Origin of the sequence: Curtobacterium sp. MEB011, assembly GCF_030209655.1 — a bacterium.
Classification (GTDB): domain Bacteria; phylum Actinomycetota; class Actinomycetes; order Actinomycetales; family Microbacteriaceae; genus Curtobacterium; species Curtobacterium poinsettiae.
In genome coordinates this window covers 230,687-288,357 of sequence record NZ_JARVRN010000011.1, presented here as the reverse complement: position 1 = coordinate 288,357, position 57,671 = coordinate 230,687, and the positions used below count along the sequence as shown (strand labels likewise).

The following is a 57,671-nucleotide window of genomic DNA, read 5'->3' as shown; positions in this document are numbered from 1 at the left end:
CCTTCGGGTCGCCGAGCAGGTCCTCGCCGAGGCGGACGTCCTCTTCGGGCGTGGCACCACGCGGGCGGGACCCGGCGATCGGGTGGGTGACGGCGTGGTCGCCCTGCACCTTCACCAGCGCCTCGGGCGAGGCGCCGACGATCCAGAACCGCTCGTCGGCGGTGTCCGCCAGCGCCAGGAAGTACATGTACGGGCTCGGGTTCAGGGTCCGGAGCACACGGTAGACATCGAGCGGGTCGGCCGTCACCTCGTGGTCGAACCGCTGCGAGATGACGACCTGGAACACGTCGCCGTCGCGGATGAAGTCCTTCGACCGCTCGACGGCGGCCATGTAGTCGGCCGGGCTCGTCCGGTGCGTCGGGGTCGGCTCCGCGATCTCGAACGCCTCGGCGACGGTCGCGACGCTCGGCTGCACCAGGTCGCCCTGCATGCGGTCGAGGCGCTGCTGCGCGTCCGCCCACAGGGCATCGGCGTCGTCCGTGCCGTCGTTCAGCACGCTCGCGACGAGCAGCACGAGCCCGGTGCGGTGGTCGAGGGCGGCGAGCTCGGACACGAAGGACAGGGCCTGACCGGGGACGTCGAAGTCGGACGGCGGCACGTTCGGCAGGTGTTCGAGCTGCCGGACGGCCTCCCACCCGATGAAGCCCACGGTGCCGCCGACGAGCGGCGGCGAGCCGGGCACACGGGGCGTGGCCCAGCGCTCGTGCAGCCGCGCGAGGACGTCCAGCGGGGCACCGTCGAGGGACCCGACGGCCCGCTCGGCGTCGATGCCGGTGTCGATCCACGCCGCGCGGTCGCCGTCCTGTGTCAGGACGCCGAAGCTCCGCACCCCGACGAACGACCAGCGCGACCACAGGCCGCCCTGGCCGGCGGACTCGAGCAGGAACGACCCGGGGCGGCCGTCGGCGAGCTTGCGGTACACGCCGACCGGCGTCTCGCTGTCGCCGTACAGGGCGCGGACGACCGGGATGACGCGGTGGTCGTCGACCAGACCGTCGAACTCCGGCCGGGAGGTCGTGTGCGGGTTCTCGGAGATCGTCGCGGCGGTCATCGGGTCGCCTCCACGGCTGCGTCGGCCGGGGCGGACATGGTCACGGGCGCGAGCGGGTCGACGTCGAAGCACCGGTGCGCACCGGTGTGGCACGCTGCCCCGACCTGGTGCACCGTCACGAGGAGCGTGTCGTCGTCGCAGTCCAGCGCGGCCCCGCGGACGTACTGCGCGTGTCCCGACGTGTCGCCCTTCCGCCAGTACTCGTTCCGCGACCGCGACCAGAAGGTCACACGGCCCTCGGTGAGGGTGCGGCGGAGGGCTTCCCGGTCCATGTAGCCGAGCATGAGGACGTCCTTCGACGATTCCTCCTGCACGATGGCGGGGAGCAGGCCGTCCGCACCGAAGTGTGCGCGGTCGAGGACCGCCTCGGTGTCGGTACTGGTGCTGTCGGTCATGAGACTCCTAGCCTACGGCGGCGGATCAGCGGACGGCGTGACCGGTCGCGCGGAGCGCGGCCTTGACGTCCCCCACGGTCATCTCGCCACGGTGGAAGACGCTGGCGGCGAGGACCGCGTCCGCACCCGCGTCGACGGCCGGGGCGAAGTGCTCGACGCGACCCGCGCCTCCCGAGGCGATCACCGGGACGGACGAGACCGCGCGCACCGCGGCCACGAGTTCGAGGTCGAACCCGTTCTTCGTGCCGTCGGCGTCGATCGAGTTGACGAGCAGCTCCCCCGCACCGCGTTCGACGGCTTCGCGCGCCCAGGCGATCGCGTCGAGGTCGGACTCGGTCCGCCCCCCGTGGGTGGTGACCACGAAGCCCGAGGGCATCCGGTCCGACCGCTTGACGTCGAGCGAGAGCACGACGGCCTGCGCGCCGAACCGGTCGGCGATCTCGCCGACGAGTTCGTGGCGGGCGATGGCCGCGCTGTTCACGCCGATCTTGTCCGCACCGCACTGCTGCAGCCGCGACACGTCGTCGACGCTGCGCACCCCACCACCGACGGTGAGCGGGATGAAGACCTGTTCGGCCGTCCGGGTCACGGTGTCGTACATCGTCGCCCGGTTCTCGACCGTGGCGCCGACGTCGAGGAAGGTCAGCTCGTCGGCACCCTGCTCGTAGTACCGCGCCGCGAGCTCGACGGGGTCACCGGCGTCCTGCAGGTCGAGGAAGTTGACACCCTTGACGACTCGGCCGCCCTTGACGTCGAGGCACGGGATGACCCGCACCGACACGCCGCCGGTGGTCACAGGCGTGCGGCGTGGATCGGGCTGACGAGGATCGCCCGGGCGCCGAGGTCGTAGAGCGCGTCCATGATGAGGTTCGCGTCGTCGCGCGGGATCATCACGCGGACCGCCGCCCACTCGCGGTCGTGCAGCGGCGACACCGTGGGCGACTCGATGCCGGACGCCACCGCCGTCGCCTGCTCGAGCAGTGCCGTGGGGACGTCGTAGTCGAGCATCACGTAGCCGCGGGCGACGAGCACGCCCTGCAGCCGCCGACGCAGCACGTCGATGCCGGCGATGGTCTCGTCGGTGGAGACGAGCACCGCGGTCGACTCGAGGATCACCGGGCCGAAGATCTCGAGGCCCGCCTGTCGGAGCGTGCTGCCCGTCGACACGACGTCGGCAACGGCGTCGGCGACCCCGAGCCGCACGGCGCTCTCGACGGCGCCGTCGAGCTTCACGAGCGTCGAGGTGACCCCGTGCTCGGCGAGGAACGCTCCGACGAGGCCGGGGTAGCTCGTGGCCACGCGGACGCCGTCGAGGTCCTGCAGCGAGGCGAACCGTCCGGGCGTGCCGGCGAACCGGAAGGTGGAGTCGGCGAAGCCGAGCGCGTCGACCTCGTGCGCCTCGGAGCCGGAGTCGAGCAGCAGGTCACGGCCGGTGATGCCGACGTCGAGTGCGCCGGACCCCACGTACGTGGCGATGTCCCGCGGGCGGAGGAAGAAGAACTCGACGCCGTTGCGCTCGTCGAGCAGGTGCAGCGCCTTCGGGTCACGGCGACCGGCGTACCCGGCCTCACGCAGCATGTCGGACGCGGTCTCGGACAGGGAGCCCTTGTTGGGCACGGCGATGCGGAGCATCAGGGGTCTGCTTTCTGGTCGGGGTCGTGGCGGATCGAGGTCGGTGCGCGGGCTGGTGCCCGAGCGCGTCCTACAGATGTCGCCAGACGTCCGCCGGGGTGAGCCCCTTGGCGACCATGAGGACCTGGAGGTGGTAGACCAGCTGCGAGATCTCCTCCGAGGTGCGCTCGTCGCCCTCGTACTCGGCCGCCATCCAGACCTCGGCGGCTTCCTCGACGATCTTCTTGCCGATCTGGTGCACGCCGGCGTCGAGTTCGGCGACGGTGCCGGAGCCCTCGGGGCGCGTGCGCGCCTTCTCGGTGAGCTCCTGGAACAGGTCGTCGAACGTCTTCACGGGGTCCAGGCTACCGGTCTCCGCTGACGCTGCCGACGCACCGTCCGGACGGGAGGCGGTGGTCGCCTCGGCCACGCCGGTACCGTCCGGCGGTCCCACGGTCACGAGCGGGCCCGAGCGGCGGCCTCGCGCAGGTCGGTGATGCGCGCGGCGGGCTCGCCGCCGAAGACCGCCGACCCCGCGACGAGCGTGTCCGCACCGCTCCGCACGGCCTCGGGCACGGTGTCCACCGAGATGCCCCCGTCCACCTCGAGCCAGACGTCGAGCCCCGAGGCGTCGACCGCCGCGCGCGCGTCAGCGAGCTTCGGCATCACGGACGGCATGAACGACTGGCCGCCGAACCCGGGCTCGACCGTCATCAGCAGGATCATGTCGTAGGCGTCGAGGTGGTGCAGCACCTGGGTGATCGGGGTGCCGGGCTTCACGGCGACGGCCGCGCGGGCACCGTTCGACCGGATCGCCGCGGCGGTCGCCACCGGGTCTTCGGCGGCCTCGAAGTGGAACGTGACGCTCGACGCACCGGTCTCGGCGTACTTCGGCGCGTTTCGGTCGGCGTCCGTGACCATGAGGTGCACGTCGAGTGGCACCGGCGACACCTGCTGCAGGCGCTCGACGATCGGCAGCCCGAGCGTCAGGTTCGGCACGAAGTGGTTGTCCATCACGTCGACGTGCACCAGGTCGGCGGTCTCGATGCGGTGGAGTTCACGCTCGAGGTTCGCGAAGTCGGCGGACAGGATGCTCGGCGAGATGCGGATCGTCACCGGGCAAGCCTACCGGCGTGCCGCGCGTCGGGACCTCAGTCGACGCGACGGAACAGCGCGATGAACATCGCGTCGGTGCCGATCCGGTGCGGCCACAGCTGCGCTGTGGCGCCGTCCGCGATCTCCGGGTCACGAGCGGCGACACCCCGGACGACCGTGGCGGTGTCGAGCTGCTCGAGCCGGCCACCGTGCCGCCCCATCAGCGCGTCGACCTGCCCGCGCGTCTCGGCCAGGTGCGGCGAGCACGTCACGTACGCCAGGGTCCCGCCCGGAGCGAGCACGCGGACGGCGGCGTCGAGCAGTTCGGTCTGCAGCGCCGCGAGCTCCTCGACGTCCTCGGGGAGCTTCCGCCAGCGGGCCTCCGGCCGGCGACGCAGCGCGCCGAGCCCGGTGCACGGGGCGTCGAGCAGGATGCGGTCGAAGGTCATCCCGGTGCCGTCGCGGCCGTACCGACGGGCGTCGCCCTCGACGACCCGCACGTGGTCGCCGAACACGCCGAGGGCGTTCCGCACGAGTCCGGCCCGGGCGGGCACGAGCTCGTTGGCGACCAGGGTCGCCCCGCCCTGCTGCGCCTCGGCGGCGAGCAGCGCGGCCTTGCCGCCGGGACCGGCGCACATGTCGAGCCACCGCTCCCCCGCACGCACGGCCGACGAGCGGCTCAGCGCCAGCGCGGCGAGCTGCGACCCCTCGTCCTGCACGCGCAGGCGCCCGGCGGCGACGCCCGGCACGCGTGCCGGGTCGCCGGAGATGCCGCGGATCCCGACGGGCGACACCGGCGCGGCGTCCGCCTGCACGACGGGTTCGGTGGACCGGACGGGAGGCACGGTGCCGGTCGCGCCGTCGGCCTCCGGTTCGTCGACGGCGGGCACCAGGGCCGCGGGCACGTCGTCCGCCCCGGTCGCGTCGGCGAACGCGGCGTCCGGGTCGTCGTCCGGCGCGGTGCGCGCGGTCGCGGTGGCGATGTCCTCGTCGGTGGCGAGTCCGGGCAGGGCTGCGAGCTGCACCCGGGGTGCTGCGTTGTCGGCGGCGAGCAGGGCTGCGAGCTCGTCGCGGGAGCGCTCGGCGGCCAGGGCGTCGCGGAGCGCGGAGACGACCCAGACCGGGTGCGACCACCGGGTGGCGAGCAGGGCGTCCCCGGCGCGGCCCTCGGTGATCAGGGCGTCCCACTCGTCGTCGGTGCGGGCGGCGATCTTCCGCATCACGGCGTTGACGAACCCGGTGGCGCGGCGGGCACCGACCTCGCGGGCGAGCTCCACCGTGGCGTCGACGGCGGCGTGCGTCGGCGTGCGCATGGCGAGCAGCTGGTGGGCGCCCAGGCGCATCACGTCGAGGACGTCCGCCTCGATGTTCTCGGCCCGGCGACCGGAGGCCAGCGCGATGATGACGTCGTAGCGGCCGAGCATCCGGATCGACCCGTAGGTGAGCTCGGTCGCGAACCCGGCGTCGCGGGCGGTGAGCCCGGCACGACGGATGCGCGTCGGCAGCAGCAGGTTCGCGTAGGCGTCGTCGACCTGCACGGCGCGGAGCACGTCGAACGCCACGCGGCGGGCACTGGCCGGGCGGGGGCCACGGCGGGCAGCCTGGGGCTTCGTCTGGGGGCTCATGCGAGGACCTTCCCGTCCAGTTCGCCGAGGCCACGGGCCCAGGCGGCGGCGTCCATCGCCTTCTTGCCCGCCGGCTGCACCTCGAGCAGCACGAGCGGGGTGTCGGCGGTCCCGACCAGCAGCCGACCGCCGTGGAGCGCGAGCGCACCGGGCGCGAGCGACGGGGCGGGGTCCTCGGCGCCTCCTGGCTGGAGCGTGCTGCGGAGCAGCTTCACGCGGGTCTCGCCCAGGTGGGCGTACGCGCCGGGCTCGGGCGTGACGCCGCGCAGCCGGGCGTGCACGACCGCTGCCGGAGCGGCGAAGTCGACACGGCCGTCGTCGATCGTGAGCTTCGGGGCGAGGGTGGGCTCGCCGGACTGCTCGGTCGCGACAGCGGTGCCGGCGGCGATGCCGTCCACGACGTCCGCCACGACGTCGGCACCGACCTCGGCCATCGCGCCGAGGACCTCACCCGAGGTCGCCTCGGGGTCGATCTCGAAGGGCCGCGCGGCGTAGACCGGGCCGGCGTCGAGCGCCTCGACCAGCTGGAAGACCGTGGCGGCGGTCCGGGTGTCGCCGGCCATCACCGCACGCTGCACGGGAGCAGCACCGCGGTACGCCGGCAGGTCGGAGAAGTGCAGGTTGATCCACCCGTGTCGCGGGGCGTCGAGGGCCGGGCGGCGGAGCAGTGCGCCGTAGGCGACGATCACGCCGAGGTCGACGTCGAGGTCCGCGATCTGGGCGGTGACGGCATCGTCGACGCGCGAGGCCTCGATGACCGGCAGTCCGAGCTCCGCGGCGACGACGGCCACCGGAGTCGGGGTGAGGACCCGCTTGCGGCCCTGCGGGGTGGCCGGCCGGGTGAGCACCGCGACGATCTCGTGGTCGGACGCCGCCAGACGGCGGAGGGTGGGGACGGCCGCAGCGGGGCTGCCGGCGACGACGAGACGCATGGGTCCATCGTCCCACGCGCGTCGCCCGCGGCCGGCACGAGCACCGGCCGACGTCACCAGCCCGTCGTCAGGACCACTGGTCACGCAGGGACGGCGGCGTCTTCGTCGCTCCGGAGTCACGTCGAGCGCGGAGCAGCAGCACGAGCGACGCCGGCGAGTCGATCTCGTGGAGCCGACACGGACCGACCGAACGGTCCCAGTCGGCGGCGAACGCCTCGGCGTCCTCCCGCCGTCGTCCGATCCCCGTCGGGACCGCCAGGAACCGGTTGCCGCGGGTGGTCGTCCGTGCGATCCACAGCGCGAGCGCCAGCAGCGGTGCCCGGCGCAGCCGCGCTGCCTCGCCGCGCCCGGTCTCGAGCAGGAACCGCGGCGTGCGGACCGGACCGAACGCCTCGGCGAGTGCGCTCGTCACCGTGCGGCGGTCCTCCACGGTCCCGCCGAGGGCCTCCATGGTGAACGCCACCGGCAGCCTGCCGGCCATCGTCGGGGTGACGCGGATGTCGCCGTCACCGTAGGCGGGGATGCGTCCGGCGCGGTGCAGGCCGTCGACGACGACGCGGACGGCGCTCCGGTAGCCGTGCGCGGTGTCGAACCGCTGTCGCAGCGCCGTGCCGAGCTGGCGGGCGACCGGCCAGGCGACCGCGGTCGCGGCGACCACGGCGAGGACCGCACCGACGACGCCGAGGACGACGCCGGCGCGCCAGAGTTCGACGACGACACGGAACGACTGTGCGACGACCGCGAGCACCAGCGCGAGCACGACGGTCATCACGGCGGCTGCGGTGGGGCCGGTGGTCCACGGCGCGGCATCGGGTTCGTGGAGGACGGCCGCCGTGCTCTCGCGGTCGGCGTACGGCTCGCCGATGCGCCAGGCCGCGTGGGTCTGCTCACGGGACGGCAGCGCCGCCGCGATGTCGTCGTCGAGCGCTCGGACGCTCCGCCGCTTGTCCTTGGCGACGATCGCGGCGAGCCGCAGGGCGTGTGCGTCGGAGAGTGCGGTCCCGGTGCCGCGGACGACCTGGGTGTCGTCCTCGCGGAGGAGTCCCCAGAGCTGATCGTGCTTCCGGTGCATGCGGCTGACGTCCGGCGCTGCGAGGAGCGGGACGTCAGCGGGCACGACGGCGGTGACGGTCCAGTTGTGGGCGACCTTGCGGGGCCAGGCGGGGTCGAGGCGCAGGGTGCGACCGCGGAGCTGCTGGGTGGCGGAGGACGTCGCGACGGCCGTGAGGTCGATCAGGGTGTTCACCGCCGGGCAGTCCCAGCCCTCGCCGAGGAGTCCGCGGGTGCCGACGACGAGACGGGTGGTCGCGTCGGTGAGCAGTGCCGAGACGGCGGCGATGACCGCGGCCGAGCCGGTGCCGGCGGTCTCCACCGCGAGCACCCCCGGTGTGCCGTCCACCGGACTGGCGGGCAGTTCGGTGCCGAGGTGGCGTCGGAGCGCGGGCAGCAGGACGTCGGCGTCGCGGGCGGCGATGCGGAGGTGCTTCGCGGTGACGAGGACGGGGTGCAGGCCGGTGAGGGTCGGGTCCGCGGCGATCGTCGCGAAGGTGCGGAGCGCGCCGGCGTCGCGCCCACCCGAGCCACGGGCGTTGCCGTGCGTGGCGTGGTCCGTGACGACGACGGTGCGCAGGCGGCCCGCGCCCTCCTGCTCGAGTTCGAGCCGGAGGATCTCCCCCACCGCGGTGTCCTTGGCCGCGGACGAGGCGAGGACGGTGTCGACGGGGTCGCGGCCACGCCGGACCCCGCGGTCCGTCAGGGTGAAGCCGAAGTCGACGATGGACCGTTTGATCCGCTGCCACTGTTCCGCTCGGTCGGGATCGGGCAGGAGCCGGTCGAGGGCGTAGCGGGCGAGCAGCCGGAGTCGCTGCTCGGCGTCGGGTGTGCTCCGGGCGGCGTGGTGGACGAAGGCCAGGACCGGGTGGTCCGGACGGACCTCCGCGAGCATGCGCGCGGCGGACTCGGCGACGGCGAAGTCGGTGTCGAACGCACGGGCCAGCCGCGTCTCGGGCGATGCCGTGGCCGAGCGGTCACCGTCGGACTGGTCGACGGGTGGCTGCAGGGTGTGCACCAGCCAGTCCGCGCCGTCGGGGTCGTCGAACGTCGTCGCCACCAGGCTCGCGAGCTGGTCCTCGTGCTCGCGGAGGAACGCGATCTCGTCCTGCGTGGGTTCGACGAACCAGACGTGGTCTCGGTAGGGCGCGAGGTTGCCCTCCTTCACCACGGCCGGTGTCGGGACCTCGTGGTCGACGTCGCCGAGCAGCGCGGTGTAGTTGTCGTGCGCGTCCCGGTCGTCGGTGGACGGCAGGGTGGCGGTGAGCCCGATGAGCAGGGGTTCACGGCCGGCCTGCCGGATGCGTGCGGCGAGGTACGCGACCACGAGGGCCCAGTGGTCGAGCAGGTGGTGGCACTCGTCGAGCACGATGGTGCCGACGCCGTGCGCGACGAGCCGGTCGACCAGGGCCCGGGCGTTCGGGTGCAGCGCGGTCGCGAGGATCGCCGGGTCCTCGCGGGCGAGTCGACGGCGGATGGCCCGTGAGCGCCGCGCGATCCCCTTCCGGTACGCCGTCGGGTTGGAGCCATCGAGGTCGACGAGCCACGCTGCCGCAGCCTGCTCGTCGCGGCCGCCCTCGACGAGTTCGCGGCGCCAGTCCGCAGCCGCGAGCTCGGTGAGCGGGTTGCCGGTCTCGAGGACCGAGAGCATCTGGTAGGTCAGCGCGGTCAGATCACCGGGGTGCTCGGGGTCCTCGGACACGCGGACGGCCGGAGCACCGTCGAGCGCGGCAGCCGAGACGGCCCACTGGGAGCGGATCGTCGCGGTCGGCGCGAGGACGAGCGCGCGGGCTCCGGCGCGGCCGGCCAGCAGGAGCCCGAGCAGGGTCTTGCCGGAGCCCGGCGGCGCGACCACGTGCACCGGGTCCCCTGGCACCACAGGCACCCGGTCGAGCACGTCCTGCTGGTAGCGCCGCAGCGTCCCCTGGTAGCGCCAGCCCGTGAGCGGACCGCCCCGTTCCCCCGTCGTCACGCCTCGAGTCTCCCACGGGCCGTGCGCGGCGGGATGCGTTCCGTGGACCGTCCGTGAACCGACTGCGCGGTGGCTGCGTACGGTCTGAACCACATCAGGAAAGGAACCACCATGAGCGACGTCACCACCGCCACCAACCGCTACGCCGGTTCGTCCGTCCAGAAGGCCGCCCTCGTGGTCGGCATCGTGTTCCTGCTCGTCGGGATCGCCGGGTTCGTCCCCGGCATCACGACCGGTGACCTGGCCGGCGCCGGACACGAGTCGATGGGCATGCTGCTCGGTATCTTCCAGGTGTCGGTGCTGCACAACATCGTCCACCTGCTGTTCGGCGTCGTCGGACTGCTCGCCGCCAACCGGGCCACCGGCTCACGGATGTACCTCGTGCTCGGCGGGGTCGTCTACTTCGTCCTGTGGGTCTACGGCCTGTTCACCGCCGGGCACAGCTCGGGTGCGAACTTCGTCCCGCTGAACAACGCCGACAACTGGCTGCACCTCGTGCTCGCCATCGGCATGGTCGCCCTCGGCGTCGTGCTGCCGCGCGAGCGTCGCCGGCCCGCCAACGCCTGACCGGCGCACACCCGACTGTCGCAGCAACGCGGCAGACCCCGAACGACACCGCCGACGTCCCACGACGTCGGCGGTGTCGTTCTGCGTCGGGGCCACCCAGTCGTGCCCACCCGGTCGGCCGGGCTCAGACCTCGGAGAACGGTTCGGCGTCGTCGAGCCGCACCCGCAGCGTCGGAGCGGCCCGTCGGCGGTTGCCGCCCTTGAGCACCCGCCGGGTCGACGAACGCCGGATGACCTCGGCCTTGAGCGTCGCCGCGACCTCGGCACCGTGGGCGTACGGGAACCGCACGATCGCCCGGACCGTGCCCGGCAGGGCGTCGTCCTCGACGGGGACCGGGCCGAGCACCGGACCGACGACGGCGTCGCCCAGGGCCTCGACCGCAGCGGTGACGGCCTCGTCGGTGCCGGTCATCGTCGCCACCCGGACGGCCGGCGGGAAGTGGAGTTCACGGCGGTCGGTGAGTTCGTCGTGCGCGGGTCCGTCGAGCCGCCACAGGGCCATCGCAGACGCCAGACGCCCACCGATCCCGACCAGGTACACCTCGGCGCCGGGGGCCGACTTCGCCGCCGCGTTCGTCCAGAAGCGCAGCACGTCCTCCTGCACGCGCAGCCCTTCGCGGGCGAGCATCTTCTCGCCGTCGAGCAGCAGCACGCAGGCGTAACCGCCGGGCACCGAGGGTTCCGCCCCGCGGGTGGCGACGACGACCGACGGCTTGGCGGGGACCTCGTCGAGCGGACGGGATCCGTCCGCGACGATGATCCGGGTGCCGGGGAACGCCCGCCCGAGCTCCTCCGCGGTGCGCTGTGCGCCCTGGCCGACCGGCTTGACGGTGCCGTTGCCGCACGTCGGGCAGCGGAACCCGACGGCCAGGGCACCGCAGAACCGGCACTGGGGGGTGGCGCCCCGGTGGGGGCTGCCGAGCGGGCCGCCGCAGACCCGGCAGTGCGCCCGTTCGCCGCACTCGGCGCAGACCAGGCCGGTGCCGAAGCCCGGGCTGGCGACCTGCACCAGGACGGCTCCGTGCTGGCTCGCCTCGCGCGCGGCACGCCAGGCCGAACTCGGGATGCGCGCCTGGGCGGCGAAGCCCTCGGCCCCGGTCTGCTGCACGGTGGGGATGACCTTCGGGGTCTTCACGCGGTACGGGACGACGTCCTGCAGCCAGTGCAGCTCGACCAGGCGTTGCACGTCGGTGCTGCGCGCGTGCGAGACGAACAGCAGCGCGGCACCGGACTGGGCCGCCCGCACCAGGGCGACGTCGCGCGTGTGCACGTAGGGCGCCCGTTGCTCGATGAACGAGGCGTCGCCGTCGTCCCACATCGCGATCAGCCCGAGCTCCGTCGCCGGCGCGTACATCGCCGTGCGGTTCCCGATCGCGACCACCGGGTGCGTGCGGGCCTGCAGCAGGGCCTTCGCACGCTGCCCGTTCGTCTGCTTCGCGTCGAACCGCACCACCCGTTCCGGCGGCAGCACGGCGAGCAGGGCGCGCTCGAGGTCGATGACGTCGCGGAAGTCCGGCACGGCGACCACCGCGGACTGCTCGGCAGCCAGCGTGTGCGCCGCGGCCTGGGCGAGCGTCGCAGCCCATCCCGGCACCCACACCGGTGCGTCCGCGTCACCCACCGCCACGGGCTGGGGGACGGCGGCGACCGCAGCACGTCCGTGCTCCGTCACCACGGCCTCCAGGACGCCGTCGGCGTAGCCGGTGACGGGCGGAGCGGTCACCGGCGGGGGCGACCACGCGGTGTCACGGGCGAGCCAGGCCTTCTCGGCGCGCACCTGCCGCGGTGGCACGGCGAGGCGCAGGACGTCGGAGGCGACGCCCGCCGCCCGGTCCGCGACGGCGCGCGCGAGGGTCCAGATCTCCGGCGCCAGGACGGGCACCGGGGACAGCACGGCCTCGATCTGGCTGAGCTCACCGGGGTACTCACCCTCGGTGACGATCTCGACCACGTACCCGTCGGACATCCGCGCCCCGGTGCGCAGCGGCACCTTGACGCGGACCCCCGCGACGCAGTCGTCCTCGAGCTCGGCCGGCACCCGGTAGTCGAACAGACGGTCCAACTGCGGGAGCGGCGAGTCGAGGACGACGCGCGCGACGGTGGTCACGCGGTGCTTCAGACGGTCGCGGCGACGAGTCCTGCGGCAGCGCGGAGTTCCTCGACACGGTCGAGCTGCTCCCACGTGAACCCGGGGAGCTCGCGGCCGAAGTGGCCGTAGGTCGCGGTCTGCGCGTAGATCGGTCGGAGCAGGTCGAGGTCGCGGATGATCGCGGCCGGACGCAGGTCGAACACCTGGCGGATGGCGGCTTCGATCGTGGCGTCGTCGACGTGTCCGGTGCCGAAGGTCTCGACGTAGAGCCCGACGGGCTTCGCGCGGCCGATCGCGTACGCGACCTGCACCTCGAGCCGGTCGGCGAGCCCCGCGGCGACCGCGTTCTTCGCGACCCAGCGCAGCGCGTAGGCGGCCGAACGGTCGACCTTCGACGGGTCCTTGCCGCTGAACGCTCCGCCACCGTGACGGGAGGCCCCGCCGTACGTGTCGACGATCACCTTGCGGCCGGTGAGTCCGGCGTCGCCCTGGGGTCCACCGATCTCGAAGCGACCGGTCGGGTTGACGATGACGTCGACGTGCGAGGAGTCGAGGTCGACGAGGTCGAGGACCGGACGGATCACGTGCTCGGTGATCGCGGCGGTGAGCTCGTCGAGCGTGACGCTCGGCGAGTGCTGCGTGGAGAGCACGACGGTCTCGACGGTCTTCGGCACGACGCCGTCGTACCCGACGGTGACCTGGGTCTTGCCGTCGGGACGCAGGAACGACAGCTCGCCCGACTTGCGGACCGCGGCCAGGCGCTCGGCCAGGCGGTGCGCCAGCCAGATCGCGACCGGCATGTACTCGGGGGTCTCGTTCGTCGCGAAGCCGAACATGATGCCCTGGTCGCCGGCGCCCTGACGGTCGAGCGGATCGACCGCACCGGTGCGGGAGTCGAGCGACTCGTCCACACCCTGCGCGATGTCGGGCGACTGCGCACCGATCGAGACCTCGACACCGCAGGTGGCGCCGTCGAACGAGACGTCCGACGAGTTGTAGCCGATGCCGGTGATGACGTCACGCACGAGCTTCGGGATCTCGACGTAGCCGGAGGTCGTGACCTCGCCGGCGACGTGCACGAGCCCGGTGGTCACCATCGTCTCGACGGCCACGCGCGCGTTCGGGTCGACCGTGAGCAGCGCGTCGAGGATGCTGTCCGAGATCTGGTCGCAGATCTTGTCGGGGTGCCCCTCGGTCACCGACTCGGACGTGAAGAGGCGGAGAGCAGCTGCAGTCACCGGGATCAGTCGGTGGGCTGCTGCTGCTTGGTGACGGTGAGCTTGTCCTCGTTGATCTCGTGGAGCGCGACGGACAGCGGCTTGTCGTCGATCGTCGAGTCGACGAGCGGGCCGACGTTGTCGAAGAGCGAGCCCTCGTGCAGGTCGGCGTAGTAGTCGTTGATCTGGCGGGCGCGCTTCGACGCGAAGATGACGAGCGCGTACTTCGACTCGACCTTGCTGAGCAGGTCGTCGATGGGCGGGTCGATGATGCCCTGGGGGTTGGCCATGGTGTCTCCTCGAAGTCAGTGCACCCGTCAGGGCGCAGAGAACAAGTCTACGACCTCACGTGCCGCGGTGCCGACATCGGAGTTCACGATCCGCACGTCGAACTCGTCCTGGGCGGCCAGCTCGACCTTCGCGGTCTCGAGACGACGCGCCTGTTCATCCGCGGATTCGGTGCCACGGCCGATGAGCCGGCGCACCAGTTCCTCCCACGTCGGGGGCAGCAGGAACACCAGCACGGCCTCGGGCATGGCGTCGCGGACCTGTCGTGCGCCCTGCAGGTCGATCTCGAGCATGACCTTCTCGCCGGCGTCGAGCGCACGGTCGATCGGCGGCCGCGGGGTGCCGTAGCGGTACGAGTTGTGGACGGTCGCCCACTCGAGCAGCTCGCGGTCGCGGATCATCCGGTCGAACTCGGCGTCGTCCACGAAGTAGTAGTGCACACCGTCGACCTCGCCGGGGCGGGGCTTCCGGGTGGTGGCGGAGACGCTGAGGTTGACGTCCGGGTACTGCTGTCGGATGTGCGCGCTCACCGTGCCCTTGCCGACCGCGGTGGGTCCGGCGAGCACGACGAGCTTCGAGGCACCACGCTTGCGACCGCGCGCGGCGAGCCAGTCCGCCAGCGCGGTCCGCTGCCGGGTGCCGAGGCCACCGAGGCGCTTCGACGGTGCGATCCGCAGGGTCCCCATGATCGCCTCGGCTCGTGCGGGGCCGATGCCCGGCAGGCTGACGAGCAGGTCGCGGACCCGCAGCGAACGCTCGGCCGAGGTCGTCTCGACCAGCGAGTCGTCCCACGCGGCACGGGCGACGTCGAGTGCGGAGCGCTCCCCCGACGCGATCGCCGCCTTCACCGCAGCCCGGGCGCGTCGTGCGGCGACGGCGGCCTTCGCCGCGGCGACGCGGTCCACCTCTGGCGGGGTGCGGTGCGCGGGCAGGCCCTCGGGCGCGTCGGTCACGCTGCCGCCGCCAGTGCCGTGCGGATGCGGTCGGCGCGGTCGGCGACGAGGGCCGCGACCCCGTCCGGACCGTCGGTCAGCAGGCCGCGCGACTCGCTCACGAGCACCTGCTCGGCACGGGCGCCGTACAGCGCCCGGAGGTCCTCGATGCGGGCCCCCTGGGCGCCGAAGCCCGGGGCGAGGACCGGCGCGGAGCCGATCGCGTCCGCGTCGATGCCGAAGTCGTCGAGGTGAAGGGTCGCGCCGAGCACGAGCCCGACGTCGCCCAGGGCCTGATCGCCCACGGACCGGTTGTCGTCTGCCACGTCCAAGACGATACCGGCCGCGACCGTCCGGCCGGTACGCGGTCCCTCGGCCAGCACCGCGGTCTGCAGCACCCGGGCCTCGGGGTTGCTCGTCGCCGCGAGCACGAAGACCCCCGCACCGTTCCGGCGCGCGACGTCGATCGTGCCCCGGAGCGAGCCGTACCCGAGGTACGGCGACACCGTCATCGCGTCGGCCGCGAACGGCCCGTCGCGGTCCAGCCACGCCAGCGCGTAGTCGTCACCGGTCGTCCCGATGTCGCCCCGCTTCACGTCGGCGACGACCAGGAGGCCCGCATCGCGTGCCCGACGGATCGTCGCGTCGAGCGCGCGGTAGCCCGCCACCCCCGCCGCCTCGAAGAAGGCGACCTGCGGCTTCACGATCGCCGCGCGGCCGGCAGCCGCGTCGACCAGGGCCGCGCCGAATGCGGCAAGGCCCTGCTCGTCGCGGCCGAGCCCCCACGCCGCCAGGGTGGCGGCGTGGGGGTCGATGCCGACGCAGAGCGGTGAACGCTCGCGCACGGCGGACGCGAGTCGGTCGCCGAAGGAGGCCGGGCCTCCTGACCGGTTCGTGCCCACGCTGGCAGCCGTCACCAGGTGGCGCGCTCGAGCGCGTAGTCCTGCAGGCTGCGGACGTTGAGCGGCGAACCGATCGTCTCGATCGCCGCGACGGCCGCCCCGATCTGCGCGATCGTCGTGAACAGCGGCTTGTCCGCCGCGACCGTGGCCGCACGGATCTCGTACCCGTCCGCACGACCGGCAGCACCGGACGGCGTGTTGATGACGATGTCGACCTCGCCGGTGGCCAGCAGGTCGACGACGCTCTCGCCACCCTGGCTGTACTTGCCGACGATGCCGACCTCGATGCCGTTGCGCCGGAGGATCTCCGCCGTGCCCTCGGTCGCGATGATCGTGAAGCCGAGCTGCTGCAGGCGGTGCACCGGCAGAACGATCGCGCGCTTGTCGGTGTCGGCGACGCTCACGAAGACCGTGCCGCTGGTCGGCAGGCCGCCGTACGCGGCGTCCTGCGACTTGAGGAAGGCCCGCGGGAAGTCGCGGTCGATGCCCATGACCTCGCCGGTGGAGCGCATCTCGGGGCTGAGCACCGAGTCGACGACCTGGCCCTCGCGGGTGCGGAAGCGACGGAAGGGCAGCACGGCTTCCTTGACGGCGACCGGCGACTGCGCGGGCACGAACGCACCGTCACGCTCGGGCAGCATGCCCTCGGCGACGAGCTCGGCGACCGTGGTGCCGGTCATGATGCGGGACGCGGCCTTGGCCAGCGGGATGCCGAGCGCCTTCGAGACGAAGGGCACCGTGCGGCTGGCGCGCGGGTTCGCCTCGAGGACGTAGAGCACGCCGGCGCCGATGGCGAACTGGACGTTGAGCAGGCCCTGCACGCCGATGCCGCGGGCGATCTTCTCGGTCGCGTCGACGACGCCCTGGATCTCCGCGCGGCCGAGACCGACCGGGGGCAGGGTGCACGCCGAGTCGCCGGAGTGGATGCCGGCCTCTTCGAGGTGCTCCATGATGCCGCCGATGTAGAGCCGCTCGCCGTCGAAGAGCGCGTCGACGTCGATCTCCACCGCGTCGTCGAGGAACCGGTCCACCAGCAGCGGGAGCTCCGGGCCGATGATCGCCTGGTCGGCCATCCGGTCGAAGTAGTCCGCGAGCGACGGGGAGTCGTAGAGGATCTCCATGCCGCGGCCGCCGAGCACGAACGACGGGCGGACGAGGACCGGGTACCCGATCTCCTCGGCGACCGTGGTGGCGCTCGTCAGGTCGTGGGCCGTGCCGTTCCGCGGTGCGAGCAGCCCGGCCGCGTCGAGGATGGCGGAGAACTGCCCGCGCTCCTCGGCCGAGTCGATCGCGGTGGGGCTGGTGCCGAGGATCGGGATCCCGGCGGCCTCGAGCGGCTTCGCCAGGCCCAGGGCGGTCTGACCACCGAGCTGCACGACGACGCCGACGAGTTCGCCGGACGCCGCCTCGGCCTCGATGACCTCGAGGACGTCCTCGGCCGTGAGCGGCTCGAAGTACAGGCGGTCCGAGGTGTCGTAGTCGGTCGACACGGTCTCGGGGTTGCAGTTGATCATGATCGTCTCGAACCCGGCGGCGCTCAGCGCGAAGGACGCGTGCACGCACGAGTAGTCGAACTCGACGCCCTGCCCGATGCGGTTCGGGCCGGAACCGAGGATGACGACCTTCTTGCGGTCGCTCGGCGTGATCTCGGTCTCGGTGTCGTACGACGAGTAGTGGTACGGCGTCAGGGCGGGGAACTCGCCGGCGCAGGTGTCGACCGTCTTGAAGACCGGTCGGATGCCCTGGGCGTGCCGCTCGTCACGGACCTGCTGCTCGGAGACCGGTGCCGCGTCCGTGCTGCGCAGGCTCGCGATCTGGGTGTCGCTGAAGCCGTGCTCCTTCGCCCAGCGCATCGTGTCCGCGTCGAGGGTGTCCGCGGCACGGACCTCGTCCGCGACCTCGTTGATGAGCACGATCTGGTCGATGAACCAGGGGTCGATCTTGGTGGCCTCGAAGACCTCGTCCGCGGTGGCACCCGCGACCAGGGCCTGCTGGACCGTGACGATGCGGCCGTCGGTCGGGATCGACGACTTCGCCAGCAGGGCGTCCTTGTCGAGCTCGGACGCCGGGGTGTCCCAGTGGAAGCTCGACCCGCGCTTCTCGAGCGAGCGCAGCGACTTCTGCAGCGCCGTGGCGTAGTTCCGGCCGATGGCCATCGCCTCGCCGACGCTCTTCATAGTGGTGGTCAGGGTGGCGTCGGCGGCCGGGAACTTCTCGAACGCGAACCGCGGGGTCTTCACGACCACGTAGTCGAGCGTCGGCTCGAAGCTCGCCGGGGTGACCTTCGTGATGTCGTTCTCGATCTCGTCGAGCCGGTAGCCGATCGCGAGCTTCGCGGCGATCTTCGCGATCGGGAACCCCGTGGCCTTCGACGCCAGGGCCGACGAGCGGGACACGCGGGGGTTCATCTCGATGACGATGACGCGGCCGTTGGACGGGTCGACGGCGAACTGGATGTTGCAGCCACCGGTGTCGACGCCGACGCGACGGATGATGTCGATGCCGATGTTCCGCATGTTCTGGTACTCACGGTCGGTCAGGGTCAGCGCGGGGGCGACCGTGATCGAGTCACCGGTGTGGACACCGACCGGGTCGACGTTCTCGATGGAGCAGATGACGACCGTGTTGTCGTAGTTGTCGCGCATCAGCTCGAGCTCGTACTCCTTCCAGCCGAGGATGGACTCCTCGAGCAGGACCTCGGTCGTCGGGCTGGACTGCAGCCCGTCGCCGACGAAGCGGACGAGTTCGGCCTCGTTGTAGGCGAAGCCCGAGCCGAGGCCGCCCATGGTGAAGGACGGGCGGACGACCAGCGGGTACCCGAGGTCCTTCGCGAACTCCTTCGCTTCTTCGAGCGTGTGCGCGATGTGGCTGCGGGCGACGTCGGCACCGGACTCGAGCACGAGCTCCTTGAAGAGCTGGCGGTCCTCGCCGCGCTGGATCGCCTCGACCTTGGCGCCGATGAGCTCGACGCCGTGCTTGGCGAGGATGCCGGCCTCGTCGAGCGCGATGGCCGCGTTCAGGGCCGTCTGACCACCGAGGGTCGGCAGGACGGCGTCCGGCTTCTCGATGCGGATGATCTCCTCGAGCGACGCGTTCGTGATCGGCTCGATGTAGGTCGCGTCGGCGAAGTCGGGGTCGGTCATGATCGTCGCCGGGTTCGGGTTGACCAGGATGACCCGGACGCCCTCGGCCCGGAGGACGCGGCACGCCTGGGTGCCGGAGTAGTCGAACTCGGCGGCCTGACCGATGACGATCGGGCCGGAACCGATGACGAGGACGGAGTTGATGTCTGCGCGCTTGGGCATCAGTTCGCTTCCTTGGTGATGTCTGCTGCGGGGGTCGTGGCGTCGGCGGTGGCCGCGTCGAGCGGCTCACCGTCGCGACGCTCGCGCACCATGTCCGCGAACCGGTCGAAGAGGTACATGCTGTCGTGCGGCCCGGCGGCGGCCTCGGGGTGGTACTGCACGCTGAACGCCGGCACGTCGAGCGCTCGGAGACCCTCGACCACGTCGTCGTTCAGCGAGTAGTGCGAGACCTCGACCCGACCGAACCCGGCCGGCGACTCGATGACCTCGCCCAGGGGCGCGTCGACCGCGAAGCCGTGGTTCTGGCTCGTGATCTCGACCTTGCCCGTGGTCGTGTCGAGCACCGGCTGGTTGATGCCGCGGTGGCCGAAGGGCAGCTTGTAGGTGCCGAAGCCCAGGGCACGGCCGAGCAGCTGGTTGCCGAAGCAGATGCCGAAGAACGGCCGGCCGGTGCGCAGGCTGCCCTGCAGCAGTTCGACCTGCGCGTCCGAGGCGGCGGGGTCACCGGGGCCGTTCGAGTAGAAGAGGGCATCCGGTGCGAGGGCTTCCAGCTCCTCGGCGGAGATGTCCTGCGGCACGACGTGCACCTCGAAGCCGCGGGCGGCGAGGTACCGGGTGGTCGACGCCTTCACACCGAGGTCGAGGACGGCCAGGGTGCCGATCTGCTCACCTTCGGCCGGCACCACGTACGTCTCCGGGGTGGACACCAGCGACGAGAAGCTCGCGCCCGCCATGGTGGCCTGCGACCGCACGGCGTCCAGCTGCTCCGACTCCGGCAGTGCCGCGTCGGCGCCGCTGAAGACGCCGCCCTTCATGGCACCGGCGTCACGGATGCGGCGGGTGAGGGCGCGGGTGTCGATCCCTGCGATGCCGACGATGCCGTCGCGCACCAGGTGGTCGTCGAGCGTGGCGTTCGCGCGGTGGTTCGACACCACGCGGCTGGGGTCGCGCACCACGTACCCGGCGACCCAGATGCGACGGGACTCGGGGTCCTCGTCGTTCACCCCCGTGTTGCCGATGTGCGGCGCGGTCTGCACCACGATCTGCCCGGCGTAGGAGGGGTCGGTCAGCGTCTCCTGGTAGCCGGTCATGCCGGTCGCGAAGACCACCTCGCCGAGCGTGCGCCCACGGGCGCCGTAGGCCCAGCCGTCGTACCGGGTGCCGTCTTCGAGGACCAGGACGGCCCGTTCGCGTGTCATGCTTTCTTCCCTTCGCCCGCGGTTCGCGGAGCATCGGCCGCAGTCGCCTGCGGCCCGGTCTCGGTCAGTCCCTGCAGGGCGTGCAGCGCGGCTGCGTCGCCCTCCGGGAACCGGAAGTAGGTGTCCAGGTCCGTCGCACCTGCGGCGCCGGTCGCCGTCCATCGCAGACGGACTAGTCCCCCGGGTTCGACCACGCGGTCGATGGCCCACGTGGAGCGGTCGGCGCCGCGGACCGCGTCGCGCGCGATCCAGCGGTCGTCGGTACCGGCGAGGCGCATCACCACGCCGGTCGCGTGGACCGTCACCCCGCCGCGGCCGCGGAACCCGAGGCCGCCTGCGGTGATGCGTTCCAACGGCTGGTCGGCGCGGGTCGTCGCGACGGTGAACCCGTCCCACGACCCGACCGCCGGTGCCAGGTCGGCCGGCACCCGGACCGGAGGCACGGCTTCCGCCTGCTTCCTGGTCCGCGTCCGCCAGGTGCGCGCCATCGCGACGAACAGGGCGGCGACCGCGAGCAGGATCACCGCGCCGAGGAGCCAGCGCTGCGTGTCGCCGCTCATGCGCGCGCCCCTGTCCGGAGCGCCGCGGCGTGCGCCGCGATCGTGTCCGCGTCGACGACCCGGCCGTCGAGCACCGTCGCGTACCCCTGGTGGAAGGTCGCGACGACCCGGCCCGGCAGGGTCATGCCGAGGTACGGCGAGTTCTGCGACTGGCCGGCGAGGTCGGTGACCGCGAACTCACGGCTGGCCGACGGGTCGTAGAGCGTGATCTCGGCGGGCGCGCCCTCGGCGATGCGCTGCCCGTGCCCCTCGACCTGACCGATCCGCGCCGGCGCCTCGGACAGCACCCGGGCGACGTCGGCCCAGTCGAGCCGGCCGTCGTCGACCACGGCGGACTGCACCACGCTCAGCGCCGACTCGAGACCGACCATGCCGTTCGCGGCGGCGGGCCACTCGCAGCACTTCGCCTCGGCGGTGTGCGGTGCGTGGTCGGTCGCGACGATGTCGATGGTGCCGTCGGCCAGGGCCGCGCGGAGCGCCTCGACGTCCTCCCGGGCGCGGAGGGGCGGGTTCACCTTGTAGCGGGCGTCGTACCCGGGGGCGCCGTCGTGCCCGGCGATGAGGTCCTCGGTGAGCACCAGGTGGTGCGGCGTGACCTCGGCCGTGACGTCGATGCCACGGGACTTCGCCCAGCGGATCACCTCGACGCTGCCGGCCGTCGAGACGTGGCAGACGTGCAGCCGCGCCCCGACGTGGTCGGCGAGCAGGACGTCGCGGGCGATGATCGCTTCTTCCGCGACGGCGGGCCACCCGGCGAGGCCGAGCTCGGAGGACAGCCGGCCCTCGTTCATCTGCGCGCCGATGGTCAGGCGTGGCTCCTGGGCGTGCTGCGCGAGCACCCCGCCGAACCCCTTGATGTACTCGAGTGCGCGGCGCATGAGCAGCGGGTCGGCCACGCAGGAGCCGTCGTCCGAGAACACCCGGACCTTCGCCCGCGAGGTCGCCATCGCACCGATCTCGGACAGGTGCGTGCCCTGCAGCCCCTGCGACACGGCGCCGATCGGGCGGACCGTGACGTACCCGGCGTCGTCGCCGAGCGCCTGCACCTGCTCGACGACGCCCGCGGTGTCGGCGACGGGGCTCGAGTTCGCCATCGCGTTCACGGCGGTGAAGCCGCCGGCGGCCGCGGCACGCGAGCCGGTGAGGACCGTCTCGGACTCCTCGTGGCCGGGCTCGCGCAGGTGGGTGTGGAGGTCCACGAGACCGGGCAGGGCGATGAGCCCGTCCGCGTCCACGGTGGTGGCGCCGGCCGCGTCGAGACCGGACCCGATCGCGGTGATGCGCCGGCCCTCCAGACGGATGTCGGCACGCGAGCCGTCGACCAGCTGCGCGCCACGGATCAGGTGAGCGGTCATGCGGCGGACTCCTTCGCGTCGGTGCCGTTGCCGGCGTTGCCCGTCAGGGCGAGGTAGAGGACGGCCATCCGGACCGAGACGCCGTTCTCGACCTGCTCGACGACGGTCGAGCGGGGGTCGTCGGCGGCGACGCCGGCGATCTCGAGTCCGCGGTTCATCGGACCGGGGTGCATGATCAGCGTGCGCTCGGACAGCCGTCCGAAGCGCGCCGCCGTCAGGCCCCAGTGCCGCGTGTACTCGCGCGGGTTCGGGAAGAAGGCGTCGTTCATGCGTTCCTGCTGGATGCGGAGCGTCATGACGACGTCCGGGTCCTCGGCCAGGGCGGTGTCGAGGTCGTGGTGCACCGCGGCGCCGAACGGTGTCGTCGTGGCGGGCAGCAGGGTCGGTGGCGCGGCGAAGGTCACGCTCGCGCCGAGGGTGCGGAGCAGCCAGGCGTTCGAGCGGGCGACACGGCTGTGCAGGACGTCGCCGATGATCAGGACCCGCACGCCGTCGAGGCCCTGGCCGCGCGAACCGGTGCCGTGCAGGCGGCGGCGCATCGTGAAGGCGTCGAGCAGCGCCTGCGTCGGGTGCTCGTGGGTGCCGTCGCCGGCGTTGACCACCGGCACGTCGATCCAGTCGGCGTCGGCGAGCACCCGCGGGGCGCCGGACGCGCCGTGGCGCATGACGATGCCGTCGATGCCCATCGCGCCGAGGGTCTGCACGGTGTCCTTCAGGGATTCGCCCTTCGAGACGCTCGAGCCCTTCGCGGCGAAGTTCAGGACGTCGGCGGACAGGCGCTTCGCGGCGGCCTCGAACGAGATGCGCGTGCGCGTGGAGTCCTCGAAGAACAGGTTCACCACGGTCTTGCCACGCAGGGCCGGGAGCTTCCGGACCTCGCGCGTGTTGACCTCGGCCATCTCCTCGGCGACGTCGAGGATGTGGACGGCCTGGTCGCGGGACAGGTCGGCGGTGGAGAGCAGGTGCCGCATCACGCCACCCCCTGCTCGATGAACACGGTGTCGTCGCCGTCGGTCTCGGCCAGGTGCAGCGTGACCCGCTCGTCGGACGCCGTGGGCAGGTTCTTGCCGACGTGGTCCGCGCGGATCGGCAGTTCGCGGTGGCCGCGGTCGACGAGCACGGCGAGCCGGACGGCACGCGGCCGACCGATGCCCTGCAGCGCGTCGAGCGCGGCGCGGACGGTACGGCCGGAGTACAGCACGTCGTCGACGAGCACGACGACCTTGCCGTCGATGCCACCGGCGGGGATGACCGTCCGGTGCGGCGCGCGACCGATGCCGTGGCCGAGGTCGTCCCGGTGCATGGTGACGTCGAGCGTGCCGACACGCTCCGTCCCGATGCCACCGGCCGCCGAGGACCACTCCGGCTCGATGCCGGCCAGGATCCGGCCGAGGCGTTCCGCCAGGACGGCGCCGCGGGTGGGGATGCCGAGGAGCACGAGGTCCGAGCCCCCGTGGTTGGCTTCGAGGATCTCGTGCGCGATGCGTGTCAGGGCACGCGTGATGTCGGGCTGTTGCAGGACCGTTCTGGTTCCCACGTCGACCCCCTTCCCCGCCTCACTGGACGGCATTAAAGGATGCTGACGTGGCCAACCCTACCGGGACTCCTGGTCTCCTGCGACCGTCCGACCAGACGGTGCACGACCGCCGGCGACGGCCCCGAGCACGCCGTTGACGAAGCCGGCAGAGTCCTCGGTGGACAGCGACTGCGCGAGCTCGACCGCCTCGGCGATCGCGACGGCGTCGGGGACCTCGGGGTTGAACCGGAGCTCCCAGACGGCCATCCGCAGGATGCAGCGGTCGAGGACCGGCATCCGGGCGATCGACCAGCCCTGGGCGTGGTCGACGATCACGGCGTCGACCTCGTGACGGGCGTCGTCGACACCCGTGACGATCTGCCGGGCGTAGTCCCAGCTGGAGGCACGCTCCGGCTGGTCCAGGTGCCGGACCGTCTCGGTGGCGAGCACGTCCGCGATCGGCAGCTCGCGCACCTCGGCGACGTACAGCATGTCGAGGGCGCGCTTGCGGGCCTTCGAACGAGCACTCATACGGTCAGCGCCTAGGAGTTGACGCGGCCGAGGAAGCTGCCGTCGCGCGTGTCGATCTTCACCAGGGTGCCGCTCTCCAGGTACAGCGGGACCTGGATGCGGTGACCGGTCGCGATGATGGTCGCGTCCTTGGTGCCACCGGACGAACGGTCACCCTGCAGGCCGGGCTCGGTCTCGACCTCGGTGACGATCGACGTCGGGAGCTCGACGTACAGCGGGTTGCCCTCGTTCATGGCGATGGTGACCATCGCGGACTCGAGCAGGTAGTTCTTGGCGTCGCCGACCACGGTCGCGGAGACCGGGATCTGGTCGTACGTGTCGGTGTCCATGAACACGTAGGAGTCGCCGTCCTCGTAGAGGAACTGGTAGTCACGACGGTCGACGACGGCGGTGTCGATCTTCGCGCCGGCGTTGAACGTGCGGTCGACGACCTTGCCGGAGACGACGTTCTTCAGCTTGGTGCGGACGAACGCGCCGCCCTTGCCCGGCTTGACGTGCTGGAACTCGACGACCGACCACAGCTGGCCGTCGATGATGAGAACGGCGCCGTTCTTGATGTCTGTGGTACTGGCCATGAGTCGTCGGTGTCCCGTTCGGTCGTGTTGTGAAGTGTCCTCGGGCCGCGGACGGCCCCGGACGAGTGTAGCGGACGCCCGCCCGGCGGCCGGAGCGGTGCCCGTCGCGCTCAGCGCCGTCGTCGGGCGAGCCAGGCGTCGATCGCCGCCCAGGCGAGCAGCACCACCGCCGCTCCCCCGAGCAACGCACCCGCGACCCCGGTGGACAGGGTCGCCGTCGGCCGCGCCGGCAACGACAGGTACACGATCGCCAGGACCCCTGCCCCGGCCCCGAGCAGCACGAGCAGGATGCGCCGGATCATGCCGGACACGAGCTGCCGGTCGCGGCTGTCCGCGAAGAGCCGGATGTTCACCGTGAACCGGCCGGTCTCGATCGCCTCGCCGATGCGGTCCACCCGGCGCGGCAACCGACGGGCCGCGGACACGACCCCGAGCAGCTCCTTCGCCGCCAGGTCGCGGAGCTTGCCCGGCCGGAGTTGGTCGGTGATCTGCTCCCGGGCGAGTCCGCGGGACTCCTCGAGCAGGTCGAACGACGGTGCGAGCGTGCGGAGTGTGCCCTCGAAGATCGCCAGGGCACGCGCCGCAGCGACGAAGTCCGGCGGCGGCTTCAACCGGTACCGCCCGAAGACCTCGACCGCGTCGTCCACGGTGTCGACGCCGATGCGTGCCCCCGGACCGAGCTCGTCCGCGACGAAGCGGGCGATGTCCCGACGGAAGTCGGGCTCGTCGTGCGCATCGCGCACGGGCGCCATCCGCAGGACCGCATCGGCGATCCGCGACGTGTCGTCCTGCAGGTAGGCGGCCAACAGGTCCTGGACCGTGTCCCGGAGACCCGGGTCGAGCCTCCCGACCGATCCGAAGTCGATCAACGCGGGCCGCCCGTCGGGCAGCACCAGGACGTTCCCCGGGTGCAGGTCCGCGTGGTACAGGCCGTCGAAGACGACCTGGCGCAGGAAGGCGCGGAGGATCGCGCGCATCGGCGCGTCGAGGTCGCGCTCGGAGCGCTCGGCGCGGATCGCGCTGAGCGTGTCGCCCTCCAGGAACTCCATCACCAGCACACGCCGGCCGGACAGGTCCGGGTACGGGTCCGGGAACCGGACCTCGTCCGGACGCGCGCTGCGGGCCTGGGCCGCACGCAGCGCAGTGAGGTTCCGCAGCTCGGACACGAAGTCCACCTGACGGATCAGGTCGTCCGCGTACTGGCCGGCGATGTCCTGCACGCCGACCTGTCGCGCCTCGGTCGACCACCTGGCCATGAACCGGACGACCCGCAGGGCGATGTCGACGTCGCGGCGCACGGCGGCGTCGATGCCCGGCCGCTGCACCTTCACGGCGACCGCGGTGCCGTCGGGCAGCCGGGCGCGGTGCACCTGCGCGATCGACGCCGCCGCCACCGGCACCGGGTCGAACGTGGCGAAGACCTGGTCGACCGGCGCACCGAGCTCCTGCTCGAGCAGCGCACGGACCTCGTCCGCCGGCGCCGCCGTGACGTTCCGCTGGAGGTGCGCGAGTCCCTCGGTCCACTCCTCGGGCAGCAGGTCGTCGCGCGTGGAGAGCAGCTGGCCCATCTTCACGAACCCGCCGCCGGCTTCCTCGAGCGCGCGGCGCAGGTGCTCGGCCTGGTCGCGACGCAGGTCCGAGGTCGCCGGGTCGTGCGAGAAGTCGAGGCGGCGGAAGGGGACCAGGTGGTGTCGGCGGGCGATCGAGAGGAGTTCGGTGAAACGCCGGCCCCGGGAGCGCAGCGTGCCGGTGTCGGCGTCGCGCGGGCCGGAGAGGTCGCTCAGTCGGGGTGGGGTGGGCACGCCCGTCAGTCTGCTCCCCGCTGCTGGGTCCGCCGCGTGCGGGTGGTGCCGTCCGCCACGTCGCCCCATCCTCCTCCACAGTCTGGAGGCCCGGCGCGGCTTCCACAGGTCCGCGCGGGCCCGGCGCGGGGCTCGGTCTCTGCAGTGGATTCGTCGGGTCCTGCGCTGACCGAGCAGGCTAGACGCCGACCTCCTGGTAGGCGGTGAAGAGCAGGTGGTCCTCGGGGCCCTCGAGCACGACGGGTTTGCCGACGCCGTCCAGGATGATGAACCGCAGCATGCCGGCACGGGCCTTCTTGTCGCGACGCATGGTGGCGAGCAGCCCCTGCCACCGTCCGACGCCGTACGAGGTCGGCAGCTCGAGCGACTCCAGGATCGTCCGGTGACGGTCGACCGTGGCGTCGTCCAGGTGTCCGGTCAGCCGGGCGAGTTCGGCGGCGAACACCATGCCGACCGACACCGCCGCACCGTGGCGCCACTGGTACCGCTCGGCGTGCTCGATCGCGTGCCCCAGGGTGTGCCCGTAGTTCAGGATCTCGCGTCGGCCCTGCTCGGTGAAGTCGTCCGACACGACCTCGGCCTTGAGCGCGATGGCGAGCTCGACGACCCGGCGGAACTCCGGCGTCGTCGGGTCGGTCACCCGGGCGACGTCGGCCTCGACGATGTCCAGGATCTCGGGCACGGCGATGAACCCGGCCTTCACGATCTCGGCGAACCCGGTCAGGATCTCGTTGCGCGGCAGGGTGCGGGCGAGGTCGAGGTCCACGACGACGGCGCGGGGGGCGGAGAAGGCGCCGACCAGGTTCTTGCCCTCGTTCGTGTTGATGCCCGTCTTGCCGCCGACGCTGGCGTCCACCATGCCGAGCACGCTCGTCGGGACGGACACGTACGCGACACCGCGCAGCCACGTCGCGGCGACGAAGCCGGCGAGGTCGGTGACGGCACCGCCGCCCAGGCCGATGACCGCGTCGGTGCGGGTGAAGTCGGCCTGCCCCATAATCTGCCAGCAGAACGCCGCGACCTCGACACGCTTGGCGCCTTCGGCGTCGGGGACCTCGGCGATCAGGGCCTCGAGGCCTGCTTCGACCAGGAGCGCTCGGAGCTCGTTCGCCCGGGCGCCGAGCGTCGGCGAGTGCACGATCAGGACCTTCGCGACACGCGGGCCCAGGATCCCGGGCAGGGTGCCGAGCAGGTCCGTGCCGACGGCCACCGTGTAGCCGTCGTCACCGCCCACCCGGATCTCGGTGGTCCCGGCGGGCAGGGTCGACTCGGTCACGGTGCTCCTTCGGTGCTGGTGGTGCTGCTGGTCGTGCTGCTGGTCGTGCTGCTGGGCGCGGCGTTCGTGCCAGCGTCGCTGCGCACCCACGTGACGACGTCGTCGACCACACGGGACATCGGCCGTCGGGACGTGTCGACCACGACGTGCGCGAGTTCGGCGTAGGTGGCCGCTCGCTCGTCCATGATCGTCTGCCAGGCGTCGATCCCACCGTTCGCCAGCAACGGCCGGTCGGACCCGGCGATGCGCTCGGCGACGGCCTCGGGCGAGACGGTGAGCAGGACGATGCGCGCTCCGGTCAGGGCCCGCCGGGTGTCCGCGTGGGTGACGGCTCCCCCGCCGACGGCGACGACGCCGCCCGTGGACAGCGCTGCCCGGACGGCTTCGGCCTCGAGCGCACGGAACGCCGGCTCACCGCGGTCGGCGAAGATGCCGGGGATCGGTCCGTGCTCGCGGACGATGGCCCGGTCGGTGTCCGTGAACGGCACGCCGAGGGCCTTCGCCACCCGCTTGCCGACGCTCGACTTGCCGGCACCCATCGGGCCGATGACGACCACGGGCGCATCGGCGCATCGGACGTCGGTGCTCACAGGTCGGTCGAGGTCGCCGAGGGCTCGGTCCGGCGCGTGCGCAGGGTCTCCGGGATCGCGGCCAGGTAGGCGTCGAGGTTGCGCTTGGTCTCGACGACGTTGTCGCCGCCGAACTTCTCGAGCACCGCGTCGGCGAGCACCAGGGCCACCATCGCCTCGGCGACGACCCCCGCAGCCGGCACGGCGCAGACGTCCGAGCGCTGGTGGTGCGCCGCGGCGTCCTCACCGGAGACGACGTCCACCGTGTGCAGGGCGTGCGGGATCGTGGCGATCGGCTTCATGCCGGCTCGGACGCGCAGCACGGTGCCCGTGGACATCCCACCCTCGGTCCCACCGGCACGGTCGCTCGTGCGGTAGATCTCGCCGTCCTCGCGGTACAGCTCGTCGTGGGCCGCGGAGCCACGGCGACCGGCGGTCGCGAAGCCGTCGCCGACCTCGACACCCTTGATGGCCTGGATGCCCATGATCGCCGCGGCGAGGCGGGCGTCGAGCCGGCGGTCCCAGTGGACGTGCGAGCCGAGGCCGGGCGGAACACCGTAGAACAGCACCTCGACGACACCGCCGAGGGTGTCGCCGTCCTTCTTGGCGGCCTCGACCTCGGTGACCATGCGCGCGGAGGTCTCGGCGTCGAAGCAGCGCAGCTGGTCCTCGTCGAGGCGGTCCACGTCGTCGGGCAGCGGCAGGTCGGTGCCGTCCGGCACCCGGACCGTCCCGACCTGCAGCGTGTGCGCCACCGAACGGATGCCGAGTTCGGCCAGGAAGGACTTCGCGACGGCTCCGAGCGCCACGCGTGCCGCGGTCTCACGGGCGCTCGCACGCTCCAGGACCGGGCGGGCCTCGTCGAAGCCGTACTTCTGCATGCCGACCAGGTCGGCGTGACCCGGACGCGGTCGGGTGAGCGGGGCGCTCCGGCCGCGGGACATCTCGGTGGACTCGATCGGCTCGGGGTTCATGACCTCGACCCACTTCGGCCACTCGGTGTTGCCGATGCGGATCGCGATGGGGCTGCCGAGCGAGTAACCGTGTCGGACGCCGCCGGACACGTGCAGCTCGTCCTGCTCGAACTTCATCCGCGAGCCGCGGCCGTAGCCGAGCTTGCGGCGTGCGAGGTCGGCACGGATGGACTCGAACGACACCGGGACACCCGCGGGCAGGCCCTCGAGCATGGCGATCAGTTCGGGTCCGTGGGACTCACCAGCGGTCAACCAACGAAGCATGCGGCAATCCTCCCACAGCGTTCGTCCGTGCGACGTCGGCGCCTACTGGTAGTCGGGGTGCGCCCGCAGCCAGGCCTGGAACTGGTCGACCGCGACCAGGTGCTGGTCGTAGGTGTCCGAGAAGACCGTCTTGCCCGACTCCAGGTCGACCGTCACGAAGTACAGCCACTTGCCCGCGGCCGGAGCCGTGACCGCCTTGATCGCGACGTCACCCGGGTTCGAGATCGGTGCGGGCGGCAGCCCCTCGTGCACGTAGGTGTTGTACTCGTTCGAGGCGTCCGCGCGCTCCTCGTCGGTCGTGGTCACGGTGTGCGTGTTGCCCGTGCCGTACGCGACCGTGGCGTCGGACTGGAGCTTCATGCCCTGGTCGAGCCGGTTCTGGAACACCCGCGCGACCTTCGGGTAGTCGGCCGCGAGCCCGGCTTCCTTCTGCACCAGCGACGCGAAGACGATGGTGCGCTCCTGGTCGGCCTCCTTGACGCCGGCGGCGGCGAGGTGCTCCTTCATCGTGTCGACCATCGACTTGAAGTACTGTTCGGCGGACCAGCCCGGGTTGATCGGGTAGGTCGCGGGGAAGAGCCAGCCCTCGAGCGTCGTGACGCCTGCCGGCAGGTCGTACGCCGACAGGTCCTTCGCGGCCGCGTCGACCTGCTTCTTCGTCAGGCCGGCCTTCGAGACCATGCCGGCCTCGATGTCGGCCAGCGCGGTGCCCTCGGGGATGATGATCGACGCCTGGACCCGGTTGTCCTTGTCCTGCAGGGCGGCCAGCGCGGACTTCGAGCTCATCTGCTTCTTCAGCGCGTACGAACCGGGCTGGAACTGCACGTCCGGCGAGGCGAGCAGGAGCTTGTAGAACACCTTCGAGTCCTTGACGACGCCGCTGCGCTGCAACGTCGCGGCGACGTTCTCGCCGATGTCCCCCTGCTTGATGGTGATGGTCACCTTCGAGGTGCCGTCACCGGTGTAGTCGTCGGGCTCCTGCGCACCGCTGATCGCGCCGATCAGCTGCTGGATCTTCGGGGCGGCGAACGTGTAGGCCCCGACACCCGCGGCCAGCACCACCGCGACGATCACGAGCCCGGCGACGAGCGGTCCGCGTCGACGCTTCGGTCGCGGGTCGCGCGGCTGCCTGGAGGAGCGTCCTCTGCCGCCTCGTCCCCCGCGTCCGCCGCCTCCCGCGGCGCCACCGCCGCCGGTCGCGTCGCCGTGGTCCGTCCCGTCGGCACCGGACCCGCCGCCCGCGGCGGTCGCCGCGGACCCGGTCGGCAGTTCGCCGGTCAGGAGTGCTGCGACCTCGGGGTGCAGCTCGTCGGGGCTGGTGGCGATCGGTGCGTCGGCGGGAGACGCCGGGCGTTCGTCGCGCGTGGTCGCCGGAGCATCGTCGGCCGGCTCGGGGGCCTGCGGCTCGTCGGTGGGCTCCGGGGCGGGTGAGCCGGCGACGCGGGCTCGTTCGGCCTCGAGTGCGCGGGCTTCGCGTCGGGACATCGGAGGCGCGGGTGGTGGGGTCACCCGACCAGCGTCGTCGCGGTCATCGGTGCCTGTCGTGCGGTCGGAAGTCGCCTTCCGCCGCTCGGCGTCGTTGCCGGGCGCGATGATCGCGTTCCAGTCCAGATCGTCTGCCAACGTCCTCGGTCTCTCGGTCGGGAACTCCACCTGGGCACCGTCGTCCGCGGACTGACGACGGGAGCACCCTTGCGCGGTACCGGGCAGCCCTGTCAGGGAAGCGTGGTGCCCGGAGGGGCACCTGCACTGCGCTCGTGGTCGAGCGCGTGTTGCAGAATGATAACAGCGGCTGCTTGGTCGATCACGGCCCGGGACTTCTTCGTGTTCTTGCCGGCCTGGTGCAGCCCGCGCTGGGCGGTCACCGTCGACAGTCGTTCGTCCACCAGGCGCACCGGACGACGCGCTGCGATCCGGGCGGCGAACACGCGGGCGTCCTCGGTCGAGGCGGTGTCCGCGCCCGACATCGACAGGGGCAGACCGACCACGACCTCGACGACGTCGTACTCGTCCGCGAGCTCGAGGATGCGCCGGAGGTCCTTCGAGTCGTCGCGACGGACGGTCTCGACCGGCGTCGCCAGCAGGCCGTCACGGTCGCACACCGCGACCCCGATCCGGGCGCGCCCGACGTCGACGCCGAGCCGCCGCCCGGACCGGATGCCCACGGTCAGCCCGCGAGCCGTGCGGTCACGGCACGGAGCGCCGCGGGGAGCGCGGCCGCGTCGGTCCCGCCGCCCTGCGCCAGGTCCGGCTTGCCACCGCCACCGCCACCGAGCACGCCGGCGGCCTCCTTCGCCAGGGGGCCCGCCTGCACGCCCGCAGCACGAGCGGCGTCGTTGGTCGCGACGATCACGATCGGCTTGCCACCGACGACCGCCCCGAGCACGACGACGGCAGCACCGTCACCGAGCTGGCCCCGCACACCGGTGGCGAGCGAGCGCAGGTCGTCGCCGGACTGCAGTCCGTCGACCGACTCGGCGACCACGGTGGTGGCACCGACGGTCGTGGCGTTGCGGGCGATGGCGGGCACGCGCTGCTGCAGGTTCGCCGACTCGTACTCGGCGAGCTTCTTCTGGGCGCTCCGCAGGTCCTCCATCAGGTTCTGCACGCGGGCCGGCAGGTCGGCACGAGGTGCCTTGAGCGCGCTGGAGAGCTGCGACACGATCGTGCGCTCGACGGCGAGGTCGCGGAACCCCTCGAGCCCGACCAGCGCTTCGACGCGGCGGTTCGTCGAACCGACGCTCGACTCCCCCACCAGGTTGACCAGTCCGATCTGTGCACTCGAGGCCACGTGGGTGCCACCGCAGAGCTCGCGGGACCACGGACCGCCGATGTCGACCATGCGGACCTCGGCGCCGTACTTCTCACCGAACAGGGCCTGCGCGCCGAGCGCCTTCGCCTCGTCGATGGGCAGGATGCGCGTGGACACCTCGAGGTCGGTGCGGATCGCGGTGTTCACGACCTCCTCGATCTCGGAGCGGGTCTCGAGCGACACGGGCTGCGACCACGAGAAGTCGAGGCGCATGTAGCCGGACTTGTTGTACGAACCGGCCTGCAGCGCCTCCGGCCCCAGGATGTCGCGGAGCGCCGCGTTCACCAGGTGCGTCGCGGAGTGCGCCTGGGTCGCGCCACGGCGGTACTCGGCATCGACGACGGTGCTCGCGGCGTCGCCGACCCCGACCTCGCCGGAGCGGACCTGCACGGTGTGGCTCCAGAGCCCGGAGACCGGTCGCTGGACGTCGAGGACCTCGAGGTCGAACCCGTTGCCGACGATCGAGCCCTGGTCGGCGTCCTGGCCGCCGGACTCGGCGTACAGCGAGGTCTCGCCGAGGATGACCTCGGCGATGTCGCCCACCACCGCGCGGTCGACGCTGACGCCGTCCACGATGATGCCGAGCACGCGCGTCTCGGTCTCGAGTGCGTCGTAGCCCAGGAAGGTCGTCTCGCCCTTCGCCCGGAACGCGCTGTAGACGCTCAGGTCGGCGATCGCGGTCTTCTTGCTCTTCGCGTCGGCCTTCGCCCGGGCGCGCTGCTCGGACATCAGGGTCTCGAAGGCCGTGCGGTCGACGTGCACGCCGGCTTCCTCGGCCATCTCCATCGTCAGGTCGATGGGGAACCCGAAGGTGTCGTGCAGCAGGAACGCCGTGTCGCCGCCGATCGACGGGGCACCGTCCTGCTTCGCGCGCTCGACCGCGACGTCGAGGATGGTCGTGCCCTGCGCCAGGGTGCGGAGGAAGGTCTCCTCTTCCGCGTAGGCGATGCGGGAGATCCGGTCGTAGTCGGACGCCACCTCGGGGTAGGCGTCGCGCATGGCGTCGCGGGACGCCGGGAAGAGCTCGGGGAACGTGGCGGCCTCGACGCCGAGCAGGCGCATGGCGCGCACGGTCCGGCGGAGCAGGCGACGGAGGATGTACCCGCGGCCCTCGTTCGACGGGCTCACGCCGTCGGCGATGAGCATCAGCGAGGAACGGACGTGGTCGGCGATGACACGCATGCGCACGTCGTCCTCGTGCACGGCACCGTAGCGACGGCCGGAGATCTCGGCCGCGCGGTCGAGCACCGGGCGCACCTGGTCGATCTCGTACATGTTGTCGACGCCCTGCTTGATGAAGGCGACGCGCTCGAGCCCCATGCCGGTGTCGATGTTCTTGTTCGGCAGTTCGCCCGTGATCTCGAAGTCGTACTTCGACCGCACGTCGGCGATCTGGTACTGCATGAAGACGAGGTTCCAGATCTCGACGTAGCGGTCGTCGTCGGTGGCCGGGCCGCCGTCGATGCCGTGGTCGGGGCCGCGGTCGAAGAAGATCTCGGAGCAGGGACCCGCGGGTCCGGGCTGCCCGGTCGACCAGTAGTTCGTGTCCTTGCCCAGACGCTGGATCCGCTCGTCGGGCAGCGACGAGTGCTGCTTCCAGAAGGCGATCGCCTCGTCGTCCTCTTCGTAGACGGTGACCCAGAGGTCGTCGGGCGAGAAGCCGAGCCCCCCGTCGGTCTCCGACTTGGTGAGGAACTCCCAGGCGAACTGGATCGCCTGCTCCTTGAAGTAGTCGCCGAACGAGAAGTTCCCGTTCATCTGGAAGAACGTGCCGTGGCGAGGGGTCTTGCCGACCTCTTCGATGTCGTTCGTCCGGATGCACTTCTGCACGCTCGTCGCCCGCGGGAACGGCGCCGGGATGAGCCCGGTCAGGTACGGGATGAACGGCACCATGCCGGCGACCGTGAAGAGGAGCGACGGGTCGTCGGAGACGAGGGACGCGGACGGGACGACGGTGTGGCCGCGGTCACCGAAGTACTGGAGCCAACGGCGGCGGATCTCTGCGGTCTGCATGGTGCTTCCTGGGTTCAGGTCGTGGGTGGAGGAGAGTCGTGACAGCTCGAAGCGGAGCGCTCAGACGTCCGTGCGGAGCTCGGCGTCGCGCGATCGGTAGCCGTCCGCGACGGCACCCGTGAAGGCCTTCGTCTTGGCGTTCACCTCGGCGAAGAGCCGGGCGCCACCGGAGGTCTGGGCGACCCGGTGTGCGACGGCGAAGCCGATGACGATGCCGACGGCGACGAAGAACAGCTGCTTCACGGTGCCTCTCCCTCTGTGCACCCGGGCGGTGCATGCCCGGACAAGCTTAGCCGCCGGTGCCGGAACGCCGAACGGCGGGTCGCCCTCGAGAGGACGACCCGCCGTTCGGGTGTGTTCAGTGGATCAGCGAGCTGCGTAGTACTCGACGACGAGCTGCACTTCACAGGTCACGGGGACCTCGGCGCGCTTCGGGCGACGCACGAGGCGGGCCTGGAGCTTCTCGATCTCGACCTCGAGGTAGCCCGGGACCTTCGGGAGGACTTCCTGGTGGCCACCGGCAGCGGCGACCTGGAAGGGCTCCATCGACTCGGACTTCGCCTTGACGTGGATCAGCTGGCCCTCCTTGACGCGGAAGGAGGGGCGGTCGACGAGCTTGCCGTCGACGAGGATGTGACGGTGCACGATCAGCTGACGGGCCTGCGCGGTGGTGCGGGCGAACCCGGCACGGACCACGAGGGCGTCGAGGCGCTGCTCGAGGAGCTCGACCAGGTTCTCACCGGTCAGGCCCTTCGTCTTGCGGGCCTCTTCGAAGACGATGCGGAGCTGCTTCTCGCGGATGCCGTACTGGGCGCGCAGACGCTGCTTCTCACGGAGACGGACGGCGTAGTCGCTGTCCGCACGACGGCGCGTACGGCCGTGCTCACCGGGCCCGTAGGGGCGCTTCTCGAGGTAACGGGCCGCCTTCGGCGTCAGCGGGATGCCGAGCGCGCGCGACAGGCGGGTCTTGCTGCGGGTACGTGACTTGGTAGACACAGGGTCCTTTTCTCTGTTCGAACTGAATACTCGCCGGGCACTCCAACAGCACGCTCAGTGGTGCAGCACGTGCTCGGTCCCGACGACGGGATCCAGAGGGATGAGCCTGTGGGATCGGACGGCTACAGCCCGAACCTCTGCCCCCGTACCACCGGAGTGGCACTCTGTCCTCGACGCAGCCGTGCTCGAGGACCAGGACGTAGGCCCGGCAATGCTAGCAGCATCCAGCCCGGCGCAGAAGCACCGACACTAGTGACCGCGTGTGATCTTCCGGAGTCGTTCGAGCCGCGGCCCGACCTCTCGCTCGTACCCGTTGGCCGTCGGGGTGTAGTACTCGGTGCCCTCGAGGGCGTCCGGCAGGTACTGCTGCTCGGCGACCCCGTGCTCGGCGTCGTGCGAGTAGACGTACCCCTTGCCGTGCCCGAGTCGCTTCGCCCCGGCGTAGTGCGCGTCGCGCAGGTGCATCGGCACCGTGCCCATCCGCCCCGCCTTGACGTCGGACATCGCCTGGTTCACCCCGTTGTAGGCGGCGTTCGACTTCGGTGCCGTCGCCAGGTAGACGACCGCCTCGGCCAGGGGGATGCGACCCTCGGGCATGCCGATGAGCTGGACGGCCTGCGCCGCGGCGACCGCGATGGACAGCGCCTGCGGGTCGGCCATGCCGATGTCCTCGGACGCGGAGATGATGATCCGCCGCGCGATGAACCGGGAGTCCTCGCCGGCCTCGATCATGCGGGCGAGGTAGTGCAAGGCTGCGTCGACGTCGCTCCCCCGTACCGACTTGATGAACGCGCTGATGACGTCGTAGTGCTCGTCGCCCTGTCGGTCGTAGCGGAGCAGGGCCCGGTCGACGGCGGCGGCGACGGTGTCGGCGTCGACGACGGGCACGGTGTCGTCGTCGTCGTCCTGCGCCGCGGTGGCCGATGCCGCCGCGGCCTCGAGCGCGGTGAGGGCGCGTCGGGCGTCACCGGAGGCGAGCCGGATGATCGAACTGCGGGCTTCGTCGCCCAGGACGACGGCGCCGCCGAGGCCCCGGGGGTCCTCGACCGCACGGTCGACGAGCATGCCGAGGTCGGGATCGGTGAGTGGTTTGAGCGTCAGGAGCAGCGAGCGGGAGAGCAGCGGCGAGATGACCGAGAACGACGGGTTCTCGGTGGTGGCTGCGATCAGGATCACCCACCCGTTCTCGACGCCGGGCAGCAGGGCGTCCTGCTGGGCCTTGCTGAAGCGGTGGATCTCGTCGAGGAACAGCACCGTGGTCGACCCGTACAGGTCGCGGTGGGTCAGTGCCTTCTCCATGACCTCGCGAACGTCCTTCACGCCGGCGGTCACGGCGGAGAGCTCGACGAACTCGCGGCCGGACTGGCGTGCGATGGCCTGCGCCAGCGTGGTCTTCCCGGTGCCGGGCGGACCCCAGAGGATCACGGAGACCCCGCCGGGGTTGTCACGCGTGCCGGTGGCGAGCTGCACGAGGGGTGAGCCCCGCCCGAGCAGGTGCTGCTGGCCGGCGACCTCGTCGAGGCTGGTCGGTCGCATCCGGACGGCGAGCGGGACGGAACCCTGCGCGAGACCGGCGCGACCACCCGTGGTGGGCGCGTGCATGCCCGAACGATCCGCTGCCATCCTGCAATCGTAAGCCGCACCACCGACGCACGCCGCGCCTCCGAGCCGGTGGCGGTGACCGTTCGGCTACGCTCGTTGCACACTGCGACGAGAGGGCAGACCAGCACCGTGGCACCGAAGAACCCAGCGCGTGACAACCGTGAGGCGCGCGAGCGGCTCCGCCTCTACCAAGCCCGTCAGGGCCTGCACGAGCGGCAGCGCAGCCGCCGTGTGCGCGACAACCTGATCGGTGCAGGCACCCTCGTCCTCGTCGCGGCCCTCGCCACCGGGTCGCAGCTCGCCTTCGCCGGGTCGCGGGGGTCGGACGCCCCGACACCGAGCACCTCCGCGTCGTCCACGGCGACGCCGTCGGCCAGTGCGACGGCCGGCAACACCGGCGACGTGCCGAGCAAGTCGATCGCGAAGGGCGCGACCTGGACGGGCACGCTCACGCTCAACAAGAGCATCGACCTCGGCATCGAGCTCGACGGGGCGAAGGCACCGCAGGCCGCGAGTGCCGAGATCTCGTTGATCCGCGACCAGTTCTACAACGGCACCACGTGCCACCGACTCGCCGACAGCGCCGGTCTGAAGTTCCTGCAGTGCGGATCCGCGAACGGCGACGGTACCGGCGACGCGAGCTTCGAGTACGGCCCGCTCGAGAACGTGCCGAAGGACGGCGTCTACGAGAAGGGCACGATCGCGATCGCTCGGTCGGACTCCCCCTACTCGCAGTCGACGCAGTTCTTCATCGTCTACGGGGACACCACGCTCGACGGCTCCACAGGCGGCTACACGGTCGTCGGGAAGGTCACGAGCGGCCTGTCCGAGCTCGAGTCGGAGATCGCTGCGAAGGGCATCGCGTCCCCCGGCAGCGACGGCACCGGCGAGCCCAAGGTGACGACGAAGATCACCGACGCGACCATCGCGGAGCAGAAGTAGTCCACAACCCGTCGCACCGGTCGGGCGGCGGAGCCCGTCCGTGCAATAGGCTGACGACCTGACCGTGCCGACGGTGACGTCGGCGATGCACGACCACGATCGAGGCGAGACCTGTGGGATCTGACGAAGCAACGACCTGGGGGCGGGTCGACGAGAACGGGACCGTGTACGTCCGGTACGAAGAGACCGAACGTGCTGTCGGTGAGTACCCGGACGCCACCCCCGAAGAAGCACTCGCCTACTTCGCGCGGAAGTACGCCGACCTCGAGGGGCAGGTGAAGATCGCCGAGCAGCGCGTCCAGCGCGGCGCGTCGGCGAACGACGTCGCCCGGACGGTCGAGCACCTGACGGCCCTGGTGGCCGACGCACGGGTGGTGGGCGACATCAAGTCGCTCGAGACCCGCGTGGGTGTCCTGGCCGAGCAGCTCGGCTCGCTCACCAAGGAGCAGGCAGAGCAGGCGCAGCAGGCCCTGCAGGACGCGCTGGCGCACCGTACCGCCCTGGTGGAGGAAGCCGAGGCACTCGCCGCGGTCGACCCGGCGCGCGCGCAGTGGAAGCAGATCACGGCGCAGCTCGACGACGTGTTCGCACGCTGGCAGCAGCACCAGCACGACGGGCCCCGGATCCCCAAGAACGAGGCGAACGACCTCTGGAAGCGGTTCCGCGCAGCGCGGTCCACCGTCGACCAGCACCGTCGTGCCTTCTACTCCGAGCTGGACGCACAGCACCGTGACGCCCGGACCCGCAAGCAGGAGCTCGTGGCGCAGGCCGAGGCCCTCGCACCCCGCGGCTCCGACGCGATCCCGGACTACCGTCAGCTCCTCGACGACTGGAAGAACGCCGGGCGGGCGGGCAAGCGGCACGACGACGCACTCTGGGCGCGCTTCAAGGCCGCGGGTGACGTGCTGTTCGAGCAGCGCCACGCCGAGAGCGCGGCCGAGAACGAAGAGTTCTCCGCCAACCTCGAAGCGAAGCAGGCCCTGCTGACCGAGGCCGAGCCGCTCCTGCAGGCGACCGACCGGGTCGCCGCGCGCAAGACCCTGACCGGGATCCAGCGCCGGTGGGACGAGATCGGCAAGGTCCCCCGCGCCGATGTCCGTCGTGTCGAGGACCGCCTGCGCGCGATCGAGGACCACGTCCGTGGGCTCGAGGACGCGCACTGGAAGGAATCGAACCCGGAGCGCAAGGCCCGTCAGAACGGTCTCGCGAGCCAGCTCGAGGACGCCATCGGCAAGCTCCAGTCCGAGCTCGCCGCGGCCCAGGCCACCGGTGACGCCCGGAAGATCAAGGACGCGCAGGAAGCCCTCGACGCCCGCAAGATCTGGCTCGACGCCCTGGGCGGCTGAGCCGAAGCACCACCCACGACGCCCCTGCGACCGGAACGGTCACGGGGGCGTCGTCGTGCGGGCCGAGCACAGCGTGCAGGCCGGATCAGCGTGCAGGCTGGATCAGCGTGATCGCGGGGATGGCGGACCCGCGGCTCAGACCGGCGCGGGCAGCCCGAGGAGCAGTCGGATGTCCAGGTCGTCCTGGCGCATCTGCGCGGCGAGCTCGTCCATCGACGAGAACTTCACCATGCCGCGAACGTACGACACGAAGAGCACCGAGATCCGGTCGCCGTACAGGTCGATGTCGACGTCGAGCAGGTGTGCCTCGATCTGCTTGGCCGGCACGCCCTCGAACGTCGGGTTGTTGCCGACCGACACCGCAGCCGGGTAGACCGTGCCGTCGTGGAGCACCCGCGCAGCGTAGACACCGTCGGCGGGGACGAACCCCTCGCACGACGGATCGAGGTTCGCGGTGGGGTACCCCATCGCGCGGCCGCGCTGGTTGCCGTGCACCACGACGCTGCGGACGGCGTGTTCACGCCCGAGGAGCCGTGCGGCCTCGGCGACGCGGCCCTGGCCGAGCAGCTCACGGATCCAGGTGGAGGACACCCGGCGCTCGTCGTCGGGTCGGACGTCGTCGATCAGGTCCACGTCGTCGATGAGCTCGACCGTGAACCCGTGCTGCTCCCCCAGGACACGCAGCAGGGAGACGTCACCGGCGCCCTTCGCGCCGAAGCGGAAGTCACTGCCGACGAACACCAGGCGGGCGTGCAGGGTGTCGACGAGGATCTCGGACACGAACGCCTCGGGCGACTTCGACTGGAGTTCCTGGTCGAAGCGGAGCAGCAGGGTCGCGTCGACCCCGGCGTCCTCGAGCAGTTCGCGGCGTTGCGCGGTGCTCGTCAGGGCCGGCGGGACGTGCGGTGGGTCGATCACATTGAGTGGGTGCCGGTCGAACGTGACCACGGTCGCCACGAGGTCGTGCTCGCGCGCGGCACGCTCCAGGTGCGCGATGACGGCTCGGTGCCCGACGTGCACACCGTCGAACTTGCCGATGGTGACCGCACTCGGCCCGAACCCGTCCGCCACGTCGGCGGTGTCCTCGTAGAACTGCACGGCGGCCCCTACTCGCTCGCCGGGGCAGTGGACGAGGACGCAACCGGTGTCGGCTCGGCGACCGCGGTGCGGTGGTGCTTGCGGAGCCACCAGAGCCCGGCGATCGGGAGCACGAGCGGCGCGAAGGCGTAGCCCATGCCGTAGTACGACCAGATGGTGTCGTCGGGGAACAGCTGACGGTCGAACAGCGACAGGGTGCCGATGACGAGCACCCCGGTCATCTCGAACGCGATCGTGACGCAGGCGACCCGGTACCAGAACCGACCGGGCACGATGAGGGCGATCATCGCGACGATGTACACCACCGCGGCGACGGCGCTGAGCGTGTACGCGAACGGTGCGAACGAGAACTTCTCGATGATCTGCACGACGCTGCGTCCGGTCGCCGCCAGCGCGAGGATGCCGTACACGGCGATGAGGACGCGGCCGATGCCGGTCGCGAGTGAGGATCTGGTCGCCATTGCACCGATTCTACCGACGCGCGGCTGCGCGCATGACCTGCGACGTCAGTTCAGCGCGAACCAGATCTGGTACATCCGGTAGACCATCACCGCGACGGTGAAGGCCCCGGCGCCGAGCACCACGGTGCTCCACTTCGTCCGGTCGATCAGCGCCCACACGACCGCGGCCGGTGGGACGAGCAGCACCGACACCGCGTACACCCCGAACTCGAGTGCGTTGCCGTCGGGCGGGCTGCCCGTCGCCGGCAGCACGATCGAGATGACACCCTGCACCAGGAGCAGCAGCTCGATCAGGACGAGGGCGCCGACGGTGTAGTCGTTCGGCTTCCAGCCGACGAACCCCACGACGACCGCGAAGAGCCCCACCACGACCGCGAGCACCAGTTGCACCCACATGAACCACTCGATCACGCGCGCGCTCCGGTCTGCGAGGAGGACGACGCACCGGGCGCCGGGAAGTTTGTGATGACCCGGAGCAGCCCGCGCCGGACGGACACCAGGCCCACGAGCCGGTCGTCGGAGGCGGTGACCGCTGCCACCGGCCCGTCCGAGTCGGGGTGCTCCGCGGCGACGCGCTTGCCGTCGGTGAGGTCCTTCGCCGACGCGGCATCGAGGGTGACGGAGGAGAACAGTCGACGGGCGATGTCCGCCGGACGTGCGAGCGCGGCGCGGACGTCGACGGCATCGTCCTCGAGGTCGATCGCGTCCTGCACGTCGAACGGTCCGACCCGGGTCCGACGGAGCGCGACGAGGTGTGCGCCGGTGCCGAGCGTCGCGCCGACGTCACGGGCGAGCGCACGGACGTAGGTGCCCGAGGAGCAGGTGACGACGACGTCGAGGTCCACCACGGCGACGTCCGTGCCGTCCACGGTGACGGTCCGGTCGTTGCGGTTCGTGACGTCGAACTGCGAGACGGTCACCGTGCGGGACTTGAGTTCGACCGCCTCACCCTTCCGCGCCAGGTCGTAGGCGCGGCGCCCGTCGACCTTGATCGCACTGACGGTGGACGGGACCTGGTCGATCACACCGCGCTGTTCGGCGACGGCGGCCTCGACGGCGGCCTCCGAGACGTCGGCAGCGGTCACACCGGGAGCCGTGGTGGGCGTGCCGTCGGCGTCGTCGGAGTCCGTCGACACACCGAGCCGGATGGTCGCCGTGTACGTCTTGTCGAGCCCCACCAGGTGCGTGAGCAACCGGGTCGACGGCCCGATGCCGAGCAGGAGCAGCCCGGTGGCCATGGGGTCGAGGGTGCCCGCGTGGCCGACCTTCTTCAGGCCGAGTCGCCGGCGGGCGATGGAGACCACCCGGTGGCTGGAGATCCCCTGCGGTTTGTCGACGAGGAGGATGCCGTCCGGCGCGGTTTCGAGCACCAGGAGAGATTACCAGCGCCGGTCAGCAGGCGTCGTTCCACTCACGGCGGGGGTGCTCGGGATCGGTGACGTCGAGCACCGCGGAGGCCGCGATCTTGACGTCGGCCCGGCGCTCGAGCCGCCCGGCTTCCTGCTCCACCCACAGCGACCAGCGCCACAGGGTGCGGACCCCGGGGGCGAGGAGGCCCCGCCCGTGCACGATCAACACGCCGTCGCCGGCACCGGTCGTGCGGAAGGGCGTGACCAGATCAGCCCGGAGCGTGTCCTGGTCGGCCGACGGCGCAGCGGCCGCCATGGCGGAGACCCCGTGCTGCTCGAACCCGGAGACGAGCGCGGCGGCGACCCGTTCGAGGTCGGTGCCGTCCTGCCCGTCGATGCCGATGACGGTGCGGTTGGTGCCGACCTGCGCGATCGCCTCTGCAGCGATCGCGGCCATCGTGTCGGTCTCTTCGGGTGCCCAGCGTGCCATGCGTCCACCGTAGGCTGTCGTGGTGAACGCGAGTCGGGCCTCCAGACGGAATGTGGACAACCCGACTGCGGGAGCCGGTGTGCAGGAACCGGTCACGCCGGAACGGCCCGACATCGCCACCCCGCTGATCGCGTGGTTCCGGCAGCAGGCGCGGGACCTGCCGTGGCGCCGCCCCGGCTTCCCCGCCTGGGGCACCCTGGTCAGCGAGATCATGCTGCAGCAGACGCAGGTCGCGCGCGTGATCCCCCGTCTGGAGGCGTGGCTCACCCGGTGGCCGACGCCTCGCGACCTCGCGGAATCGCCTCCGTCCGAGGCGGTGCGCGCCTGGGACCGGCTCGGCTACCCGAGACGCGCGCTCGCGCTGCACGCCGCGGCGACCGCGATCGCGACCGACCACGGCAACGTGGTGCCTCGGGACGTCGACGCCCTGCTCGCGCTGCCGGGCATCGGCGACTACACCGCACGGGCCGTCGCGGTCTTCGCCTACGGCGACCGGCACCCGGTCGTCGACGTCAACGTTCGCCGCGTGCTCGCACGGGCGGTCCTCGGCCAGGGCGAACCCGGGCCGGCGAAGGCGAAGCAGGACCTCCCGCTGATGGAATCCGTCCTGCCGGTGGACCGTGACGACGCCGCGGCCACGAACGCCGCCGTGATGGAGCTCGGCGCCCTGGTGTGCGTCTCACGCTCCCCCGCGTGCGACGCCTGCCCGATCGCGGACCGCTGCGCCTGGCGTGCTGCCGGCTACCCGGAGCACGACGGACCGCGGGCACCGCGCCAGGCGAAGTTCGCCGGCAGTGATCGGCAGGTCCGCGGGCTGATCATGGCCGAGCTGCGCTCCAGCGACGTGCCGGTCACCCGGTCCGAGATCGAACCGGTGTGGCCGGACGCAGACCAGCGCGACCGGGCGCTCGCGTCGCTGCTGCGTGACGGTCTCGCCGTCGGCGACGACGCGAGCGGCTACCAGCTGCCCGGGGTCTAGGAACGGGCTTCGGCGGCGCCGTCGTCCTCGGAGTCGTCGTCCTCGTCGTCCTCGTCGCGCTTGTACGGGTCGGCGTCGCCGGCGTACGTCGCGCCGACCGAGGCCGCACGGACCTGCTCGTCGCGCACCTGGGCCTGCACGAGCAGGTCCTCCATGTGCGCCGACGTCTCGGGCAGGGCGTCCGCGATGAACTCCAGCGACGGCGTGAGCCGGGCGGTGATGTTCTTGCCGACCTCGGACCGGAGCATGCCGGTCGCGGCCTTGAGCGCCGCTGCGGAGTCTGCGCGCTCCTCGTCGGTGCCGTAGACGGTGTAGAAGATCGACGCGTGCTGCAGGTCACCGGTCACACGGACGTCGGTGATCGTGACGAACCCGAGTCGCGGGTCCCGCAGACCCTTGTCGAGTCGACGTGCGACGACTTCCTTGATGCGGTCCGCCATCTTGCGTGCGCGCTGCGGATCGGCCATGTGGGTGCCTCCTGAGGCAGTGGCGGGACGCTTCCCGCCGGTGGTCCTGCGTGGGAAAGGGGTCGGGCCCCGGCCTCCCGCGTGGGGAGGCCGGGGCCCAGAGGAGTCACGCGATCAGTCGCGCGGCTTCTCGACGAGTTCGGTCGTCTCGACCTCGTCGCCGATCTGGATGTCGTTGAACTTGCCCAGACCGATACCGGCTTCGAAGTCCGTGCGGACCTCGGTCACGTCGTCCTTGAAGCGACGCAGCGACTCGATGGCCAGGCCATCGGCGACCACGACGCCCTCGCGGATGACGCGCGCCTTGGCGTTGCGCGTGATCGTGCCGGAGCGGACGATGACACCCGCGATGTTGCCGAACTTCGAGGAACGGAACACCTCGCGGATCTCGGCGACGCCCGACTGGACCTCTTCGTACTCGGGCTTGAGCATGCCCTTGAGGGACTGCTCGATGTCGTCGAGTGCGTTGTAGATGACCGAGTAGAAGCGCACGTCGATGCCTTCGCGCGCCGCACGTTCACGGGCCTTGACGTCCGGACGGACGTTGAACCCGATGACGATGGCGTTGTCGATCGTGGCGAGGTCGATGTCCGACTCCGTGATCGCACCGACACCGCGGTGCAGGATGCGGAGCTGGACGCTGTCGTCGACCTCGATGTCCAGGAGCGACTGCTCGAGTGCCTCGACGGCACCGGAGACGTCACCCTTGATGATGAGGTTGAGCGACTCGACCTTGCCCTCTTCGAGCGCACGGGTGAAGTCCTCGAGCGAGATGCGCTTGCGCGACTTCGCCAGCAGGGCGTTGCGCTCGGCCGCTTCACGCTTCTCAGCGATCTGACGGGCCGTGCGGTCTTCTTCCGTGACGAGGAAGGTGTCACCGGCGCGGGGCACCGAGGACAGACCCTGCACCTGGACCGGGCGGCTCGGCGTCGCAGCCTTGACCGCGACCCCGTTCTCGTCCGTCATCGCACGGACACGGCCGTACGCCGTGCCGGCCACGATGGCGTCACCGACGTGGAGCGTGCCGGACTGGATGAGCACCGTGGCGACTGCACCGCGACCCTTGTCGAGTCGGGCTTCGATCGCCACACCACGTGCGTCCTTGTCGGGGTTGGCACGCAGGTCGAGACCGGCGTCCGCGGTGAGCAGCACGGCGTCCAGGAGCTCCTGGATGCCGATGTTCTGCCGCGCCGACACGTCGACGAACATGACGTCGCCGCCGTACTCCTCGGCCACCAGGTTGTACTCGGTGAGCTGCTGGCGGACCTTGGCGGGGTTCGCGCCTTCCTTGTCGATCTTGTTGACCGCGACGACGATCGGCACACCGGCCGACTGCGCGTGGTTCAACGCCTCGATGGTCTGGGGCATGATGCCGTCGTCCGCCGCGACCACGAGGATCGCGATGTCCGTCACCTGGGCACCACGGGCACGCATGGCCGTGAAGGCCTCGTGACCCGGGGTGTCGATGAAGGTGATCGGGCGGTCGATGCCCTCGTGCTGCGCGACGATCTGGTAGGCACCGATGTGCTGAGTGATGCCACCGGCCTCGCCCTCGACGACCTTCGAGTTGCGGATCGCGTCGAGGAGGCGGGTCTTGCCGTGGTCGACGTGACCCATGACGGTGACCACCGGCGGCCGCTGCTGCAGCACGTCGTCGTCTTCGTCCTCGAGTTCTGCTTCGAGGTCGATGTCGAAGCCCTCGAGGAGCTCCTTGTCCTCGTCCTCGGGCGAGACGATCTGGATCTTGTAGCCCAGCTCGTCGCCCAGGACCTCGAACGTGGCCTCGTCCAGCGACTCGGTCGCGGTCGCCATCTCACCGAGGTGGAACAGCACCGTCACGAGGTTGCCGGGCATGGCGTCGATCTTGTCCGCGAAGTCCGAGATGCTCGCACCACGACGGAGTCGGACGACCGTGTTGCCGTCGCCACGAGGGACCTGCACACCGCCGAGCGACGGGGCCTGACGCATCTCGTACTCGGCGCGCTTCGTCCGCTTCGACTTGCGGGCACGGCTCTTGCCGCCACCGCGACCGAACGCACCGGCGGTACCACCACCGGGGCCACGACCACGGCCACCGCCACCGGCGGGACGCGGGCCGCTGAAGGCCGGACGCGGGAAGCCGCCACCGGCACCGCCGCCGGCACCCGGACGTGCACCGGGGCCGCCACGGCCACCACCCTGGCCCGGGCGCTGCCCGAAGCCGTTGGGACGGTTGCCCTGACCGGGACCACCCGGACGCGGAGCACCCGGACGGGGCGTGCCCGGACGCGGGGGCTGCGGACGCGGGATGCCACCGCCACCGGCTGCGCCGGCGGCCGGGCGCTGGCCCATGCCCTGGTTGGAGGAGTACGGGTTGTTGCCGGGGCGCGGCGGGCGCGAGCCCATGCCCTGGTTCGACGAGTACGGGTTGTTGCCCGGACGTGCACCCGGCTTGGGGCCACCCGGCTTCGGACCGGCCGCCGCGGGAGCCTTCGGGCTGCTGCCCGGCTTCACCGCGTCGGACTTCGGTGCCTCGTCGGTCGAGTCGCCGGCCTGCGCGGCGGCCTGCTGCTCAGCGGCCTGCTTCTCGGCACGGGCCTTCTGCGCGGCCTCGGCCTCGGCCTGTCGCTGGGCGACGGACTTCGGTGCGGCCGGTGCCGGCACGTCGGCAGCGGGTGCTGCCGGGGCCTCGGGCTCCGGCGCGGGGGCCGGACGAGCCGGACCCGGACGGGGGCCGCCGGGCTTGGGTGCACTCGACTTCGGCGCGCTGGCCTTGGCGGGTGCGCTCGGCGCGGACGCCGAGTCGGCGGGCTTCGACGCGGGGACGCCGTCTGCCTGCAGGGCGGCACGGAGCTTCCGTGCCACGGGGGGCTCGATGCTCGAGCTGGCACCCCGGACGAACTCGCCGAGCTCCTTGAGCTTTTCGAGTGCGGTCTTGCTGTCGACGCCGAGTTCGCTTGCGATCTCGTGTACGCGTGGTTTAGCCACTGTTCTCCTTCACGGGTCCCACCCCGTGAAGGGGCAGGACTCAATGGATGACGGGTCTCACTTCGAGCCGCTCATCAGTTGTCCATAAGCCGTTCAGCCTGTTCTGTCATGTCCGGGCGCTCGGCCGGTTCCTGTGGGAGACCGACGATGTGGTCGAGCACCGCGGACGTGTCGGGATCGCGATCCAACCGGAGCGCACGGCGGAAAGCCCTGCGCTTGACGGCCAGATCGTAGGCATCGACGGTCGGTGTGAGCCATGCTCCCCGGCCCGGCATGACTGCCTTCGGATCCGCCACGACACGGCCATCGCTCAGGGCGACGACTCGGAGGAGGGAGGATCGGGAAGCGCGACGACGACTGCCGATGCACGTTCTGACGGGAACCACTCTACTCCTTGCCTCGGACGTGCGCGATCCGGCGCGCCCTCGAGGGGCACGCCGGGGGCGAAATCGTCCTAGTCCTCGCCGTCCAGGATGGAGTCCGGCTGGATGTCGATGCGTGCACCGGTGAGCTTCGCGGCGAGGCGGGCGTTCTGGCCTTCCTTGCCGATCGCGAGCGACAGCTGGTAGTCCGGCACGAGTGCGCGGACGGCCTTCGTCGAGGCGTCGAGCACGAACGCGCTCGTCACCTTGGCCGGCGACAGGGCGCTCGCGACGAACGACGCCAGGTCGGACGAGTAGTCGACGATGTCGATCTTCTCGGCACCGAGCTCGTTCGTGACGGACCGGACACGTGCGCCGAGCTCGCCGATGCAGGCGCCCTTCGCGTTGACACCGGGCTCGTTGGCCTTGACGGCGATCTTCGTGCGGTGACCGGCCTCACGGGCGAGGGAGGTGATCTCGACGACGCCGGACGCGATCTCCGGGACCTCGAGCGCGAAGAGCTTCCGGACCAGGCCCGGGTGCGTGCGCGAGACGGTGATCTGCGGACCCTTGTTGCCGCGGGCGACGCTCGTCACGTACACGCGGATGCGGGAGCCGTGCGTGTAGGACTCCCCCGGCACCTGCTCCTCGGGCGGCAGGATCGCCTCGATCGTGCCGAGGTCGACGTGCACCATCTTCGGGTTCGGGCCCTGCTGGACCACGCCGGCGACGATGTCGCCTTCCTTGCCGCGGAACTCGCCGAGGATCTTGTCGTCGCCGATGTCGCGCAGGCGCTGGTTGATGACCTGCTTCGCCGCGAAGGCCGCGATGCGCCCGAAGTCGCTCGGCTGGTCGACGGCTTCACCGATGACGGTGCCCTCGTCGTCGAGCTCGGGGACGTAGACGCTGACCTCGCCGGACTTGCGGTCGAGCTCCACACGCGACTGCGCGTGGGCCGGCTCGCCGTTCTCGTCGGCGTGCTTCTGGTAGGCGGTCAGGATGGCAGATTCGATGATCTGGACGAGCTCGTCGAACGGGATCTCCCGCTCGCGCTCCATGAGTCGCAGGACTGCGAGATCGATCTTCACCGAGGTGCCTCCGTATTCAGATGAGTCGCTCCTGCGGGGTGGAACTGCGCAGAAGTCGGCCACAAGCGTACCCCAGAACCAGACGGCGGACAGGAGGCCCGTGGCGGCGTCGCCACGGGCCTCCCGTCCGCCAGGTGGTCACGTCCAGGTCGTGACACGACGTCGTCTCGCCGAGACGCCGCCAGATGCGCGAGACGCCGCCCGGTTGGGCGGCGTCTCGTCGGATCGGCGGTGTCCAGCGGACACGACGGCGTCGTGTCAGATCGCGCGGACCGCGTCGAGCAGTTCGGCCACCGGCACGTCGCGGCGGTCGCCCGTCGCACGGTCCCACAGCTCGACGACGCCGTCGGCGGCGCCGCGACCCGCGACGACGACGATCGGCATGCCGAGCAGTTCGGCGTCACGGAGCTTCACGCCGGGCGACACCTTCGGGCGGTCGTCGTAGAGCACGTCGAACCGTTCGCCCTCGAGCTCGGCGACGACCGAGGATGCCAGCTCGTAGGCGACCTGGTCGCGACCCGTGGCGACGATGTGCACGTCGAACGGTGCGACGTTCTTCGGCCAGACCAGGCCCTTCTCGTCGTTGTGGGACTCGGCCAGGATCGCGAGGATGCGGGTCACGCCGATGCCGTAGGAGCCCATCGTCACCGTGGCGAGCTTGCCGTTCTCGTCCTGCACCTTGAGGCCGAGCGCCTCGGCGTACTTGCGACCGAGCTGGAAGACGTGCCCGATCTCCATGCCGCGGGCGGTCTCGAGGGGGCCGGAGCCGTCCGGGGACGGGTCGCCGGCGCGGACGTCGGAGACCTCGACGACACCGTCGGCCACGAAGTCGCGGCCGGCGACGAGACCGGAGACGTGCACGCCGCGCTCGTTGGCGCCGGTGATCCAGCTCGTGCCGCCGACCACACGCGGGTCGACGAAGTAGCGGATGCCGGTGGCGCTGTCGGCGCCGAGGACCTGCGGGCCGATGTAGCCCTTCACCAGGCCACGGTGCTTCTTGAAGTCGTCGTCGCCGGCGGCCTCGACCTCGGCCGGGGCGAACGACACCTCGGCACGCTTCAGGTCGACGTCGCGGTCACCGGGCAGGCCGACGACCACGACCTCGCGCGTGCCGTCGAGGTGCGTGAGCGCGAGGACGACGTTCTTCAGCGTGTCGGCCGCGGTCCACGGTGCGCCGTCGCGCGGGGCGACCTGGTTGGCGTGGGCGACGAGGGTGTCGATCGTCGGGGTGTCCGACGCCGGCAGGAGCACGGGTTCGGGCTGGCCCTCGACCGGCAGGGACTCGGGGACCGGGGTGACGTACGCCTCGACGTTGGCCGCGTAACCGCCGGCGCTGCGGACGAAGGTGTCCTCGCCGACGCCGATCGGGTGCAGGAACTCCTCGGACTTGGAGCCGCCCATCGCGCCGGCATCGGCCTTGACGATGACGTAGTCGAGGCCCAGGCGGGCGAAGATCTTCTCGTACGCATCGCGCATGACCTGGTAGCTGCGCTCGAGCCCCTCGTCCGTGAGGTCGAACGAGTACGCGTCCTTCATCGTGAACTCGCGGCCGCGCAGGAGGCCGGCGCGGGGCCGGGCCTCGTCGCGGTACTTGTCCTGGATCTGGAACAGGGTGACCGGCAGGTCCTTGTAGGACGAGTACAGGTCCTTCACCAGGAGCGCGAACATCTCCTCGTGCGTGGGGGCGAGCAGGTAGTCGGACCCCTTGCGGTCCTGCAGGCGGAACATGCCGTCGCCGTACTCGGTCCAGCGGTTCGTCGCCTCGTACGGCTCACGCGGCAGGAGCGCTGGCAGCAGGACCTCCTGCGCACCGGCTGCGACCATCTCGTCGCGGATGATCGCCTCGATCTTGGCGCGCACCCGGAGGCCGAGCGGCAGCCAGGCGAAGATCCCCGGGGACTGGCGACGGACGTACCCGGCGCGGACGAGCAGCTTGTGGCTCGTCACCTCGGCGTCGGAGGGGTCGTCGCGGAGCGTACGGAGGAACAGATGCGAAAGCCGTGTGACCACGGGGCAAGCCTAGTGGCGGCGGGCCGGCGGCGCGGGTTCCCGGCGGTGCCCCCGCCGCTGTGCGCGAGGATCGCCGCTCGGCACGGTGCGAGGTTCGCCGGCTCGTGCGGCACGAGCCGCTCGGTGCGCGCCTGCAGGCTCGCACGGGGCGATCAACCCGGCTGCCGCTCGCGAAGTCCGCACCGTGCCGACGGGACGCACGTCGAGCAGCCGCGCCGGGCCTCCAGGCCGTTCCCCGGTGCGGCAGGCGCGTCGCCGACGTCGCCGGCGTCGCCGGCGTCGCGGAGCAGCGCTGCACGGTGCGGGGTTGATCGGCAGGTGCGGCACCAGCCGCTCCGTGCGCGCCTGCAGGCTCGCACGGGGCGATCAACCCCACACGGAAGCGCGAAGCCCGCACCGTGCAGACCGGCGCCGGCACCAGCACCGCACGACGACGGACCGGAGGCCCGGTGCCAGCTGGCACCGGGCCTCCGGTCGGGATGGTGGTCGCGCCTACGGCGCCATGATCACCTGGGGCGTGCCGGTGGCGGCCGCGGGACCCATCTCGTCCGCGATGCGGTTCGCCTCGTTGATGAGCGTCTGGACGATCTCGGCTTCGGGCACGGTCTTGACGACCTGGCCCTTGACGAAGATCTGCCCCTTGCCGTTGCCGGAGGCGACGCCGAGGTCGGCCTCACGTGCCTCGCCCGGTCCGTTCACGACGCAGCCCATGACGGCCACGCGGAGCGGGACGGTCATGCCCTCGAGCCCCTTCGTGACGTCGTTCGCGAGCTGGTAGACGTCGACCTGGGCGCGGCCACAGCTCGGGCAGGAGACGATCTCGAGCTTGCGCTCGCGCAGGTTGAGCGACTGCAGGATCTGCAGGCCGACCTTGACCTCTTGCGCGGGCGGGGCCGAGAGCGACACGCGGATGGTGTCACCGATGCCCTCGGCCAGCAGGATGCCGAACGCGGTGGCGCTCTTGATGGTGCCCTGGAACTCCGGCCCGGCCTCGGTCACACCGAGGTGCAGCGGCCAGTCACCAGCGGCGGCCAGCTGGCGGTAGGCCTTCACCATGACGATCGGGTCGTTGTGCTTGACCGAGATCTTGAAGTCGTGGAAGTCGTGCTCCTCGAACAGGGAGGCTTCCCACACGGCGGACTCGACGAGCGCCTCGGGGGTGGCCTTGCCGTACTTCTGGAGCAGGCTCGGCTCGAGCGACCCCGCGTTCACACCGATGCGGAGCGAGACGCCGGCGTCCTTGGCAGCCTTGGCGATCGCGCCGACCTGGTCGTCGAACTTGCGGATGTTGCCCGGGTTGACGCGGACCGCCGCGCAGCCGGCGTCGATCGCCTGGAAGACGTACTTCGGCTGGAAGTGGATGTCGGCGATCACGGGGATCTGCGACTTCTTCGCGATGATCGCCAGCGCGTCGGCGTCGTCCTGCGTGGGCACGGCGACCCGGACGATGTCGCAGCCCGACGCCGTGAGCTCGGCGATCTGCTGCAGCGTCGCGTTGATGTTGGTGGTCTGCGTCGTGGTCATCGACTGCACGGACACCGGGGCGTCGCCGCCCACGAGCACCTTGCCGACCCGGATCTGCCGCGACTTGCGACGCGGAGCGAGGGTTTCGGGGGACTTGGGCATACCGAGGTTGACTGCGGGCACGTGAGCACTCTACGCGCTCGGTCTGACCATGCCGGCTCCGGTCCCCGTGGGTCCGTTCAGAGCTCCCTGACCGAGTCCACGACCGTGATGAGCGGGGCGTAGAGCCGCATCACCGCGAGGGCCCGGTCGTGGTCCGCGTCGCTGGCGCCGGCGCAGGCGTCGGCCACGACCGTCACCGTCGCGCCGGCATCCGCCGCCGCCAGCGCGGTCGACAGCACGCAGCAGTCGGTCGACACCCCCGTGAGCACCAGGTGCGGATGGTCGCCGACGACGGCCTGGAGGCCCGTCCCCCACTTGCCGAAGGTCGGTTCCGTGACGACGGGGTCGTTCCGGTCCGCGGCAGCAGACGCGAAGGGCTCGGTGAGCGCGTACAGCGGGTCGGCGTCCGGGAGCAGCGCGAAGGGCCATTCGCGGTAGTACGGCACCCACGCACCCTCGGGCTGGACCGGGGCGACGAAGCGGGTGAAGACCGTGCGACCGGTGAACCGGGGCAGGAGCCGTTCGATGCCGGCGCCGGCGTGGTCGAAGCGCGGTGCCGCCCACGGGTTCTCGCCGGTGAAGACCTGCTGCATGTCGATGACGACGAGCCAGGCGTCGTCGGGGACCTCCGCGCTCATCGCAGGTCGTCCGGGGTGCCGAGTGCTTCTGGGGCGCCGAGTGCTTCCGGGGTGCTCAGTGCTTCCTGACGGCGGATCGACCCACGCGCGAACAGCAGCGTGCCGAGGAACCCGACCAGCAGGGCCACGAGCACGCCGAGGTTCGCGTACGCCCAGGCCCCTCCGCGTCCGCCGAGTCCGAACGGGCCGAGCAGGTAGCCCTGCCAGTTCAGCCACGCGGGGACGCCGTACGTGTTCGTGACCAGACCCCAGCCGAGCACCGTGCCGAGCACGACGAGCGCGATCGGCAGCCACCGGACGTCTCCGTAGCGCCCGCGGCGATCGTCGAGCTCCGCCTCGGCGTAGGCGCGACGACGGAGCAGGACATCGGCGACGAAGATGCCGGCCCACGCGGCGATCGGCACTCCGAGGGTCACGAGGAACGCCTGGAACGGCTTCACGAAGCTCTCCGAGAAGAAGGCGATGTACACGGCGCCGGCGACCATGAACGCGCCGTCGACCCCGGCGGCGACCGGCCGCGGGATCTTCACGCCGGCGCTGAGCAGCGCGAGGCCCGACGAGTAGATGTCGAGGACGGCTCCCCCGACGAGCCCGAGGATCGCCACGATCGCGAACGGGACGAGGAACCAGATCGGCAGGATCGTGGTGAGCGCGCCGATCGGGTCGTCCTGGATCGCCGCGTTCAGGTCCGGCGAGGACCCGGCGAGCAGGACGCCGAAGACCACGAGGATCGCCGGTGCCAGTGCACCACCGAGGGTCGTCCACCCGACGACAGCACCGGTGGACGCGCCCCGCGGCAGGTACCGCGAGTAGTCGGCGGCGGCGTTCACCCAGCCCAGGCCGAACCCGGTCATCACGAGCACGAGCGCCCCGATGACGTTCTGGGTGCTGCCGGACGGCAGGGCACCGAGCGCCGCGAAGTCGATCGTCGGCGCGGCCAGCACGATGTAGACGACGGTCAACACGGCGGTGACGACGGTGATCACGGTCTGCAGGCGCATGATCACGTCGAACCCGGCGATCCCGGCGCCGACCACGAGCGCTGCGACGACGATCAGCGCGACGACCTTCGTCAGCACCCCGCCGTCCCAACCGAGCTCGGTGAAGACCGTCGAGGTCGCCAGGACCGCCAGCGCGGCGAGCGAGGTCTCCCACCCGACGGTGAGGACCCAGCTGAGGAACGAGGGCACCCGGTTGCCGCGGACCCCGAACGCCGCTCGGCTCAGCACCATGGTCGGCGCCGAACCGCGCTTGCCGGCGATCGCGACGATGCCGCACAGCAGGAACGAGAACACCACCCCGATGACCGAGACGATCGTCGCCTGGGCCAGCGAGATACCGAACCCGATGACGAACGACCCGTACGCGATGCCGAGGACGGAGATGTTCGCCGCGAACCACGGCCAGAACAGCCCCCTCGGGGAGCCCTTCCGATCCGACTCGGCGATGACGTCGAGCCCCTGTCGTTCGACGGCGCGAACCTCGGGAGGGTTCGTGGCGGCTGTGCTCATGCGCTGAGCGTAGTGGCTCCGAGCGCTACCCGAACAGGTTCACAGGTCGGACGATGTCGGCGTAGATGAGCAGCGCGCTCATGCCCGCCAGCAGCACCACGACGACCATCGTCAGCGGCATCGTCTTCGCCAGGTCGATGGGCCCCGGGTCGGTCTTGCCGACGAGCTTGAACGACCGTCGTTTGATCGCTTCCCACAGCGCGCCCGCGATGTGCCCGCCGTCGAGCGGCAGCAGCGGCACCATGTTGAGCACGAACAGGCCGATGTTGAGCGAGGCCAGCAGCCCGAGGATCGTGTACGCCTTGTCGACCACGGGGACACCGCTCATCGACGAGACCTCCCCGATCGCACGACCGACACCGACCACCGACACGGGGCTGTCCTGCGACCGCTCCTGCGCACCGAACGCGGCGTTCCACACCGCGACCAGACGCTGCGGCAGGTCGATGATCAGGTGCGCCGACGCGGCGATCTGGGCGCCCGTCGCGGGCAGGACCGCGGCCGGGGACTGCCGCACCAAGGACTGACCGATGCTGACGCCGACCACGCCGACGCGCTGGGTCTTCGTGGTGCCGTCGTCGTTCTTGACGACCTTCCCCTCGGCGTCGTAGACGTCACGGGTGGCGGTCGTCGGGGTGATCTCGAGCGTCTTCCGCGCGCCGTCGCGGTCGACGACCACGGTGACCTGCTCACCCGCGGACTCCTGGAAGACCTGGGAGACGCGCGTGATCGTGGGGTCCTGCTCGCCGTTCACCGAGAGCACGACGTCGCCGGACTCGATGCCGGCCTGCTTCGCCGGGGACACGGCGTCGCCGGGCGAACACTCGGTCGTCCGGCTGTTCGGCAGGACGCAGCCGACACTCGACGTGAAGGTCGTGGTCGGTGCCCCGAACCCGCACAGCAGCACGCCGAACAGCACGATGCCGATCACCAGGTTCATCGCCGGGCCTGCGACCATCACGATGATCCGCTTCCACGGCGTCAGGCGGTAGAAGGCGCGGGAGTCGTCGCCGCCGGAGTCCGCGATCTGCTCGGCGCTGGCCTGACGGGCGTCCTGCACGAACGCGCTGTACATCCCCGTGTTCGTGATCTCGCGGCCCGAAGCGCGCGGCTTGAGCATGCCCACCATCGAGATGTACCCGCCCAGCAGGATCGGGCGGATGCCGTACTCGGTCTCACCCCGCTTGAACGACCACATCGCCTTGCCGAAGCCCAGCGAGTACTGCGTCACCTTGACGTTGAAGAGCTTCGCGAAGGACAGGTGCCCCAGCTCGTGGAGTCCGATCGAGACCAGCAGGCCGATGATGAAGACGACCACGCCGAGGACGAAGAGCAGGACGGATTCGACGGTCACCGGGAAAGAGTACGGGACTGATTCCATGACGGAGCCGAGCGCCGTCTGCGAGGCGAGCTGGGCCTCCAGGCCGGTGCGTCACGTCCGCGGTCTGCCGCCTCCGCGTCGGACGGGAGGCGCGACCCGCGTCAGCGGGTCAGTGCGCGGTCCGCAGCGGTGCGCGCCCACTGCTCCGCAGCGAGCACGCCGTCGAGCGACGGCTCCCCCGCGGTGTGCTCCTCGACGACGCGCTCGACCGTGTCGACGATGTCCAGGAAACCGATCGCGCCGGCGTGGAACGCGGCGACGGCCTGCTCGTTCGCGGCGTTGAACACGGCCGGGAACGTCCCCCCCAGTTCGCCCACCCGCTTCGCGAGGGCAACGGCTCCGAAGGCGTCCTGGTCGAGGGGCTCGAACGTCCACGTGCTCGCGGTCGTCCAGTCGAGCGGGACGCCGACGCCGGGCACGCGGTCCGGCCAGGCCAGGCCGAGCGCGATCGGCAGCCGCATGTCCGGCGGCGATGCCTGGGCGATGGTGGAGCCGTCGACGAACTCGACCATCGAGTGCACGATCGACTGCGCGTGCACGGTGACGTCGATGCGGTCGTACGGCACGCCGAAGAGCAGGTGCGCCTCGATGACCTCGAGCCCCTTGTTCACCAGGGTCGCGGAGTTCGTCGTGACGACGAGTCCCATGTCCCAGGTGGGGTGCGCCAGCGCCTGGGCGGGGGTGACGTCGCGGAGCTGCTCACGGGTGCGCCCGCGGAAGGGACCGCCGCTCGCGGTGAGGACGAGCCGCTGCACCTCGGTGTCGGCGCCGGAACGGAGCGCCTGCGCGATCGCGGAGTGCTCGCTGTCGACGGGCACGATCTGCCCGGGCGACGCGGCCTGCTGCACGAGCGAGCCGCCGACGATCAGGCTCTCCTTGTTGGCGAGGGCCAGTGTGGCACCGCTCTCGAGCGCCGCGAGCGTCGGACCGAGGCCGACGGAGCCCGTGATGCCGTTCAGGACGACGTCGGCCTCGACGCTGCGGACGAGCTGCTCCGAGTCGGCCGCACCGAACGCCGTGTCGCGGACGCCGAACCGGGCGGCCTGCTCGGCGACCAGTGCACGGTTGCTGCCGGCAGTGAGCCCGACGACCTCGAACCGGTCGGGGTTGCGGGCGACGACGTCGAGCGCCTGGGTGCCGATCGAGCCGGTGCTGCCGAGGACGACGATGCGCCGACGCTCCGGACCGGCGCTGCCGACGCGGTCGTCCGTCACGGTCAGCCCTTGGCGAGGATGTCGACGACGAAGACGAGCGTGGCGTTCTTCGGGATGCCCGAGCCCTCCCGCGGGTTGGCGCCGTAGGCGTCCTCCGGCGTGGCGACGATGAGCACCTGCGAGCCGACCTTCTGGCCGACGAGCCCGGTGACGAAGCCCTTGATGAGCGCGCTCTCCGAGACGGTGAAGGTGGTGGGGACGCCCTTCGACCACGAGGAGTCGAACTCCTTGCCGGTGTCGTAGACGACGCCCTTGTACTGCACGAGCGCGGTGTCGCCGTCGGCGATCGCGGCGCCGTCGCCCTGCTTCAGCACCTCGACCGTGGTCTTCGTGGGTGCCTTCACGCCCTTCGGGACCGTGATCTCCGGCTCACCGGAAGCCTTGTCCTTGACCGAGGGCAGTCCCGGGTCCTGGTCCTGCGGGGTGCCGTTCGCCTTGGTCGGGGTCTGCGCGACGACGTCGGCGACCACGACGATCTCGCCGCCGGTGTTGAAGCCGAGTGCGGAGGACTGTCCGACCGCGGCGATCCGGTCGCCGACCTTCGAGCAGGCCAGGAGCGCGCCGAAGCCCTTGCCACCGACGGAGAGCACCTGCGGGTTGCCCTCGTCGAAGCCGACGGTGCCGAGCTTCTTGGCGTCGGACGCCTCGTACACGCTGTAGGAGACCT

The 57,671-nt window shown here is 71.4% G+C and carries 52 protein-coding genes (2 of these 52 running past the window's edge); 4 read left to right on the top strand and 48 right to left on the bottom strand.

From position 1 onward, the window contains the following. The 9 genes from QRN30_RS14560 to QRN30_RS14520 all read right to left on the bottom strand — a co-directional run. Positions 1–1,051 carry the 5' portion of an anthranilate synthase component I gene (locus tag QRN30_RS14560; RefSeq protein ID WP_017887198.1) on the bottom strand. It extends 494 nt beyond the left edge of the window, so only the first 1,051 of its 1,545 coding nucleotides appear in the window; its start codon is at positions 1,049–1,051; the stop codon falls past the left edge of the window. After that, complete coding sequence (gene hisI / locus QRN30_RS14555) at positions 1,048–1,446, bottom strand: phosphoribosyl-AMP cyclohydrolase (protein ID WP_017887197.1); 399 nt, start codon at positions 1,444–1,446, stop codon at positions 1,048–1,050. The genes QRN30_RS14560 and hisI overlap by 4 nt, the downstream gene beginning before the upstream one ends. A 25-nt stretch (positions 1,447–1,471) precedes the next feature. After that, positions 1,472–2,242 carry an imidazole glycerol phosphate synthase subunit HisF gene (hisF, locus tag QRN30_RS14550; RefSeq protein ID WP_017887196.1) on the bottom strand — a complete coding sequence of 257 codons (771 nt, stop codon included), beginning with the start codon at positions 2,240–2,242 and terminating at the stop codon, positions 1,472–1,474. After that, a complete protein-coding gene (hisG, locus tag QRN30_RS14545) occupies positions 2,239–3,078 on the bottom strand; it encodes an ATP phosphoribosyltransferase (protein ID WP_017887195.1) in 840 nt (279 codons plus the stop codon). The genes hisF and hisG overlap by 4 nt, the downstream gene beginning before the upstream one ends. Positions 3,079–3,148: 70 nt before the next feature. Next, on the bottom strand, positions 3,149–3,412 hold the full coding sequence (locus QRN30_RS14540) for a phosphoribosyl-ATP diphosphatase (RefSeq protein ID WP_031259753.1): 264 nt from the start codon (positions 3,410–3,412) through the stop codon (positions 3,149–3,151). 101 nt (positions 3,413–3,513) lie between these two features. Continuing rightward, positions 3,514–4,173, bottom strand: coding sequence for a ribulose-phosphate 3-epimerase (gene rpe / locus QRN30_RS14535; RefSeq protein ID WP_017887193.1), 660 nt, complete (start codon positions 4,171–4,173; stop codon positions 3,514–3,516). Positions 4,174–4,208: 35 nt separating this feature from the next. Next, a complete protein-coding gene (locus QRN30_RS14530) occupies positions 4,209–5,777 on the bottom strand; it encodes an RsmB/NOP family class I SAM-dependent RNA methyltransferase (RefSeq protein ID WP_284761265.1) in 1,569 nt (522 codons plus the stop codon). Next, positions 5,774–6,709 carry a methionyl-tRNA formyltransferase gene (fmt, locus tag QRN30_RS14525; RefSeq protein WP_259495616.1) on the bottom strand — a complete coding sequence of 312 codons (936 nt, stop codon included), beginning with the start codon at positions 6,707–6,709 and terminating at the stop codon, positions 5,774–5,776. Before fmt ends, QRN30_RS14530 begins: the two co-directional genes overlap by 4 nt. 67 nt (positions 6,710–6,776) lie before the next feature. Continuing rightward, the gene (locus QRN30_RS14520) at positions 6,777–9,731 is read right to left on the bottom strand and encodes a DEAD/DEAH box helicase family protein (RefSeq protein ID WP_284761264.1); all 2,955 of its coding nucleotides are present in this window, start codon (positions 9,729–9,731) and stop codon (positions 6,777–6,779) included. A gap of 111 nt (positions 9,732–9,842) precedes the next feature. Here QRN30_RS14520 and QRN30_RS14515 point away from each other — a divergent pair, with 111 nt between their 5' ends. Beyond that, positions 9,843–10,298 (top strand): DUF4383 domain-containing protein, encoded by a 456-nt coding sequence (locus QRN30_RS14515; protein ID WP_017887189.1) that lies wholly within the window; start codon positions 9,843–9,845, stop codon positions 10,296–10,298. A 124-nt stretch (positions 10,299–10,422) separates the two neighbouring features. Here QRN30_RS14515 and QRN30_RS14510 read toward each other — a convergent pair whose 3' ends face one another. The 23 genes from QRN30_RS14510 to QRN30_RS14400 all read right to left on the bottom strand — a co-directional run bounded on the left by QRN30_RS14510 (position 10,423) and on the right by QRN30_RS14400 (position 37,075). Continuing rightward, on the bottom strand, positions 10,423–12,405 hold the full coding sequence (locus QRN30_RS14510) for a primosomal protein N' family DNA-binding protein (RefSeq protein ID WP_214519316.1): 1,983 nt from the start codon (positions 12,403–12,405) through the stop codon (positions 10,423–10,425). Between the two features lie 8 nt (positions 12,406–12,413). Beyond that, on the bottom strand, positions 12,414–13,625 hold the full coding sequence (gene metK, locus QRN30_RS14505; RefSeq protein WP_017887187.1) for a methionine adenosyltransferase: 1,212 nt from the start codon (positions 13,623–13,625) through the stop codon (positions 12,414–12,416). A 5-nt stretch (positions 13,626–13,630) separates the two neighbouring features. Then, positions 13,631–13,894: a DNA-directed RNA polymerase subunit omega gene (gene rpoZ / locus QRN30_RS14500; protein WP_017887186.1), complete on the bottom strand. Its 264-nt coding sequence runs from the start codon at positions 13,892–13,894 to the stop codon at positions 13,631–13,633. A 27-nt stretch (positions 13,895–13,921) separates the two neighbouring features. Then, positions 13,922–14,845: a guanylate kinase gene (gene gmk / locus QRN30_RS14495; RefSeq protein ID WP_017887185.1), complete on the bottom strand. Its 924-nt coding sequence runs from the start codon at positions 14,843–14,845 to the stop codon at positions 13,922–13,924. After that, the gene (gene pyrF, locus QRN30_RS14490) at positions 14,842–15,726 is read right to left on the bottom strand and encodes an orotidine-5'-phosphate decarboxylase (protein WP_235517503.1); all 885 of its coding nucleotides are present in this window, start codon (positions 15,724–15,726) and stop codon (positions 14,842–14,844) included. Before pyrF ends, gmk begins: the two co-directional genes overlap by 4 nt. A gap of 11 nt (positions 15,727–15,737) precedes the next feature. After that, positions 15,738–19,031 carry a carbamoyl-phosphate synthase large subunit gene (gene carB, locus QRN30_RS14485; RefSeq protein ID WP_263136368.1) on the bottom strand — a complete coding sequence of 1,098 codons (3,294 nt, stop codon included), beginning with the start codon at positions 19,029–19,031 and terminating at the stop codon, positions 15,738–15,740. Continuing rightward, positions 19,031–20,230 (bottom strand): glutamine-hydrolyzing carbamoyl-phosphate synthase small subunit, encoded by a 1,200-nt coding sequence (gene carA / locus QRN30_RS14480; protein WP_140448092.1) that lies wholly within the window; start codon positions 20,228–20,230, stop codon positions 19,031–19,033. The genes carB and carA overlap by 1 nt, the downstream gene beginning before the upstream one ends. Beyond that, positions 20,227–20,790 carry a PH-like domain-containing protein gene (locus tag QRN30_RS14475; protein ID WP_042540296.1) on the bottom strand — a complete coding sequence of 188 codons (564 nt, stop codon included), beginning with the start codon at positions 20,788–20,790 and terminating at the stop codon, positions 20,227–20,229. Before QRN30_RS14475 ends, carA begins: the two co-directional genes overlap by 4 nt. Beyond that, a complete protein-coding gene (locus QRN30_RS14470) occupies positions 20,787–22,145 on the bottom strand; it encodes a dihydroorotase (RefSeq protein WP_056068790.1) in 1,359 nt (452 codons plus the stop codon). Before QRN30_RS14470 ends, QRN30_RS14475 begins: the two co-directional genes overlap by 4 nt. Further along, the gene (locus QRN30_RS14465; RefSeq protein WP_194590527.1) at positions 22,142–23,116 is read right to left on the bottom strand and encodes an aspartate carbamoyltransferase catalytic subunit; all 975 of its coding nucleotides are present in this window, start codon (positions 23,114–23,116) and stop codon (positions 22,142–22,144) included. The genes QRN30_RS14470 and QRN30_RS14465 overlap by 4 nt, the downstream gene beginning before the upstream one ends. Next, entirely contained in the window at positions 23,116–23,715 is a 600-nt protein-coding gene (gene pyrR, locus QRN30_RS14460; protein ID WP_017887177.1) for a bifunctional pyr operon transcriptional regulator/uracil phosphoribosyltransferase PyrR, read from the bottom strand. Before pyrR ends, QRN30_RS14465 begins: the two co-directional genes overlap by 1 nt. 24 nt (positions 23,716–23,739) lie before the next feature. Next, positions 23,740–24,192 (bottom strand): transcription antitermination factor NusB, encoded by a 453-nt coding sequence (gene nusB, locus QRN30_RS14455; protein WP_284761263.1) that lies wholly within the window; start codon positions 24,190–24,192, stop codon positions 23,740–23,742. A gap of 11 nt (positions 24,193–24,203) precedes the next feature. Beyond that, on the bottom strand, positions 24,204–24,767 hold the full coding sequence (gene efp, locus QRN30_RS14450; RefSeq protein WP_017887175.1) for an elongation factor P: 564 nt from the start codon (positions 24,765–24,767) through the stop codon (positions 24,204–24,206). A gap of 110 nt (positions 24,768–24,877) precedes the next feature. After that, positions 24,878–26,569: an ABC1 kinase family protein gene (locus QRN30_RS14445; protein ID WP_017887174.1), complete on the bottom strand. Its 1,692-nt coding sequence runs from the start codon at positions 26,567–26,569 to the stop codon at positions 24,878–24,880. A gap of 178 nt (positions 26,570–26,747) precedes the next feature. Beyond that, entirely contained in the window at positions 26,748–27,845 is a 1,098-nt protein-coding gene (gene aroB, locus QRN30_RS14440) for a 3-dehydroquinate synthase (protein WP_284761262.1), read from the bottom strand. Next, the gene (locus QRN30_RS14435; protein ID WP_284761261.1) at positions 27,842–28,435 is read right to left on the bottom strand and encodes a shikimate kinase; all 594 of its coding nucleotides are present in this window, start codon (positions 28,433–28,435) and stop codon (positions 27,842–27,844) included. The genes aroB and QRN30_RS14435 overlap by 4 nt, the downstream gene beginning before the upstream one ends. Beyond that, complete coding sequence (aroC, locus tag QRN30_RS14430; protein ID WP_031259741.1) at positions 28,432–29,652, bottom strand: chorismate synthase; 1,221 nt, start codon at positions 29,650–29,652, stop codon at positions 28,432–28,434. The genes QRN30_RS14435 and aroC overlap by 4 nt, the downstream gene beginning before the upstream one ends. Before the next feature lie 42 nt (positions 29,653–29,694). Further along, the gene (gene mltG / locus QRN30_RS14425; RefSeq protein ID WP_284761260.1) at positions 29,695–31,275 is read right to left on the bottom strand and encodes an endolytic transglycosylase MltG; all 1,581 of its coding nucleotides are present in this window, start codon (positions 31,273–31,275) and stop codon (positions 29,695–29,697) included. A 92-nt stretch (positions 31,276–31,367) separates the two neighbouring features. After that, on the bottom strand, positions 31,368–31,811 hold the full coding sequence (gene ruvX, locus QRN30_RS14420) for a Holliday junction resolvase RuvX (RefSeq protein ID WP_031259739.1): 444 nt from the start codon (positions 31,809–31,811) through the stop codon (positions 31,368–31,370). An 8-nt stretch (positions 31,812–31,819) separates the two neighbouring features. Continuing rightward, on the bottom strand, positions 31,820–34,477 hold the full coding sequence (alaS, locus tag QRN30_RS14415; RefSeq protein ID WP_284761259.1) for an alanine--tRNA ligase: 2,658 nt from the start codon (positions 34,475–34,477) through the stop codon (positions 31,820–31,822). 60 nt (positions 34,478–34,537) lie between these two features. Then, positions 34,538–34,720: a hypothetical protein gene (locus QRN30_RS14410; RefSeq protein WP_017887167.1), complete on the bottom strand. Its 183-nt coding sequence runs from the start codon at positions 34,718–34,720 to the stop codon at positions 34,538–34,540. Between the two features lie 123 nt (positions 34,721–34,843). Continuing rightward, the gene (gene rpsD, locus QRN30_RS14405; RefSeq protein ID WP_017887166.1) at positions 34,844–35,473 is read right to left on the bottom strand and encodes a 30S ribosomal protein S4; all 630 of its coding nucleotides are present in this window, start codon (positions 35,471–35,473) and stop codon (positions 34,844–34,846) included. A gap of 249 nt (positions 35,474–35,722) precedes the next feature. Then, positions 35,723–37,075, bottom strand: a complete 1,353-nt coding sequence (locus tag QRN30_RS14400) for a replication-associated recombination protein A (RefSeq protein WP_082509432.1) — start codon at positions 37,073–37,075, stop codon at positions 35,723–35,725. A gap of 129 nt (positions 37,076–37,204) precedes the next feature. Here QRN30_RS14400 and QRN30_RS14395 point away from each other — a divergent pair, with 129 nt between their 5' ends. Then, a complete protein-coding gene (locus QRN30_RS14395; protein WP_284761258.1) occupies positions 37,205–38,017 on the top strand; it encodes a peptidylprolyl isomerase in 813 nt (270 codons plus the stop codon). A 113-nt stretch (positions 38,018–38,130) separates the two neighbouring features. Then, the gene (locus QRN30_RS14390) at positions 38,131–39,363 is read left to right on the top strand and encodes a DUF349 domain-containing protein (protein ID WP_017887163.1); all 1,233 of its coding nucleotides are present in this window, start codon (positions 38,131–38,133) and stop codon (positions 39,361–39,363) included. Between the two features lie 135 nt (positions 39,364–39,498). On the opposite strand, the gene QRN30_RS14385 is transcribed toward QRN30_RS14390, so the two are convergent. From QRN30_RS14385 to QRN30_RS14365, 5 genes are read right to left on the bottom strand one after another with little or no spacing between them, the layout of a single operon-like run. Beyond that, a complete protein-coding gene (locus tag QRN30_RS14385; RefSeq protein WP_284761257.1) occupies positions 39,499–40,461 on the bottom strand; it encodes a bifunctional riboflavin kinase/FAD synthetase in 963 nt (320 codons plus the stop codon). 8 nt (positions 40,462–40,469) lie between these two features. Next, complete coding sequence (locus QRN30_RS14380; RefSeq protein WP_017887161.1) at positions 40,470–40,922, bottom strand: hypothetical protein; 453 nt, start codon at positions 40,920–40,922, stop codon at positions 40,470–40,472. Positions 40,923–40,967: 45 nt separating this feature from the next. Further along, complete coding sequence (locus QRN30_RS14375) at positions 40,968–41,333, bottom strand: hypothetical protein (protein WP_042540201.1); 366 nt, start codon at positions 41,331–41,333, stop codon at positions 40,968–40,970. Then, positions 41,330–42,292 (bottom strand): tRNA pseudouridine(55) synthase TruB, encoded by a 963-nt coding sequence (gene truB / locus QRN30_RS14370; RefSeq protein ID WP_194590524.1) that lies wholly within the window; start codon positions 42,290–42,292, stop codon positions 41,330–41,332. Before truB ends, QRN30_RS14375 begins: the two co-directional genes overlap by 4 nt. A 22-nt stretch (positions 42,293–42,314) precedes the next feature. Continuing rightward, the gene (locus QRN30_RS14365) at positions 42,315–42,761 is read right to left on the bottom strand and encodes a hypothetical protein (RefSeq protein ID WP_052481889.1); all 447 of its coding nucleotides are present in this window, start codon (positions 42,759–42,761) and stop codon (positions 42,315–42,317) included. Positions 42,762–42,840: 79 nt separating this feature from the next. On the opposite strand from QRN30_RS14365, the gene QRN30_RS14360 reads away from it, so the two are divergent. Then, positions 42,841–43,740, top strand: a complete 900-nt coding sequence (locus QRN30_RS14360; RefSeq protein WP_502869541.1) for an iron-sulfur binding domain-containing protein — start codon at positions 42,841–42,843, stop codon at positions 43,738–43,740. On the opposite strand, the gene rbfA is transcribed toward QRN30_RS14360, so the two are convergent. From rbfA to QRN30_RS14305, 11 genes are all read right to left on the bottom strand, one after another. Continuing rightward, entirely contained in the window at positions 43,737–44,207 is a 471-nt protein-coding gene (rbfA, locus tag QRN30_RS14355) for a 30S ribosome-binding factor RbfA (RefSeq protein ID WP_042540197.1), read from the bottom strand. The genes QRN30_RS14360 and rbfA overlap by 4 nt on opposite strands. A gap of 114 nt (positions 44,208–44,321) precedes the next feature. Beyond that, positions 44,322–47,174, bottom strand: coding sequence for a translation initiation factor IF-2 (infB, locus tag QRN30_RS14350; RefSeq protein WP_042540195.1), 2,853 nt, complete (start codon positions 47,172–47,174; stop codon positions 44,322–44,324). A 74-nt stretch (positions 47,175–47,248) separates the two neighbouring features. Continuing rightward, entirely contained in the window at positions 47,249–47,560 is a 312-nt protein-coding gene (locus QRN30_RS14345) for a YlxR family protein (protein WP_031259737.1), read from the bottom strand. Positions 47,561–47,628: 68 nt separating this feature from the next. After that, positions 47,629–48,624 carry a transcription termination factor NusA gene (nusA, locus tag QRN30_RS14340; protein WP_031259736.1) on the bottom strand — a complete coding sequence of 332 codons (996 nt, stop codon included), beginning with the start codon at positions 48,622–48,624 and terminating at the stop codon, positions 47,629–47,631. Between the two features lie 258 nt (positions 48,625–48,882). Next, positions 48,883–50,634 (bottom strand): proline--tRNA ligase, encoded by a 1,752-nt coding sequence (locus QRN30_RS14335; protein ID WP_284761256.1) that lies wholly within the window; start codon positions 50,632–50,634, stop codon positions 48,883–48,885. Positions 50,635–51,126: 492 nt separating this feature from the next. Continuing rightward, complete coding sequence (ispG, locus tag QRN30_RS14330) at positions 51,127–52,281, bottom strand: flavodoxin-dependent (E)-4-hydroxy-3-methylbut-2-enyl-diphosphate synthase (RefSeq protein ID WP_171907786.1); 1,155 nt, start codon at positions 52,279–52,281, stop codon at positions 51,127–51,129. 56 nt (positions 52,282–52,337) lie between these two features. Further along, positions 52,338–52,898, bottom strand: a complete 561-nt coding sequence (locus tag QRN30_RS14325) for a cysteine hydrolase family protein (protein ID WP_017885726.1) — start codon at positions 52,896–52,898, stop codon at positions 52,338–52,340. Then, on the bottom strand, positions 52,895–54,409 hold the full coding sequence (locus tag QRN30_RS14320; protein ID WP_284761255.1) for a purine-cytosine permease family protein: 1,515 nt from the start codon (positions 54,407–54,409) through the stop codon (positions 52,895–52,897). The genes QRN30_RS14325 and QRN30_RS14320 overlap by 4 nt, the downstream gene beginning before the upstream one ends. 25 nt (positions 54,410–54,434) lie before the next feature. Continuing rightward, complete coding sequence (locus QRN30_RS14315) at positions 54,435–55,763, bottom strand: M50 family metallopeptidase (protein ID WP_284761254.1); 1,329 nt, start codon at positions 55,761–55,763, stop codon at positions 54,435–54,437. Positions 55,764–55,891: 128 nt separating this feature from the next. Beyond that, complete coding sequence (gene dxr / locus QRN30_RS14310) at positions 55,892–57,004, bottom strand: 1-deoxy-D-xylulose-5-phosphate reductoisomerase (RefSeq protein WP_284761253.1); 1,113 nt, start codon at positions 57,002–57,004, stop codon at positions 55,892–55,894. 2 nt (positions 57,005–57,006) lie between these two features. Then, positions 57,007–57,671 carry the 3' portion of an FKBP-type peptidyl-prolyl cis-trans isomerase gene (locus tag QRN30_RS14305; protein WP_194590519.1) on the bottom strand. The gene runs 307 nt beyond the window's last position, so 665 of the gene's 972 nt are visible here — the last part of the coding sequence; its start codon lies off the right edge, out of view; the stop codon is at positions 57,007–57,009.

What these genes read in the sequence shown, in the direction of transcription:
- alaS (WP_284761259.1), bottom strand. Translation starts at nt 34,477, where the DNA reads ATGCAGACCGCAGAGATCCGCCGCCGTTGGCTCCAGTACTTCGGTGAC.
- aroC (WP_031259741.1), bottom strand. Translation starts at nt 29,652, where the DNA reads ATGCTTCGTTGGTTGACCGCTGGTGAGTCCCACGGACCCGAACTGATC.
- rbfA (WP_042540197.1), bottom strand. Translation starts at nt 44,207, where the DNA reads ATGGCCGATCCGCAGCGCGCACGCAAGATGGCGGACCGCATCAAGGAA.
- QRN30_RS14470 (WP_056068790.1), bottom strand. Translation starts at nt 22,145, where the DNA reads ATGACCGCTCACCTGATCCGTGGCGCGCAGCTGGTCGACGGCTCGCGT.
- nusB (WP_284761263.1), bottom strand. Translation starts at nt 24,192, where the DNA reads ATGAGTGCTCGTTCGAAGGCCCGCAAGCGCGCCCTCGACATGCTGTAC.
- QRN30_RS14515 (WP_017887189.1), top strand. Translation starts at nt 9,843, where the DNA reads ATGAGCGACGTCACCACCGCCACCAACCGCTACGCCGGTTCGTCCGTC.
- QRN30_RS14365 (WP_052481889.1), bottom strand. Translation starts at nt 42,761, where the DNA reads ATGGCACGCTGGGCACCCGAAGAGACCGACACGATGGCCGCGATCGCT.
- QRN30_RS14380 (WP_017887161.1), bottom strand. Translation starts at nt 40,922, where the DNA reads ATGGCGACCAGATCCTCACTCGCGACCGGCATCGGCCGCGTCCTCATC.
- carA (WP_140448092.1), bottom strand. Translation starts at nt 20,230, where the DNA reads ATGACACGCGAACGGGCCGTCCTGGTCCTCGAAGACGGCACCCGGTAC.
- pyrR (WP_017887177.1), bottom strand. Translation starts at nt 23,715, where the DNA reads ATGCCGTCCAGTGAGGCGGGGAAGGGGGTCGACGTGGGAACCAGAACG.
- QRN30_RS14320 (WP_284761255.1), bottom strand. Translation starts at nt 54,409, where the DNA reads ATGAGCACAGCCGCCACGAACCCTCCCGAGGTTCGCGCCGTCGAACGA.
- QRN30_RS14325 (WP_017885726.1), bottom strand. Translation starts at nt 52,898, where the DNA reads ATGAGCGCGGAGGTCCCCGACGACGCCTGGCTCGTCGTCATCGACATG.
- QRN30_RS14465 (WP_194590527.1), bottom strand. Translation starts at nt 23,116, where the DNA reads ATGCGGCACCTGCTCTCCACCGCCGACCTGTCCCGCGACCAGGCCGTC.
- rpoZ (WP_017887186.1), bottom strand. Translation starts at nt 13,894, where the DNA reads ATGGCCAACCCCCAGGGCATCATCGACCCGCCCATCGACGACCTGCTC.
- hisI (WP_017887197.1), bottom strand. Translation starts at nt 1,446, where the DNA reads ATGACCGACAGCACCAGTACCGACACCGAGGCGGTCCTCGACCGCGCA.
- QRN30_RS14400 (WP_082509432.1), bottom strand. Translation starts at nt 37,075, where the DNA reads ATGCACGCGCCCACCACGGGTGGTCGCGCCGGTCTCGCGCAGGGTTCC.
- carB (WP_263136368.1), bottom strand. Translation starts at nt 19,031, where the DNA reads ATGCCCAAGCGCGCAGACATCAACTCCGTCCTCGTCATCGGTTCCGGC.
- hisG (WP_017887195.1), bottom strand. Translation starts at nt 3,078, where the DNA reads ATGCTCCGCATCGCCGTGCCCAACAAGGGCTCCCTGTCCGAGACCGCG.
- fmt (WP_259495616.1), bottom strand. Translation starts at nt 6,709, where the DNA reads ATGCGTCTCGTCGTCGCCGGCAGCCCCGCTGCGGCCGTCCCCACCCTC.
- QRN30_RS14530 (WP_284761265.1), bottom strand. Translation starts at nt 5,777, where the DNA reads ATGAGCCCCCAGACGAAGCCCCAGGCTGCCCGCCGTGGCCCCCGCCCG.
- QRN30_RS14475 (WP_042540296.1), bottom strand. Translation starts at nt 20,790, where the DNA reads ATGAGCGGCGACACGCAGCGCTGGCTCCTCGGCGCGGTGATCCTGCTC.
- efp (WP_017887175.1), bottom strand. Translation starts at nt 24,767, where the DNA reads ATGGCCAGTACCACAGACATCAAGAACGGCGCCGTTCTCATCATCGAC.